The sequence below is a fragment of the Pseudomonas sp. NPDC087814 genome (assembly GCF_044742865.1).
Lineage (GTDB): Bacteria > Pseudomonadota > Gammaproteobacteria > Pseudomonadales > Pseudomonadaceae > Aquipseudomonas.
Genome location: NZ_JBIUVK010000020.1, coordinates 57480 through 97969 on the forward strand (window position 1 = coordinate 57480; position 40490 = coordinate 97969).

31 protein-coding genes and 1 pseudogene (1 of these 32 only partly in view) are annotated in these 40490 nt (G+C 62.2%); 21 read left to right on the forward strand and 11 right to left on the reverse strand.

The features are described from left to right. The 3 genes from ACIOMR_RS16995 to ACIOMR_RS17005 form a co-directional block, all read left to right on the forward strand. Positions 1–1902, forward strand: partial view of an autotransporter domain-containing protein gene (locus ACIOMR_RS16995; protein WP_401195359.1) — the 3' portion only. Its footprint begins 1056 nt before the window's first position; 1902 of the gene's 2958 nt are visible here — the last part of the coding sequence; the start codon falls outside the window, past its left edge; it ends in the stop codon at positions 1900–1902. A 184-nt stretch (positions 1903–2086) separates the two neighbouring features. Then, the gene (locus ACIOMR_RS17000) at positions 2087–5197 is read left to right on the forward strand and encodes an autotransporter domain-containing protein (protein WP_401195362.1); all 3111 of its coding nucleotides are present in this window, start codon (positions 2087–2089) and stop codon (positions 5195–5197) included. A 179-nt stretch (positions 5198–5376) separates the two neighbouring features. Continuing rightward, positions 5377–6807, forward strand: a complete 1431-nt coding sequence (locus ACIOMR_RS17005; RefSeq protein ID WP_008433771.1) for a lipase — start codon at positions 5377–5379, stop codon at positions 6805–6807. A 188-nt stretch (positions 6808–6995) separates the two neighbouring features. Here ACIOMR_RS17005 and ACIOMR_RS17010 read toward each other — a convergent pair whose 3' ends face one another. Beyond that, a complete protein-coding gene (locus ACIOMR_RS17010; protein WP_003217100.1) occupies positions 6996–7220 on the reverse strand; it encodes a YgdI/YgdR family lipoprotein in 225 nt (74 codons plus the stop codon). 188 nt (positions 7221–7408) lie between these two features. Between ACIOMR_RS17010 and ACIOMR_RS17015 the strand changes: the two genes are divergently transcribed. Both ACIOMR_RS17015 and ACIOMR_RS17020 read left to right on the forward strand, forming a co-directional pair. Next, positions 7409–9058 (forward strand): VRR-NUC domain-containing protein, encoded by a 1650-nt coding sequence (locus ACIOMR_RS17015; RefSeq protein ID WP_401195366.1) that lies wholly within the window; start codon positions 7409–7411, stop codon positions 9056–9058. Then, positions 9055–11343 carry an ATP-dependent DNA helicase gene (locus ACIOMR_RS17020; protein ID WP_087694436.1) on the forward strand — a complete coding sequence of 763 codons (2289 nt, stop codon included), beginning with the start codon at positions 9055–9057 and terminating at the stop codon, positions 11341–11343. Before ACIOMR_RS17015 ends, ACIOMR_RS17020 begins: the two co-directional genes overlap by 4 nt. On the opposite strand, the gene ACIOMR_RS17025 is transcribed toward ACIOMR_RS17020, so the two are convergent. Together ACIOMR_RS17025 and ACIOMR_RS17030 are read right to left on the reverse strand one after the other, a co-directional pair. Further along, positions 11303–12511: a serine hydrolase domain-containing protein gene (locus ACIOMR_RS17025; RefSeq protein WP_401195369.1), complete on the reverse strand. Its 1209-nt coding sequence runs from the start codon at positions 12509–12511 to the stop codon at positions 11303–11305. The two genes, ACIOMR_RS17020 and ACIOMR_RS17025, sit on opposite strands and share 41 nt — an antisense overlap. Before the next feature lie 58 nt (positions 12512–12569). After that, positions 12570–13529: an oxidoreductase gene (locus ACIOMR_RS17030; RefSeq protein WP_219405613.1), complete on the reverse strand. Its 960-nt coding sequence runs from the start codon at positions 13527–13529 to the stop codon at positions 12570–12572. A gap of 97 nt (positions 13530–13626) precedes the next feature. Between ACIOMR_RS17030 and ACIOMR_RS17035 the strand changes: the two genes are divergently transcribed. Together ACIOMR_RS17035 and ACIOMR_RS17040 are read left to right on the forward strand one after the other, a co-directional pair. After that, on the forward strand, positions 13627–14589 hold the full coding sequence (locus ACIOMR_RS17035; RefSeq protein WP_401195373.1) for an AraC family transcriptional regulator: 963 nt from the start codon (positions 13627–13629) through the stop codon (positions 14587–14589). Beyond that, the gene (locus ACIOMR_RS17040; protein ID WP_401195376.1) at positions 14546–15487 is read left to right on the forward strand and encodes an alpha/beta fold hydrolase; all 942 of its coding nucleotides are present in this window, start codon (positions 14546–14548) and stop codon (positions 15485–15487) included. Before ACIOMR_RS17035 ends, ACIOMR_RS17040 begins: the two co-directional genes overlap by 44 nt. On the opposite strand, the gene ACIOMR_RS17045 is transcribed toward ACIOMR_RS17040, so the two are convergent. Together ACIOMR_RS17045 and ACIOMR_RS17050 are read right to left on the reverse strand one after the other, a co-directional pair. Then, positions 15450–16916: a HAMP domain-containing sensor histidine kinase gene (locus tag ACIOMR_RS17045; protein ID WP_008433761.1), complete on the reverse strand. Its 1467-nt coding sequence runs from the start codon at positions 16914–16916 to the stop codon at positions 15450–15452. The two genes, ACIOMR_RS17040 and ACIOMR_RS17045, sit on opposite strands and share 38 nt — an antisense overlap. Next, positions 16913–17623: a response regulator transcription factor gene (locus ACIOMR_RS17050; RefSeq protein WP_003217086.1), complete on the reverse strand. Its 711-nt coding sequence runs from the start codon at positions 17621–17623 to the stop codon at positions 16913–16915. Before ACIOMR_RS17050 ends, ACIOMR_RS17045 begins: the two co-directional genes overlap by 4 nt. Positions 17624–17924: 301 nt before the next feature. Here ACIOMR_RS17050 and msrB point away from each other — a divergent pair, with 301 nt between their 5' ends. The 3 genes from msrB (at position 17925) to msrA (ending at position 21063) form a co-directional block, all read left to right on the forward strand. Next, positions 17925–18437, forward strand: a complete 513-nt coding sequence (gene msrB, locus ACIOMR_RS17055; protein ID WP_177010013.1) for a peptide-methionine (R)-S-oxide reductase MsrB — start codon at positions 17925–17927, stop codon at positions 18435–18437. A 29-nt stretch (positions 18438–18466) separates the two neighbouring features. Next, positions 18467–20224 carry a cytochrome c biogenesis protein DipZ gene (locus ACIOMR_RS17060; RefSeq protein WP_401195380.1) on the forward strand — a complete coding sequence of 586 codons (1758 nt, stop codon included), beginning with the start codon at positions 18467–18469 and terminating at the stop codon, positions 20222–20224. Between the two features lie 143 nt (positions 20225–20367). Beyond that, positions 20368–21063: a peptide-methionine (S)-S-oxide reductase MsrA gene (gene msrA, locus ACIOMR_RS17065; protein ID WP_008433754.1), complete on the forward strand. Its 696-nt coding sequence runs from the start codon at positions 20368–20370 to the stop codon at positions 21061–21063. A gap of 172 nt (positions 21064–21235) precedes the next feature. On the opposite strand, the gene ACIOMR_RS17070 is transcribed toward msrA, so the two are convergent. Then, positions 21236–22186 carry an alpha-E domain-containing protein gene (locus ACIOMR_RS17070; RefSeq protein WP_003217078.1) on the reverse strand — a complete coding sequence of 317 codons (951 nt, stop codon included), beginning with the start codon at positions 22184–22186 and terminating at the stop codon, positions 21236–21238. Positions 22187–22188: 2 nt separating this feature from the next. Further along, a complete protein-coding gene (locus ACIOMR_RS17075; RefSeq protein ID WP_003217076.1) occupies positions 22189–23598 on the reverse strand; it encodes a circularly permuted type 2 ATP-grasp protein in 1410 nt (469 codons plus the stop codon). Between the two features lie 413 nt (positions 23599–24011). Here ACIOMR_RS17075 and ACIOMR_RS17080 point away from each other — a divergent pair, with 413 nt between their 5' ends. The 3 genes from ACIOMR_RS17080 (at position 24012) to ACIOMR_RS17090 (ending at position 24994) form a co-directional block, all read left to right on the forward strand. After that, the gene (locus ACIOMR_RS17080; protein WP_003217074.1) at positions 24012–24557 is read left to right on the forward strand and encodes a hypothetical protein; all 546 of its coding nucleotides are present in this window, start codon (positions 24012–24014) and stop codon (positions 24555–24557) included. Positions 24558–24629: 72 nt separating this feature from the next. Beyond that, a complete protein-coding gene (locus ACIOMR_RS17085; RefSeq protein WP_003217072.1) occupies positions 24630–24842 on the forward strand; it encodes a hypothetical protein in 213 nt (70 codons plus the stop codon). An 11-nt stretch (positions 24843–24853) separates the two neighbouring features. Further along, a complete protein-coding gene (locus ACIOMR_RS17090) occupies positions 24854–24994 on the forward strand; it encodes a hypothetical protein (RefSeq protein WP_003217070.1) in 141 nt (46 codons plus the stop codon). A 3-nt stretch (positions 24995–24997) separates the two neighbouring features. Here the strand turns inward: ACIOMR_RS17090 and ACIOMR_RS17095 are convergent, their stop codons facing one another. The 3 genes from ACIOMR_RS17095 to ACIOMR_RS17105 all read right to left on the reverse strand — a co-directional run bounded on the left by ACIOMR_RS17095 (position 24998) and on the right by ACIOMR_RS17105 (position 31248). After that, the gene (locus ACIOMR_RS17095) at positions 24998–26344 is read right to left on the reverse strand and encodes a cation:proton antiporter (RefSeq protein ID WP_401195387.1); all 1347 of its coding nucleotides are present in this window, start codon (positions 26342–26344) and stop codon (positions 24998–25000) included. A 98-nt stretch (positions 26345–26442) separates the two neighbouring features. Further along, a complete protein-coding gene (locus ACIOMR_RS17100) occupies positions 26443–30198 on the reverse strand; it encodes a hypothetical protein (RefSeq protein ID WP_401195390.1) in 3756 nt (1251 codons plus the stop codon). A gap of 138 nt (positions 30199–30336) precedes the next feature. Continuing rightward, positions 30337–31248 (reverse strand): LysR family transcriptional regulator, encoded by a 912-nt coding sequence (locus tag ACIOMR_RS17105; RefSeq protein ID WP_134326650.1) that lies wholly within the window; start codon positions 31246–31248, stop codon positions 30337–30339. A gap of 111 nt (positions 31249–31359) precedes the next feature. Here ACIOMR_RS17105 and ACIOMR_RS17110 point away from each other — a divergent pair, with 111 nt between their 5' ends. The 7 genes from ACIOMR_RS17110 to ACIOMR_RS17140 all read left to right on the forward strand — a co-directional run bounded on the left by ACIOMR_RS17110 (position 31360) and on the right by ACIOMR_RS17140 (position 38736). Continuing rightward, positions 31360–32343 (forward strand): aldo/keto reductase, encoded by a 984-nt coding sequence (locus ACIOMR_RS17110; RefSeq protein WP_401195393.1) that lies wholly within the window; start codon positions 31360–31362, stop codon positions 32341–32343. Between the two features lie 69 nt (positions 32344–32412). Continuing rightward, entirely contained in the window at positions 32413–33204 is a 792-nt protein-coding gene (locus tag ACIOMR_RS17115) for a CDP-diacylglycerol diphosphatase (RefSeq protein WP_401195396.1), read from the forward strand. Between the two features lie 103 nt (positions 33205–33307). Then, positions 33308–35302, forward strand: a complete 1995-nt coding sequence (locus ACIOMR_RS17120; RefSeq protein WP_177069587.1) for an aminotransferase class I/II-fold pyridoxal phosphate-dependent enzyme — start codon at positions 33308–33310, stop codon at positions 35300–35302. A 25-nt stretch (positions 35303–35327) separates the two neighbouring features. Then, positions 35328–36164 carry a transporter substrate-binding domain-containing protein gene (locus ACIOMR_RS17125; protein ID WP_301050541.1) on the forward strand — a complete coding sequence of 279 codons (837 nt, stop codon included), beginning with the start codon at positions 35328–35330 and terminating at the stop codon, positions 36162–36164. Positions 36165–36330: 166 nt separating this feature from the next. Further along, on the forward strand, positions 36331–37035 hold the full coding sequence (locus tag ACIOMR_RS17130) for an ABC transporter permease (RefSeq protein WP_134326647.1): 705 nt from the start codon (positions 36331–36333) through the stop codon (positions 37033–37035). Between the two features lie 7 nt (positions 37036–37042). Next, positions 37043–37741: an ABC transporter permease gene (locus ACIOMR_RS17135; RefSeq protein WP_003217050.1), complete on the forward strand. Its 699-nt coding sequence runs from the start codon at positions 37043–37045 to the stop codon at positions 37739–37741. Next, complete coding sequence (locus ACIOMR_RS17140; protein WP_401195400.1) at positions 37738–38736, forward strand: DMT family transporter; 999 nt, start codon at positions 37738–37740, stop codon at positions 38734–38736. The genes ACIOMR_RS17135 and ACIOMR_RS17140 overlap by 4 nt, the downstream gene beginning before the upstream one ends. On the opposite strand, the pseudogene ACIOMR_RS17145 reads toward ACIOMR_RS17140, so the two are convergent. Then, positions 38692–39204: pseudogene (locus tag ACIOMR_RS17145) on the reverse strand (TetR family transcriptional regulator C-terminal domain-containing protein); the annotation flags it as partial. The gene ACIOMR_RS17140 and the pseudogene ACIOMR_RS17145 overlap by 45 nt on opposite strands. Positions 39205–39278: 74 nt before the next feature. Here ACIOMR_RS17145 and ACIOMR_RS17150 point away from each other — a divergent pair. Next, positions 39279–40274, forward strand: coding sequence for a succinylglutamate desuccinylase/aspartoacylase family protein (locus tag ACIOMR_RS17150; protein WP_178911772.1), 996 nt, complete (start codon positions 39279–39281; stop codon positions 40272–40274). Positions 40275–40490 lie beyond the last annotated feature (216 nt).

The following is a 40490-nucleotide window of genomic DNA, read 5'->3' on the forward strand; positions in this document are numbered from 1 at the left end:
TGGGGCGTGCCGGACCTTGGCCGGGCGATGCACGGGCCCGGGCAATTGCTCGGGCCGATGAATGTCACGTTGGCGGCCGGGCAGGGCGATGTGTGGAGCAATGCGATCTCCGACAAGGCGCTGATCCAGCGTCAGGCCGAAGACAGCGCCGAAACCCTGGCCTGGCAGCAAACCCTGCGCGACAAGGGCTGGGAGAACGGCGTGGGCGCCGGCGCGAGTCAGCAGGACCAGACGGACTATGCCGTTGGCACTGCCCGTGCGGCAGCCGCGGCCCGGCGTATCTACGAAGGCAGCCTGACCAAGTCCGGTGCGGGCAGCCTGATCCTGGCGGGCGAAAACACCTACCGTGGCCCGACCACCGTGAATGGCGGCCGATTGGCGGTGAATGGCTCGCTGACGTCCGCGGTGACGGTCAATGACAGCGGCACGTTGGGCGGCTCCGGTCGCATCGCGGCGTTACAGGTCAATAGCGGCGGCACCGTGGCGCCGGGCAATTCCGTGGGCACCTTGCAGGTGGCCGGGGATGTAAACCTCGCCGCCGGCTCGACCTATGCGGTCGAACTCACCCCCACCACCAGCGACCGGATTGTCGCCACGGGCAAGGCAATCCTCGGCGGCGGCACCGTGACCCTGGCCCTGGAAAACAGCCCGACCCTGCTCAGCCTGCAACAGGCGGAAAGGCTGGTGGGGCGCCAGTACAACATCCTCCAGGCGGCTGGCGGGATCCAGGGCCAGTTCGGTGCCGTGTTGCCCAACTACCTGTTCCTCGGCGGCACCCTCGACTATGCCGCCAACGGTGTGCAACTGGGCATTGCCCGCAGTGATGCGAGTTTCGCCAGTGTCGGTGCCACTCGTAACCAGCGTTCGGTGGCGGCGGCCGCCGAGCAGTTGGGCGCCGGTAATCCGGTGTACGAAAGCATCCTGCGGTCAGACTCGGCAGCCACGGCGCAGTCGGGTTTCCAGCAGTTGTCGGGAGAAATCTACCCGGCCATCGGCACAATGCTGATCAATGACAGTCGCCAGGTACGCGATGCCGTGGGCGAGCGCCTGCGCCATACGCCGGTTACCGGTGAGAGCAACGTGTGGGTCAAGGCGCTCGGCAGTTGGGGCAAGACCGACAGCCGCAGCGACACGGCAGGCTACACCAGCTCACTGGGCGGCATGCTGGCCGGTGTCGACGGCGCGCTGGACGAGCAGACCCGTGCCGGTCTCGTGGCCGGTTACAGCGACAGCTCGCTGAACATGGGCAGCGGCACGCATTCATCGGCGTCCATCGACAGCTACCACCTCGGCGCCTACGCCGGGCATGAGCTGGGCAATTGGCGCTTGAGCGTCGGCGGTGCCTACAGCTGGCATCGCGGCGACGTGAAACGCGACTTGCAGTACGGCGAAGTCAGCGGCAAGCAGAAGACCAAGCTGGATGCGCGCAGCGCCCAGGTATTTACCGAAGCGGCCTACCGTTTGAACGTGTCCTCGGTGGCGCTGGAGCCGTTCGCCAACCTGGCTTACGTGCATCTGGACAACGAGCGCTTTCACGAGAAAGGCGACGCCGCCGCGCTGGAGCGTGGCAGTGACAGCCGCGATGCGGTGCTGAGCACCCTGGGCCTGCGGGCGGCAAAAACCTTCCCCCTCAATGACCGCCAGCAACTGGACGTTTCCGGCTCGCTGGGCTGGCAGCACAGCCTGAGTGCCGTTGAATCCGAAGAGCACCTGGCGTTTGTCGCCGGAGGGCCGTCGTTTGCGGTGCAAAGCTCGCCGTTGATGCGCGACGCGGCATTGGTGGGCGTGCAGGCGAGCCTGGCGTTGAGCAAAAGCACACGGGTAAACCTCGACTACACCGGCCAATTGGCTGGCCGGGAAAAAATCCAGGGTGTGGGGTTGAGCCTGAACTGGCAGTTCTGAGCAAGATCCTGAGGTCGAAAGAGGTCAACTGTGGGAGCGGGCTTGCTCGCGAATGCGGTGTGTCAGTCGACGCACCTGTAACTGAACCACCGCATTCGCGAGCAAGCCCGCTCCCACATGGGGTCGGCGACGCTTGGGAGAAACGTGATTTATACAAGTGCAATAAAAACTAAGGAAGGTCACCGTGAAAAAAACAAAACGAGGGTTTCAATCCGCCATCCCAACAGGCCCGGGCTACCCGCTCAAGGCCCTGAGCTGCGTGCCATACGGCGCGTTGCTGTGTTGCCTGGCCAGCCTGGGTACCGCCCAGGCCGCACCCTACGTGGAAAGCGGAAAACTGGGAGATGCTGCCAGTTGGCGCAGTAATGAATTCAAGGCCGATTGGGGCCTGGGCGCCGTGCATGCAGACGCCGCCTACGCCGCCGGCTACACCGGCAAGGGCGTGAAGCTGGGGATCTTCGACCAGCCGGTGTATGCCCAGCATCCGGAATTCGCCAGCCCCGGCAAAGTGGTCACGCTCGTGACCGAAGGCATTCGCCAATACACCGACCCGTACATCCCGGTGAAGGCCGGGGACGCGTTTCGCTACGACGGCACGCCTTCCCTGGGTTCCAACGGCAAGCTCGGCAATCACGGCACGCACGTAGGCGGGATCGCCGCGGGTAACCGCGACGGCGGGCCAATGCACGGCGTGGCGTTCGATGCGCAGATCATCAGCGCCGAAAACGGTGACCCGGGTCCCGAAGACGGGATCATCCTGGGCAACGACGGTGCGGTCTACAAAGCCGGTTGGGACGCGCTGGTGGCCAGCGGCGCACGCATTATCAACAACAGCTGGGGCATCGGCATCGGTGACCAGTACGCCAAGGGCGGCCGAGATCCGGCATTCCCCAACTTCACGGTCAATGAAGCCCAGGCGCAGTTCAATAACATTCGGCCGATCCTTGGGACGATCGCAGGTGGCGCTTATCAGGGCGCCATTGATGCGGCCCGCAGCGGCGTGCTGACGATCTTTGCCGCCGGCAACGACTACAACCGCAACAACCCGGATGCGATCTCGGGCCTGGCGTACTTCGTGCCGGAGATTGCACCCAACTGGCTGTCGGTGGCGGCCTTGCAACAGAATCCCGACACCGCCAGTTCCGATCCTTACGTGATCAGTACGTTTTCCTCGCGCTGCGGGTATGCCGCCAGCTTCTGCGTCGCGGCCCCCGGCACCAAGATCTACAGTTCGGTGATCAACGGCACCTCCCTGGAAAACCTGACCACCGACTACGCCAATTTCAACGGCACCTCCATGGCCGCGCCGCATGTGGCCGGCAGTGCAGCGGTGTTGATGGAGCGCTTCCCGTACATGAGCGGCGACCAGATCTCCACGCTGCTGAAAACCACCGCGACCGACCTCGGCGCACCGGGCATCGACTCCCTGTACGGTTGGGGCATGATCAACCTGGGCAAGGCCATCAACGGCCCGGGGATGTTTGTGACGGCTGAGGATATCCCGGTGGAGTTTCGTATCGACGGCGCCTACGGCTCCGGCCAGTTTGTTGCGGACCTGCCAGGGATTGGCGCCGTGGTGGATGCCGGCAAACCGACCCAGCGCACGTGCACCGATGTGCATTGCGGGCTGGATGTGTGGAGCAACGATATCTCCGGGCATGGCGGCCTGACCAAGCAGGGCATTGGCGCGCTGGTACTGACCGGCACCAACACCTACAGCGGCCCGACCCTGGTCAACCAAGGGTTGCTGGCGATCAATGGCTCGATCACCTCCGACGTTACCGTCAGCAGCAGCGGCGTAGTGGGCGGTTCCGGGCGCATTGGTTCGCTGACAGCGAACAGCGGCGGTACCGTGGCGCCGGGCAACTCCATCGGCACCCTGAACGTGGCCGGGGATGTGAACTTCGCGGCGGGCTCTACCTATGCGGTGGAGTTGTCGGCCACCAACAGTGATCGCATCGTCGCCGGTGGCAAGGCCACCCTCAGCGGCGGCACGGTGACCCTGGCCCTGGAAAACAGCCCGACGCTGCTGACCCAGACCCAGGCCGAAAGCCTGATCGGTCGCCAGTACAACATCCTGCAGGCTGCAGGCGGGATTACCGGCAGCTTCGGTTCGGTGCTGCCCAACTATCTGTTTATCGGCGGTACCCTGAACTACGCCGCCAACGGCGTGCAGCTGGATGTGGGGCGCAATGCCAACACCTTTGCCAGTGTGGCCGCCACCCCGAACCAACGTTCGGTGGCCGCTGCTGCCGAGCAGTTGGGCGCGGGCAACGCCGTGTACGAAAGCCTGTTGCTGGCGCCGAATGCGGCCTCGGCCCAGGGTGCATTCCAGCAGCTGTCCGGGGAGATCTACCCGGCGCTGGAAACCGCGTTGGTGAATGACAACCGCTACCTGCGCGAAGCCGTGGGCGAGCGTTTGCAGCAAGGGGCAATGGGCGCATCGAGCCAGACCGTCGATAGCCGTGGCAACGTCTGGGTCAAGGCGTTGGGCGCCTGGGGCAAGACCCACAGCGGCAGCGATACGGCGGGCTATACCACCTCCATCGGCGGCATGCTGGCGGGTGTGGACGGCGCGCTGGATGAAGACACCCGTGTAGGCCTGGTGGCAGGGTACAGCGACACGTCGCTGAACATGGGCAGCGACACCCATTCCCGGGCATCGGTGGACAGCTATCACCTGGGTGCGTATGCCGGGCATGAAATCGGTGCCTTGCGCTTGAGCGGTGGTGCGACCTACAGCTGGCACCGCGCCGATGTGAAGCGCGAGCTGCAATACGGTGAAGTCGCCGGCAAGCAGAAAGCCAAGGTGGATGCCCGCAGTACCCAGGTGTTTACCGAAGCGGCGTATCGCCTGAACCTGCAACCCCTGGCCCTGGAACCGTTCGCCAACCTGGCGTACGTGCATCTGGATGCCGATGGGTTTACCGAGAAGGGTGATGCGGCGGCCTTGAAGGGCCGGGATGACAGCCGCGATGTGGTGTTGAGTACCCTGGGTGCTCGAGCGCTGAAAACCTTGAATATCAATGACCATCAGCAACTGGAGCTTTCCGGCACCCTGGGTTGGCAGCACAACCTGAGCAGCGTCGATTCCGAGCGGCACCTGGCGTTTGCCGCGGGCGGCCCTTCGTTCACTGTGGAGAGTTCGTCGATGGTGCGTGATGCGGCATTGGTGGGGGCACGGGTCAGCCTGGCGTTGAGCAAGGAGGCGAAGGTGAATCTGGATTACAACGGCCTGCTGGCCAGCAAGGAGAAAGTCCATGGGGTGGGTTTGAGCCTGGACTGGGCTTTCTAAACACTGCGGTTCGAAATGTGGGAGCGGGCTTGCTCGCGAAAGTGGTGGATCAGTCAACCCATCCACCGACTGGCACACCGCCTTCGCGAGCAAGCCCGCTCCCACATTGATCCGGTTCCAATCGTCCATTTGTGCAGATTCGGCTTTCTCGACAATTCCAACAAAAGAGAGGCAATACCATGGGTGTTTTCGACTATAAAAACCTCGGCACCGAGGGCTCCAAAGCGTTGTTCGCCGATGCCATGGCGATCACGCTGTACTCCTATCACAATCTGGACAACGGCTTTGCCGTGGGTTACCAGCACAACGGTTTTGGCCTGGGGCTGCCCGCCACTCTGGTGGGGGCGCTGCTGGGCAGCACCGATTCACAGGGGGTGATTCCGGGCATTCCCTGGAACCCGGATTCGGAAAAAGCCGCCCTCGAGGCGGTCAACAAGGCCGGCTGGACGCCCATCAGCGCCAGTACCCTGGGCTACGGCGGCAAGGTGGACGCCCGGGGCACGTTCTTCGGTGAAAAGCCCGGCTACACCACCGCGCAGGTGGAAGTGCTGGGCAAGTACGATGGCGACGGCAAGCTGCTGGAAATCGGCATTGGTTTTCGCGGGACTTCGGGGCCTCGGGAAACCTTGATCAGCGACTCCATCGGCGATTTGGTCAGTGACCTGCTGGCGGCGCTGGGGCCCAAGGACTACGCGAAAAACTACGCCGGCGAAGCCTTTGGCACCTTGCTCAAGGATGTCGCGGCGTATGCCGGCAGTCATGGCCTGACGGGCAAGGACGTGGTGGTCAGCGGTCATAGCCTGGGTGGCCTGGCGGTCAACAGCATGGCCGACCTGAGCGGCAATAAATGGTCGGGGTTCTACAAGGACTCCAACTATGTGGCTTATGCCTCGCCAACCCAGAGTGCCGGCGACAAGGTGCTGAACATCGGTTATGAAAACGACCCGGTGTTTCGCGCGCTGGACGGCTCGTCGTTCAACTTCTCGTCACTGGGCGTGCACGACAAGCCCCATGAGTCGACCACGGACAATATCGTCAGCTTCAACGATCACTACGCGTCGACGCTGTGGAATGTCCTGCCGTTTTCCATCGTCAATGTTCCCACCTGGCTTTCTCATTTGCCCACCGGGTATGGGGATGGCATGACGCGGGTCCTGGACTCGCAGTTCTACGACCTGACCAGCCGGGACTCGACGATTATCGTGGCCAACCTGTCGGACCCGGCCCGGGCCAATACCTGGGTGCAGGACCTCAACCGCAATGCCGAGCCGCACAAGGGCAACACGTTCATCATCGGCAGTGATGGCGATGACTTGATCCAGGGTGGCAAGGGTGTGGATTTCATCGAGGGCGGCAAGGGCAATGACACGATCCGCGACAACAGCGGGCATAACACCTTTCTGTTCGGTGGGCAGTTTGGGCAGGACCGGGTGATTGGTTATCAGCCGACCGACAAGCTGGTGTTCCGGGACGTGGAGGGCAGTGCGGACTGGCGTGACCACGCCAAGGTGGTGGGGGGCGATACCGTGCTGAGCTTTGGCGCGGACTCGGTGACGCTGGTTGGCGTTGGGCTCGCCGGGGTTTGGGGCGATGGGGTTTCCATCGGCTAAGTAGCGCCACAGATTGATCGTTCCCACGCTCTGCGTGGGAACGCCGCCCCGGACGCTCTGCGTCCAACGGCCAACCCACGGTTCATGTCTTGCGCAGTGGTGACGCGGAGCGTCACGGGATGCATTCCCACGTAGAACGTGGGAACGATCATGGCAAAGAAAAGTGGGAGCCGACGGGCTCCCACTTTTTATTTCTCCTTCATCACGGTCGCGACGTCATCGGCCTTGACGCGAATATGCTTGCCGGCGATGTCGGTGAATTCGTAGAAGCCATCGGCCGTTTTCGCGTTGGGCACGTCCTTGGTCAGGTATTGAGTGCCGTTCTGCAACGTCACCACCGTCTGCGTGGAGCAACCGGCCAATACCAGCAACGTCAACATACCCACCGCCAGACCCAAATTCTTCATGCTCATAACCCTTACCCTGATCCTTCGAAAACCCCGCACCTGAGCGGTCGGGGGAGACTCATTTAATGTGGCTGACAGCCATCTGATCATTATTACGCAAAAAGTTGCGTGTGCCTTTGATCTATTACTGATTGCAACAGTCGGTCAGGGACGGCACTCTGTATGCATAAACAGTGGTTGATCCAGTGCCTGAAATGTCCAATCCCCTAGAAGATCCGCTCTATTACCTGCATAACTTCCGCCAAGTGCTCGCCTGGCTGGGGCAGCGTTATGCCGATTTGCTGGCCCCGGACGAAGAGCATTTCATTCAGCAATTTGACAGCTTGCCGCAGGCATCCCAGGCGTTACTGGTACGCATGGTGATGCGCAAGGGCGCGCATTTCCGGGCGGGCAAGCTCAACTATGTCGAGATCGGCGCGGTGCACGAGGCGGTTGTGCCTTTGCTGGAACAGGGTTGGGTGACGGATCAATGCCTGTTGTCGTTCGGCGAGTTGTTCGGCCTGTTGCAGAAAGCGGAAATCCTGGCGGCGTTCAAACCCTGGATCGAGCAACCCAAGGCCAGGAAGGCGGACTGGCTGGAAACGCTGTCAACGCAGTTTTGTGAACTGCGTCACTTCCAGCACTGGTGCCCGGACCTGGCCGATCAGCTTTACAGCCTCACCGTGATGGAACTGTGCGACCGCCTGCGCCTGATGTTCTTCGGTAATCTCTATCAGGACTGGTCGGAATTTGTGCTGGCGGACCTGGGCATCTTTACCTACGAGAAAGTCGAATTCTGCGCCGAATCCCGCGGTTTGCGCAGCCGTGACGATGTGCACGGCTTCCTGTTCCTGCATCAGTGCCAGCAGGCCTTTGAAGCGGGCGAGGCACTCGATGGCGTGCTGGAACAAATCGCTACCTTGCACACCGACAACCCCTGGCTGGAGAAACGTCGGGCCAAGCTGTTGTTCCAGGTGGGCCAGTATTGTGAGCGCAGCGCCGAGTTGGCCCTGGCGGAAGCTATCTACCGGGGCTGCACCTATCCCGGCGCACGGGCGCGGCTGATCCGGGTGCTGGAGCGCCAGGAGGATTTTGCCCAGGCGATGGGGCTGGCCCGTGAGGCGCAACAGGCCCCGGAAAGCGCTGCCGAACAGCAGCACTTGCTGCGCGTGATACCCAGGCTGCGACGCAAGCTCGGCGAGCCGGCGCTGCCCAGGGCAAAACCCCGCGAGATCGTGCGCCTGGACCTCGAACTGCCGGCCCCGGAACCGATGATGTCGGTGGAGTATTGCGTACAGGCGCACCTCAGCGACCATGGTGCACCCGTGCATTACGTCGAGAACAGCCTGATCAATTCGCTGTTTGGCCTGCTGTGCTGGCCGGCGATTTTCGCGCCGTTGCCGGGGTCGTTTTTCCACCCGTTCCAGCGCGGGCCGGTAGACCTGCACAGCGAGGATTTTCATCAGCGGCGTGCCGAGCTGTTCGCCGAGTGCCTGGGCCAACTGGACGATGGGCGCTACAAGCACACCATTCGCCAGCGTTATGTAGACAAATGGGGCATCCAGTCACCCTTCGTGTTCTGGAACGTGCTCAGCGAAGAACTGCTCGACCAGGCCCTCGACTGCCTGCCAGCGGCGCACCTGCGCCACTGGTTCGAACGCCTGCTGCTGGATATCCGCGCCAACCGCGCCGGCATGCCCGACCTGATCCAGTTCTGGCCCGAAGAAAAAACCTACCGCATGATCGAAGTCAAAGGCCCCGGTGATCGCCTGCAGGACAACCAGTTGCGCTGGCTGGAGTTCTGCGGCGAACACCAGATGCCCGTCACTGTGTGTTATGTGCGCTGGGCGGGGCAGGCCGCTTGAGCTACAGCGTCGCGGTGCGTGCATTATGTGAATTCACCGCCAAGGTCGGCGACCTCGACCTGCGTTTTACCCCGTCTCCCAGTGCCCAGGAAGGGATTGTCGGCCACCGCACGGTGGCCTCGCGGCGCAGCGCCCATTACCAGAATGAAGTCGCGCTGGAGGGCGAATACCAGCAGTTGAAAGTCCGGGGCAGGGCGGATGGCTACGACCCGGACCGCAACCAGCTGGAAGAGGTGAAAACCTATCGCGGCGACCTGGACAAACAACCGGCCAACCACCGGCAACTGCACTGGGCCCAAGTCAAGGTCTACGGCTGGTTGATGTGCCAGAAGCTCGGGTTGTCGGAGATTGTCCTGGCGCTGGTGTACTTCGACATTGTCGGCGAGCACGAGACGCTGCTCAGCCAACGGTTTCAGGCTGATGACCTGCAGGCATTCTTCGTGCAGCAATGCACCCTGTTCCTCGGCTGGGCCGAACAGGAAATGCACCAGCGCGAAGCCCGCAATGCCGCAGCGGTTGCCCTGGGCTTTCCCCATGCGGCGTTTCGCCCGGGCCAGCGCGCCCTGGCGGAAACGGTCTACAAGGCGGTCAGCACCGGCCGCTGCCTGATGGCCCAGGCGCCTACCGGAATTGGCAAGACCGTCGGCACGATTTTCCCGATGCTCAAGGCCATGGCGCCACAACAGCTGGACAAGGTGTTCTTCCTGACCGCCAAGACCCCGGGCCGCAAACTCGCGCTGGATGCGGCGCAGGTGCTGTATGACAGCAGCCCCGATCTGCCATTGCGGGTGCTGGAGCTGGTGGCGCGGGACAAGGCCTGCGAACACCTGGACAAAGCCTGCCACGGCGACTCCTGCCCACTGGCGAAGGGTTTTTATGACCGCTTGCCGGCGGCCCGCGAAGCCGCTTCCCGCGTGCGCCTGCTGGACCAGCGCAACCTGCGGGAAGTCGCCTTGGCCCATGACGTCTGCCCCTATTACCTGAGCCAGGAAATGGCACGCTGGGCCGACGTGGTGGTCGCCGACTACAACTATTACTTCGACTTCGGCGCCATGCTGTTCGGCCTGGCCCAGCTCAACCAGTGGCGCGTCGCGGTGCTGGTGGACGAAGCCCACAACCTGGTGGAGCGTGGCCGCTCGATGTACAGCGCGGCCCTCGACCAGTACACGCTCAAGACCCTGCGCGAGATCGCACCCGAGCCGCTGAAAAAGCCGCTCCAGCGCCTGAACCGTGAGTGGAATGCCCTGCACAAGGAGCAAGTGGCGCCTTATCAGGCCTACGCCCAGAAACCCGACAAACTGCTGCAGGCGCTGAGCCTGTGCACCAGCGCCATGGGTGAATATTTCAACGACCATCCCGAAGCACTCAATGGCGAACTGCAAGCCTTCTACTTCGAGGCCTTGCAGTTTGCCAAGGTCGCCGAGCTGTTCAACGAACACTTCATTTTCGACATCAGCAAACGCGAACTCAGCGGCAAGCGCAGTTCATCAAACCTGTGCCTGCGCAACGTGGTGCCCGCCGAATTCATTCGGCCCCGGCTGACGGCGGCCCGCAGCAGCGTGCTGTTTTCCGCAACCCTGAGCCCACGGCACTACTACGCGGACTTGCTGGGAATGCCGCCCGACACGGCCTGGGTGGATGTGGAATCACCGTTCAAGGCCGAGCAGCTGCGGGTGCATATCGTCGACCGGATCTCCACCCGGTTTGTGCATCGCCAGGCGTCCCTGGAGCCCATCGTCGAGCTGATTGCAGCGCAGTTTGCCCAGGCGCCGGGCAACTACCTGGCGTTTTTCAGCAGTTTTGATTATCTGCAGCAAGTGGCGCAATTGCTCGCCGAACGGCACCCGCGCATCCCGCTGTGGCAGCAGTCACGGGGCATGGCCGAGGCTGAACGCCAGGCATTTCTCGACCAGTTCACCCAGCACAGCCAGGGCATCGGGTTTGCCGTGCTTGGCGGCGCATTCGGCGAAGGCATCGACCTGCCGGGCACCCGGCTGATCGGCGCGTTTATCGCCACCCTGGGCCTGGCGCAACTCAACCCGGTGAACGAGCAGCTCAAGCTGCGGATGGGCGCGATTTTCGGCGCCGGTTATGACTACACCTACCTTTATCCGGGCATCCAGAAGGTGGTGCAAGCCGCGGGCCGTGTGATCCGCAGCCAGCAGGACCGAGGGGTGGTAATGCTGATTGATGACCGGTTTGGCGAAGCGCGGGTGCGGCAGTTATTACCGCGCTGGTGGTCGATCACTGCGGCGGATACACCGCATCCCGCAACTGGTGGGTGAACTGGCCGGACATGCCTTCGTAAGCCGTATTGGTCAGTGCCACCACCGTAAGCTTCTGCTGCGGGTCGACAAACCAGCTGTGACCGTAGGCGCCGCCCCATTCAAAGGTGCCCCGGGATTGCGGTGTGCCTGTCAACGCCGGGTCATCCAGCACCGCCCAGCCATAACCGAACCCCCAGCCCGGGTCCTGGGTTTGCGCCTTGGCGCCGACCGAATCGGTGACCATCAACTGCACGCTGTGTGCCGACAGGATCGGAGCGCCGCCCCGGCGAATGGTTTCCAGGAACCGCGCAATATCACCTGCCGTCCCGGCCATGCCTGCGCCGCCGGAAGGGTAGGCCTGGGGATCGAGAATCCGCCGCACATCAAACAGCGCGGTGCTGTTGCCCGAGGTGATCGTAGCCTTGTCGACCATGCGCAACGGCTGTGGCGAGCCATCCTGATAGGCGGCGGACAGGCGTTTTATATCCGTCACGGAAAACCCGGTATCGCTTAGCCCCAGTGGTTCGGTCACCGAGTCGCGGAGCAATGCCGGCAGGCTCTGGCCGGACGCCTTTTCCAGTACCGCACCCAGCACATCGGTGGCCATCGAATACTGCCAGCCGGTGCCCGGCGGGTAACTCAGGGGCACGCTCGCGATACGCTTGAGATTCTCGGCAAAGCTGATCTCGGGCTCGCCCAAACCATCGGAAACCCCGGCGGTGCGGTAGGGTCCGTGCGGGCTTTCCAGAAATCCGTAGCTCAGGCCGGCTGTGTGGTTAAGCAACTGGCTGACGGTGATCACCGGGATGGTGCCATCCGCCAGCTTGGGATTGAAGTCGGGCAGCCAGCGGCTGACCGGATCGTCCAGGCCCAAGCGACCTTGTTCCACCAGGTGCATCGCGGCGGCGGATACCAGCGGTTTGGTCACCGATGCCAGGCGAAAGATCGTGTCCTCTGTCATCGGGCGCCCGTCTTCGCGGTCCGCCAAGCCGGCAGCACGGTGATAAACCAGCTGCCCGTCCCGCAGCACCAGCACCACGGTGCCCACCAGGCGATTGTCGGCAATGGCGCTGTCGACCACCGCATCCACGCGCTTGGCGAGCAGTGGGTCGTGGCTGTCGGCGCAGGCGAGGGTGGCGCAAAGGGAGGCGGCAAGGGGCACGAGGTATCTGGCAGGAGGCTGCATGGTTCAGGTCGCTCATTGGCAGTGCATGACTGCCAAATATGAACGCTGGGGTCCCGGACTACAACGTGACATTGCACAACTGCTGACTCACTGCCCATAAGCGTTCGGCCTGCTCCGGGTCGACAGCCCAGGGCCATACGCCGTTACGGCTGGTGTCATCCTGCGACCAAGCGGCCACATCGCAATCTTCGCAGTAGAGTCCGCCCATGCCCTCCAGTTGCGGGCTGACAGCGCACCACACCGAGGTCGCGGCGCCTTGCTCGGGGCTCTTGTAGTGACTGGCGCGGCGGATATTGCCGTGCTCATCCAGTGCGCCGACGAATGCCAGGTCGTCCTTGTCCAGGTAGCGGATCAGGTCGGTGAGGATTTCCCCCGGGTGCACGGAAAATGCGCGCACACCCTCCGCTTTACCTCGTCGGTCCAGTGCTACCGCGAACAGTGCGTTGGCGGTTTTTGATTGGCCGTAGGCGAGCCACTTGTCATAGGGGCGGTGTTCAAATTGCGGGTCATCGAAATGCACAGGGCTGAGACGATGGCCGAGGGATGATACCGAAACCACTCGTGCGCCATTAGCCTCACGCAGCGCCGGCCACAACCGCGCGGTTAGCTGGAAGTGGCCCAGGTGGTTGGTGGCGAACTGCGCTTCGAAACCTCGCGTATCCCGTTGCAGTGGTGTGGCCATGATTCCGGCGCTATTGATCAGAAGGTTCAACGCCCGGTCGCTGGCGAGGAAGTTTTCGGCAAAACGGTCGATGGAAATCGGGTCGAGTAAATCCAGGCTGGCGTGTTCAACACCGATGATGCCCGAGAGGTTGCGTTCGGCCTTTTCAGGATCCCGCGCGGGAACGATCACCTGCGCACCCGCGTCGACCAACACGCGAACCGTTTCCAGGCCAATGCCGGAGTAGCCACCGGTGACAATCACCGTCTTGCCTCGCAAATCGCTGCCCGCCAAGGCTTGCTGGGCGGTAGTGCCGGCATCGAAGCCGCTGCCAATTGGGGTTTGTTTGTCAGCCATGGAAGATCTCCTTATGGGAGGCCTAGAGTCTCTCGCTGGAGCCCGGACGCGGAATGCCCTAGAGTCCGTATTTCTGTCGCGATCGTCCGGAGCTTTTATGGATACCCTTTCCGATGTGCTGGCACTGTTAAAAAGCCATCGCTCGACCTTCGCCGGCTTGAAGGCTGGCGGCAACTGGGCCATTGACTTTGCGGCGCCGGATGGCATCAAGTTCAACGCGGTGGTGGAGGGTAGTTGCTGGCTGGAAGTGGAAGGGCTGGCAGTACCGATACGCTTGTATGAGGGAGATTGTTTCCTGTTGACCCAGGCACGCCCGTGGAGGCTGTCCAGCAATCTGTGCCCTGAAGGACTCGATGCACGTGAGGTGTATGCCGACGCGGTGGGCGGCATCGCCACGTTGGGGGACACGGTGGATCTGTTTTTGATCGCCGGGCGCTTTATCTACGGGGACGACGCTCGACTGTTGCTGGATAGCCTGCCGCCGGTGTTGCGGGTGAGTGCCAACTCCGAACAGGCCGCCGTGTTGCGTTGGTGCCTGGATCGCCTGGCCCGGGAATACGCCAGCCCGTTACAAGGCGCGGCGCTGATGACCGAGCATTTGGCGCAAATGATGCTGGTGCAAATCCTGCGGCTCTATCAATCTTCCATGGGCACCCATACCACCGGCTGGCTGGGAGCCTTGACGGATCCAAGGCTGGCCCCGGTGCTGCGGGAAATTCACGCAGCACCCGCCCGGCGCTGGACATTGAGTGAAATGGCCGGCGTGGCGAGTCAATCCCGCTCCACCTTCGCCTTGCACTTCAAGCAACGGGTAGGGCTGGCACCGCAGGAATACCTGACCCGCTGGCGTATGCACCTGGCGGTACAGGCCTTGAAAGCCAGCGACAACAGCGTGTCCACGATCGGCCAGTCCCTGGGTTATCAGTCAGACAGCGCTTTCAGCAATGCTTTCAAGCGCGTAATGGCATGTTCTCCCCGGGAATACCGCGAGCGAACCCCACACAAGGAACCCAGTGATGAGCGAAATCCAGCAGCAGAAGGTCAAGGTCAACGGCATTGAGTTGAACGTGCACATCGCCGGCCCCGAGAGCGGCCCGCCGGTGTGGTTGCTGCATGGGTTTCCCGAGTGCTGGCACTCCTGGCGCGAGCAGATTCCGGCGCTGATGGCCCAGGGTTATCGGGTGTTTGTCCCGGAAATGCGCGGCTATGGACAATCCAGCGCGCCGCCGGAAGTGGCCGACTATGACCTGCTGACCCTGTGCGCCGATATCCAGGGCGCCATGGACCTGTTCGGGCATCGCCGGGTCGTCATGATTGGCCATGACTGGGGTGCCGTGGTGGCCTGGCACCTGGCGTTGCTGGAGCCAGAGCGCGTCAGCCAGTTGGTGACGATGTCGGTACCGTTCGCCGGACGCTCCCGCAGGCCGGTGATCGAGATCATGCGCGAACTGTACGCCGATCGCTTCAATTACATCCTGTACTTCCAGGCCCCGGGTGTGGCTGAAAAGGAACTGGATGCCGATATCGAGCGGACATTACGGCTGTTCATGCAGGACCAGGACGTTTTCCTGCAGAAGAAACCCGCCAGCGCGAAGCTGCTGGAAGGTGTGCCGCTGCCCGGTACGCTCCCGGCCTGGTGCAGCCAGCAGGACCTCGACGTGTATGTTCATACCTTAGCCAATGACGGCTTTCGCGGCCCGTTGAACTGGTACCGCAACTTCGAACGCAACTGGCAGCGTACCGAGTTTCTCGCCGGCAGGCAGGTGCTGCAGCCGACGCTGTTCCTGATCGGCGACCGCGACCCGGTCGGCGTGTTCGAAGCCCACACCCTCAAGCGCATGCCCGACGTCGTGCCGAACCTGCAACAAAGCGTCCTGGCCAACTGCGGCCACTGGATTCAGAACGAGCAGGGGCCCAAGGTCAACGAACTGCTGCTCGGGTTTCTAGGGCGAACGTGAACGTCGCGCCGCGTCCTGGCACATCGATCAGGCGGATTTCCTGACCGTGCAGTTGCAGGATCCGGTGCACGATGCGCAAGCCCAGGCCGCCATCGCGTCGAGCCCCGCCAATGGTGAAGGCGCGCAGGAACAGACCTTCGCGCAGATCCGCCGAAATCCCGGGGCCGCTGTCGCTCACCGTGACTTCAACAAAACCGGACTTGGGGGCCAGGGTCACTTCAACTTCGCCATTGGGCGGGGTATGGCGCAGGGCGTTATCCAGCAGGTTGGTGAGTACCCGTTCGATCAGGCCCAGGTCGGCCAATACGGTTGGCACCACCGGCGGCAGGCTGGCGGTGAGGGTGATCGCCCGGGCTTCCGCGGTCAGTTCGAACTTCTGGAAAATGTCCTGCACCAGGTCGGGTATTGAAAAGCCTTCGATGACCGGCTGTACAAACCCGTGTTCCAGGCGCACCAGTTCCAGCAGCGACTGGGCCAGCCCGCCGACCTTGCGGCTCTGGTCGAGGGCGATGCCCAGGTAACGCCGGCGTTCCTGCGGGGTCAGGCTGGCGTCTTTCAGGGACAGGGTTTCCAGGTAGCCATGCAAGGAGGCCAACGGTGTGCGCAGGTCATGGGAAATATTCGCGACCATCTCCCGGCGTTCCTGCTCTTGGTGGGTGATGGCGCGCCACTGTTCACCCAGGCGGTTCTCCATCTGCACGAAGGCGTGGTCGAGCACGGCGATTTCATCCTGGCTGGCAACCTCGGGCGCCACGGCCTGCGGGACTTTCGGTGCGCCGTTGATGTCGAACTGGCCGACCTTCTCGGTCAGTTGCCGCAAGGGCCGGGTGATCCAGGCGAACGCGGTCAAACCCGCGAGCAAGCACAACAATGCCACCAGGGCGATGGACCACAGGGCGATGTTCAGTGCCATGCCGGTGGCATCCCGGGCGTCGAACACATCATGGGCTTCGCCCAGCAGCACCACATACAGGTAGCCGGCCTGCTGGCCGTTGACCCGCAGTGGCGCGGCGCTGAACACCTTGAGGCCGTCGACGCTGCGCGGATCGTCGCCGAGGATCGGCAGCATCGCGCCGCTGAGGAAACGGCGCACCGGTTCCAGGTTGACCTGGTCGCGGCGCAGGTGGCCGCTGGGCGCAGCGTTGCCGACCACGCGCCCGTTAATGTCCAGCAGGTACACCTCGACACTCGGGTTTACCAGCATCAACTGGCTGAACAGGTTGCGCACCGCGTCCGGCTTGAGACCGTCGGCGTCCATCAACTGCGTATCCCGGGCGATGTGCGCGGCGAGGTCGCGGGACAGGCCTTGCACCACTTCCAGTTCATGCATGTGGTTGGAGCGCACTTGCAGCCAGGCCGACGTGCCGCTGCAAATCAGCAGCAACAGCGCGAACACCAGGGACAGGCGCTGGGTAAGGGTCAGCCTCATGCCGATTGCTCGGCAAACTTGTAGCCACGGCCCCACACCGTGAGGATGCGCGCCGGGTTGGCCGGATCGGCCTCGACCTTGGCCCGCAGGCGGTTGATATGGGTATTGACGGTGTGTTCGTAACCTTCGTGGCTGTAGCCCCACACGGCGTTGAGCAGGTCCATGCGCGAGAATACCTTGCCCGGTTGGCGGGCGAAAAAGTACAGCAGGTCGAATTCCCGGGGCGTGAGGTCCAGCCGCTGGCCTTGCAGGGTGGCGTCACGGGTCAGCGGGTTGATGAACAACTGGCCGAGGTCGAGGCTGCCGGCGTCCATCTTCAAGTTGCGCGCCATGGCGTCGACCCGGCGCAGCAGCGCCTTGACCCGCGCCACCAGCTCCGGCATGGAAAACGGCTTGGCCAGGTAGTCATCCGCCCCCAGTTCCAGGCCGAGGATGCGATGCAACTCGCTGGAGCGGGCACTGGTGATAATGATCGGCGTGTAGCGCGTCATCGCCCGGGCCCGCCGGCAGATCTCCAGGCCGTCGACGCCGGGCAGCATCAGGTCAAGGATCAACGCATCCCAGCCGCCTTGCTCCAGCAGGCGCAGGCCTTCGTCACCATCGGCACTGTGAACCACCTCGAACTGCTCGTCCCGCAGGTGCAGGCAGATCAAATCGGCAATATGGGCATCGTCCTCGACCACCAGGACACGTTTAGGCTGATCCATTGATAAAAACCTGTCTTCTTGATTCGCGCATTGTGCGGCTTTTGCAACAGTGTAGTTATCACGAATTGTTTAACTCTGCGTGAGGATTCCGCGACCACCCCGGGCCTAACCTTACTCATCGCAACGGCAAAAGTACGCCCCCCTCATTGTGGCGAGGGAGCTTGCTTCCGCTGGGTCGCGCAGCGGCCCCAAAAAAGCCGGGAGCGCTGCGCACTCCAGCGGGAGCAAGCTCCCTCGCCACAGTTTGTTTATCAGCCATAGGGGCTTCGCCAGCCATCCGCACTTGTGTGAGGAGCAACTCATGTATTCACGTCGACAGATCCTGCTCGCCGGCGGCGGCCTCGGCCTCGCAGTAATCGCCGGTGGCCTGCTGCAAAAAATCAACGCCGGCCCCGCCCTGATCGCCGAAGCCGAAGCCGCCGAAAATTTCGAAGTCAGCCACACCGACGCCGAATGGCGCACCCTGCTGACCGCCGAGCAGTACGCGATCCTGCGGGAGGAGGGCACCGAACGCCCCTACAGCAGCGCCCTTAACAGTGAACACCGCAACGGCACCTTCGCCTGCGCCGGTTGCGCTTTGCCCCTGTACGCCTCAGCCACCAAATTCGAAAGCCACACCGGCTGGCCCAGCTTCTGGCAACCCCTGGAAAACGCCGTGGCCAGCCACGTCGACACCTCCTTCGGCGTGGTACGCAAGGAAATCCACTGCCGCCGCTGCGGCGGTCATCAGGGCCACGTGTTCGATGACGGCCCGGCACCCACCGGCCTGCGCTACTGCATGAACGGCGCAGCCATGACGTTCACCGCGACTTAATTCAATGTCTTCCTATAAGGGTCTACCCCATGTGGCTTTTGGTTCTCGCATATCTGGGCGGCGTGCTGACGATTGTCAGTCCCTGCATCCTGCCGGTTCTGCCTTTTGTCTTCGCTCGCACCGGGCAGCCGTTTTTGCGCAGTGGCTTGCCGCTGCTGCTGGGGATGGCGATGACCTTCGCTCTGGTCGCCTCGCTCGCGGCGGTGGGCGGCGGTTGGGTGGTGCAAGTCAATCAGTACGGTCGCTGGCTCGCGTTGCTGTTTGTTGCGCTATTCGGGCTGACGCTGCTGCTGCCAAGCCTGTCCGAGCGCCTGACCCGGCCGCTGGTGGCCGCGGGCAGTCGCCTGTCGGAAGCCGCCGGGGCCGATTCGCGGCCGCGTCCGGGCGCATCGTTCCTGATCGGCGTGGCCACCGGGCTGCTGTGGGCGCCGTGCGCCGGGCCCATCCTCGGGCTGGTGCTGACGGGCGCCGCGCTGCAGGGCGCCAGTATCGGCACTACCTTGCTCTTGCTGGCCTACGCGGCAGGGGCTGCCACCTCCCTGGCCTTGGCGCTGCTGGTCGGCGGTAAAGTCTTCGGCTTCATGAAGCGTTCGCTGGGCGCTGGTGAATGGCTGCGTCGTGGGCTCGGCGCCCTGATGTTGGCCGGTGTGGCGGCCATCGCCCTGGGCCTGGACACCGGGATCCTGGCGCGCCTGTCGACGGCGTCAACCGGTGGCCTGGAACAAAGCCTGGTGGAGAAACTCAGCGCCAAGCCTGAACAGAAGAGCGGGGCGATGATGGCCGGCGGCGCGATGATGGCCGCCAACCACAGTGACACGCTGCCAGTGGAAGGCCAGTTGCCGCCGCTGGATGGTGCCGTGCAATGGCTCAACTCCGAGCCACTGACTGCCGCGGCGTTGAAAGGCAAGGTGGTGCTGGTGGATTTCTGGACCTACTCCTGCATCAACTGCCTGCGCACCTTGCCGTACGTCAAGGCCTGGGCCGAGAAATACCGCGACCAGGGCCTGGTGGTGATCGGTGTGCACGCTCCGGAATTCGCCTTCGAACGCGACGTGAACAACGTCACCAAGGCCATGAAGGACCTGGGCATCACTTACCCGGTGGCCATCGACAACAACTACAAGATCTGGCGCGCCTTCAACAACCAGTACTGGCCGGCGCATTACTTTGCCGATGCCAAGGGCCAGATCCGCTATCACCATTTTGGCGAGGGTGACTACGCCGAGTCCGAGCGAGTGATCCAGCAACTGCTGCGTGAGGCGGGCGCTACCAAGGTGGCGGGCGGCTTGATCGAAGCCGATGCCAAGGGCATCCAGGCCGCACCGGACATGAACGAAGTGCAGTCGCCGGAAACCTACCTGGGCTTCCAGCGCGCCGAGAACTTCGTGACCACCGGCACCCTGGGCACCGACAAGGTGGTGAACTACCCGGCAGCCGGCAACCTGGCCTTGAATAACTGGACCCTGGAAGGCCCATGGAACGTCGGCGGCCAGCAAGCCACCCTCGCAGCGGCCAACGGCAAGATCGTCTACCGCTTCCACGCCCGTGACCTGCACCTGGTGCTGGGCCCGGGCGCCGACGGCAAGCCGGTGCGCTTCAAGGTCAGCATCGACGGCCAGGCGCCGGGGGATGCCCACGGCACCGACGTCGCACCGGATGGCAGCGGCACCGTGACCGAACAACGTTTGTATCAACTGGTGCGCCAGCCGGGCGCGGTCAAGGACCGGACCTTCACCATCGAGTTCCTGGACCCGCAAGTGGCGGCCTATGCCTTCACCTTCGGCTAACCCATAGCGAAATTTTGCATGGTTAACCCGATCATGTAGGAGCTGGCTTGCCTGCGATAGCGATGTTGAATTCACCACCTCAATCGCAGGCAAGCCACACACACAGTTGACCGCATTTATCCTGATGTTTCGGAGTGACTGAGATGAAACTGCTTAAGTACTTACCGGCCCTGGCGTTCGCCGCCTTTGTCGGCCACAGCTCAGCGTTCTCCTTCGGCCCGTCCGACGACGCCGTGGCCATTGCGCCGCCGGCCATGGACCTGCCGGCAGACGCGAACAACCTGCAAACCGCGGTCTTCGCCGGAGGCTGCTTCTGGGGCGTGCAGGGTGTGTTCCAGCATGTGCAAGGGGTGAAAAACGCCGTCTCCGGCTATGACGGCGGCGCGGCGAGCACCGCGCAGTACGAAAGCGTCAGCGGCGGCGACACCGGCCACGCCGAGTCCGTCGCCGTGACCTACGACCCGAGCAAGGTCAGCTACGGCAAGCTGCTGCAGATCTACTTCTCGGTCGCCCACAACCCCACGGAACTCAACCGCCAGGGCCCGGACAGTGGCACCCAGTACCGCTCGGCGATCTTTGCCCAGAACGCCGAACAGCAAAAAGTCGCCCAGGCCTACATCGCCCAGCTCGACGCCGCGAAAGCCTTCGACAAGCCGATCGTGACCAAGATCGAGATGGGCAAAGCCTTCTACCCGGCGGAGTCCTATCACCAGGACTTCCTGACCGAAAACCCGTCGTACCCCTACATCGTGATCAACGACCTGCCAAAGGTGGCCCAGCTGAAAAAATTGTTCCCTGAGCAGTACCGCGCAGAACCGGTACTGGTGAAAAACCAGTAGACCTATGATCGTTCCCACTCTCGACGCTCGTTCCCACGCTGGACGATCGTTCCCACGCTCTGCGTGGGAACGCCGCCAGGGCGCTCTGCGTCCGCTCTTGAAGTCGTGACGCGGAGCGTCACCGGATTCATTCCCACGCGGAGCGTGGGAACGATCAGCGTGGGAACGATTATCAGACGACTTCAAGGTAGGAGCTATGAATCGCCCGCGCCAACTCCCGCACGGTGTCGATAAAATCCGTCAACCGGCTATGCAGCCCATCCTCCAGAATCTCATCAATCCCCGTATACCTCAGCCGCGCCTCAAACTCCGCCGCCAAACGCTGGGCCGTACGCCCATAACTCCCCGGCAGGTCCGCCAGGATATGGCTCAACTCCTCGATACACGCATGCAACGAGCGCGGCACATCACTGCGCAACAGCAACAACTCCGACACCGACCGCGCATTCAGCGCATTCGGGTACAGCTCGGTATACGCCTCAAACGACGACAGCGCCCGCAACAACGCGCTCCACTGGTAATACCCGCGTGCCGAAAGGTCGCTGACTTCCTCGGACTCTTCCCCAAACATTTCATACCGCGCGTCCAGCAACCGCAACGTGTTATCCGCCCGCTCGACAAACGTCCCCAGCCGAATAAACCGATACGCATCGTTGCGCATGATCGTCCCGGACGTCGCCCCACGAAACAGGTGCGAGCGCTGCTTCACCCAGTCACAAAAGTGGCTGATGCCATGCCGCGCCAACCCGCCGGCCGCAATACTGCGCATCTCCAGCCAGGTGGCGTTGAGGTTTTCCCACATATCAGCCGTGATCCGCCCCCGTACCGCATGGGCATTACCCCGTGCAGCCCGCAGGCAATTGTAGATACTGGCGGGGTTTTCCTCGTCGAGGGCGAAGAAGTGCAGCATGCGCTCGGCGTCCAGTTGCTGATGGCGCTCAAGGTAACTGTCCAGTGTGCCGCTGCTGAGCAGCGACATGGCCAACTCGTCCAGCCCGTCACTGCGCCCGGCCTGGGGCATCAACGACAGCGAATAACTGACTTCCAGCATGCGCGCCAGGTTCTCGGCACGCTCCAGGTAACGGGACATCCAATACAGATCTGCGGCGGTTCTACTCAGCATACTCAGCCCTCCACCACCCAGGTGTCCTTGGTTCCGCCGCCTTGCGACGAGTTGACGATCAATGAGCCTTCGCGCAGCGCCACGCGGGTCAAGCCACCGGGTACCAGGCGGGTTTCCTTGCCCGAGAGCACGAACGGTCGCAGGTCGATATGCCGCGGCGCGATGCCGTTTTCGACAAATGTCGGGCAAGTGGACAGGCTCAAGGTCGGTTGGGCGATGTAGGCGTGAGGGCGGGCCTTGATACGCTGGCGGAAGTCCTCGATCTCGGCCGCGCTGGACGCCGGGCCCACCAGCATGCCGTAGCCGCCGGAACCCTGGGTTTCCTTGACCACCAGTTCCGGCAGGTGCGCCAGTACGTGGGACAGCTCATCCGGCTTGCGGCACTGGAACGTCGGCACGTTTTGCAGGACCGGCTCTTCATCCAGGTAGAACCGGATCATTTCCGGCACGTACGGGTAGATCGACTTGTCGTCCGCCACGCCGGTGCCGATCGCATTCGCCAGCACTACGTTGCCCGCGCAGTACGCCGCGACCAGGCCGGGCACGCCGAGCATCGAATCGGGGTTGAAAGCCTGCGGATCGAGGAAGGCATCGTCGATGCGGCGGTAGATCACATCCACGGCCTTGGGGCCGTCGGTGGTACGCATGAACACCTTGAGGTCGTGCACGAACAGGTCGGCGCCTTCCACCAGCTCCACGCCCATTTCCCGGGCCAGGAATGCATGCTCGAAGAACGCGCTGTTAAACCGGCCCGGCGTCAGCACCACCACATTCGGGTTGTCCAGGCGGCTGGAGCTTTTCAGGGTCTTGAGCAGCAGGTTGGGATAGTGGTCCACCGGGGCGATGCGTTGCTTGGCGAACACCTCGGGGAACAGGCGCATCATCATCTTGCGGTCTTCGAGCATGTAGCTCACGCCGCTGGGGGTACGCAGGTTGTCTTCGAGCACGTAGTAGGTGCCGTCGCCATCGCGCACCAGGTCGACCCCGGAGATGTGCGAGTAGATATCGCGGTGCAGGTCCAGGCCGACCATGGCTTTCTGGTATCCCTCGTTGCCCAGCACCTGATCGGCGGGAATGATCCCGGCCTTGATGATGCGTTGGTCGTGGTAGATGTCGGCAAGGAACATGTTCAGCGCATTCACCCGCTGGATACAGCCACGCTCGATGACACTCCACTCACTGGCGGGGATGCTGCGGGGGATGATATCGAAGGGGATCAGGCGCTCGGTGTCTTGCTCGTCGCCATACAGGGTGAAGGTGATCCCCGCGCGGTGAAACAGCAGGTCGGCTTCACGGCGGCGCTGGGCCAGCAGTTCTGGCGGCGTGTTGGCCAGCCAGCGGGAGAATTCCTGATAATGCGCACGGCAAACGCCTTGTGCGTCATTCATTTCATCAAAGAAAGATCGAGCCATTCCAATTACCTTGTCAGTGCCGGGACTAACTGCGCTTTGGCACTGCCGCTTTAGAAAACGCATTTTTTTATGAGCCCGTGGCTGATGGTGCCAGCAGGCCTGGTCCTTACTTTCTTTTGGGGTGGGCTCTGGGTCGGGGGGTAACGATTGCTCCTGTATCCGGGCAGATAAAGGACTAAAGCAATGCCTGTGCCATCCACCTTGTGGCGAGGGAGCTTGCTCCCGCTGGGCTGCGCAGGGGCCCCAAAAAGGAATCAGACCGCTGCGCACTGGAGCGCTGTCCCGGTCCAGCGGGCCCAAGCTCCCGCGCCACCGATGCGGCCCTATCGCCTCAAAACGGTGCACTGATTACTTGAACTTTGCACCAGCCCGGTTCTTCTAAACTGCTTCAAATGCCAGCACGGAGCACGGATGTGCCCAGAATCATCTCACCCGACACCCCGGAATCGAGCCTGACCGACCACAGCGAACACAACGCGAAGATTTTCGGTTCGCCCAAGGACCGTCTCGACTTTTACCGGCGTGAAATCCAGTACGAAACCAGCATCCTGGCCAACCGCACCGACGCCTACCTCACGGCCCAGTCATTCCTGGTGATCGCCTTCGTGTCCGGCATGGGCAACCTGAACCCCGAATGGGGCAAGCTGTTCACCCTGGTGGTGCCCGTGTTCCTGGCGACCCTGGGCATTCTCAGTTCCCTCAACGCCTGGCCGGGGATTCGGGCGGCCTACGAAATCATCGACCACTGGCATTACAAGCAGAGCGAACTGCTGCGCAGCGAGCCGGTGATGGGCCTGGCCTACGATGAGTCGCCACTGTTCAGTGAGATGGAGTCGTCCCACAAGGGGTATCGCAAGTCGCTGTTGTTCTCGATGCGCGCGCCCTGGCTGTTCATGGTGTTCTGGGTGATGCTGGGGGCCTACGCGTTTTACATCCAGGTGGACAATCCCGGCTCATAAGCAATTGGAACTTCACCGACCCGCACGGGACCTTACCTTTACGCAGTCTGCGTTTTCCAACAGAGGTGAGCCATGAGCACAGACAACGACCCGCAAACCAGCAACCGTAACGATCCCGCCATCGACCGCGGCGAACCGGCCCCCGGCACCGCGGCCGACGCGCCGAAAGACCCCAAGCCTGCCAGCGACCCCAAGGCCAAGGAAAACGACTACAGTCCAGACTTCAAGCCCGAGCGCGAGCCCAAGCCTGAAACCGATGCCGATATCGATACCCAAGGCGGTTAGAGGAGACGGTGATGTCAGTTGAAATAGACGAAGACGATGAACTCAATGACCCGGGCAATGAAGACCCGGGTTCATTGATGGATGATGCCGAAGTACCGCTTAACGACCTGGATGATGCCGCTGACGTCGGCAACACTGAAAACCAGGAGTAGACGTCATTGTTGTGCCTGGGCACGTCGTTCATACCACGCCAGCATCGGCTGCGTGCTGAGACCATGAACGACGATGCTCAGGGCAATGACTGACAGCGTCAGGTTCACCGCGACCGCGCTGCTGGTGCCCACCAGCCCGTGGTTGATGGCATAGAACAGGTAGTAGATGCTGCCGATCCCGCGAATCCCGAACCAGCCCACCAGCCCGCGCTGATGGCGATTCAGCAAGCTGCCCCAGGGTATCGACAGCACGCTGAGGGGGCGAATCACGCAAAACAGCACCGCCCCCACCGCCAGCGCCCGCCAGTCCCAATGGCTGACCAGCACCACGCCCAGCAAGGTCACCAGGAACACTTCCATCGAACGCTCCACCAGCCCACCAAAGGCGAGCATGTCGCCCATCATCACCCCGGCGGCGATTTGCGTGTCCTGCAGTTGCCCGACATCGCCATGCAACGCATGCTCCGGCTCAACTTCCATGTGGCCAACCACCGGCTGTGCCAGATGTTCCGCCGGGGTTTGTGAGTTGCCGGTGGACTTGAACTCGGCCTGGCGCAGCCCCAGGCCGGCGGCAAATACCGACAGGAAGCCGTAGCCGCCGATGGCTTCGGCCACCACATAGGCGAGGGCGATCAGGGCCAGCGTCAGGTAGTCATTCGGTGACAGGGTGCTGTCGGCATTGGTGATACGCATCTTCAGGGTGACGCGACCGATGCCACGCCCCATCCAGTAGCCCACGAGCAACCCGGCAGGTACGGCCCAGAGCAGGTTTTTCAGCACCCAGCCGCCCAGCCAGTCACCGTCGAACCCGCCGTGCTGCATGAAAATCAGCGCAAAGATCACGAACGGGAAGGCCGTGCCGTCGTTCAAGCCTGCCTCACCGGAAAGACCGAAGCGCAGCGCGTCATAATCCTGCGCGTTATTGACCTGCACCAGGCCCGCGAGCACCGGGTCGGTGGGCGCAAGGATCGCCCCCACCAGCAGTGAAACCCCCCACGACAACCCCAGCAGCCAATGCAGCACCAGGCACGTCCCGAGGATGGTCAAGAGCATCACCGGCCCGGCCATGCCAAACGCAATGCGCCAGGTTCGGTGCTTGAGGGGCAGGCGCAGTTTCAGCCCGCTGACGAACAGCGAAAACAGCACCGCGACTTCCGTCAGGTGTTCCATCCAACTGGCCGAGGCCTTGATGTCCAGATGCAGCAGGTCCATGCCCAGCGGGCCGATACAAACGCCGAGCAACAGGCACACCGCCGAGGTGGTGACCGGCATCCAGCGCAGGTAGGAGGAGGTGAGGGCGAGGGTGAGCAACACCGCGCCCAGTACGGCCATCCATAGGATGAAGGTCATTGAATAGTCCCGGGCATGGTCTGTGTGAACGTTTGAGGTTTGCCGGGAGAGAGAGGTTCAAAAAACGCGCATTGCCTGCCCGGACAATGCGCGGTTTGTCAGGTCGCCAGGCGTGTTACGTTGGCATTGAGGGTGCTGTTTGGGGTGAAGGAGAAGGTGAACCCCGAGTCGAGAAACTTTTGCAGCCCGTCATTATCAAGACTGAATACCGTTGCACCGACCGATTGATCAAGAGTGCCAGTGGCATCGAACATGGCTTTGTCCAGGCCGGCTTGGTTGGTGTTGTAGATATAGAGCTTTCCATCACTGCTCTTTTGAATATAGGCGGTGTGTACGATATTGCCGTCTGCTCTATTGCTCATGAAATTGATAACGCCTGATTCGGTAATGTCCGCGGGCCTGAATACGGCGCTGGTATTCTCGGCAGTAATACCCATCAGATCCTTGTAGCGTTGCGTGTAATTGGAATCCCCGCTCCTGACCACACTGCCCAGCACGGCCTCGCGAGTTTTCAACGGGAGTGCATTGTCTGCCATCCCGACGAACATGGTTTTTTCGTAGCAGATTGTCCCGGTGTATCCCGTTTTGGCATGGAGCTTCTCCAGTTTGTCGCGAAGCGCTTCTACCGGCACGGCGTCAGCTTTGAAATTTTCCAGCGGCTCGCCAAAGGGCTGTCTGGTTTTCACATTCAAGGCGTGCCAATTACCGGTGGCGTCATCAAACTTCGCAAACACCTTGGCTTCTTCGGTCGCATTGGCCGCCTTGTAAGTGCCTTCAGCAATGCCGGGCTTTTTCGCCAGTGACGTCAGGTCGACACTGCGCAAGGCGCCACGCAGATGATTGACGCCGTTACGTCCAGCGGTCAGCGTGGTGCGCCCCAGCTTCAATGCACTCCGGGCCAGATCATCAGCCCCGCTCAACGGATTGAAACTCCCCAGCGCCGCGCGCCCGACAATCTTCGCGCCCTGGGCGAACTTGCTGAAAGCCGATGCGCCGGCGGCCACGGCCTTGGCCCCCCTGGCTGCCGCACCGAGGCCCACGGCAAACCCAAATATATCCAGGGCCAGGTCGCCGACACCTTCGCCGATGTTGCCGTTTTGAAAGTTGACGATTGCCGACCTCAAGGGGATCAGGTTGAGGAGGAATTCATTGACTTTCTTGTAAAAGGGAACCTCGGTATCAAGCGTGGTGACCCCCTCGGCCTCTTTTTTGAATGACCGGATATCAACATCCGTCACCATGGCATCGGCAATATAAGACGTTCGGGCACTGCCAAAGCTCTTGGGGTTGGCGTCCTGGATTTTTTCATCCGTCAACCCGGGTGCGTACTCGCCCGAAGGTATGACTTCTTCCAGGTCTTTATGGTAATGGGTGTGGTTGGAAGGTTGTTTGCCTGCCGTGAAGTCACCCAGGTCCGTACGCTCGGTAATCTTCGCGGTCCTGAGATTGATTTCGTAGGTGTGCACCTGGTTTTTGCGCCTGGTTTTCACCAGCAGGCAATTGTCTTCGGGCACCCGCTTGCGGGTTTCCTTGCCAAAGTTGTCCTTATCGACGTCGACTTCCCTGACCACTGTGATTTCGCCGTATTCCAGGTTTTTACGGTCTTCTTCAGGGAGCCGCGAAACCATCCACTTCACCTGGGCCGCGACGCTTTTTTCGATGCCGTCGGCGTATTCCCCGAACGCGTCCTGGAACACGTTCGGCATACTTGGCAGGTCTTTGGTTTTTTCCAGCACCTCGCTGAGGTTCAACGTACTGGATGAGGTCACCCAATAATTGTCAGCGGGGGGCGGGGGCCCAATTCCAAGTACCCCTACGGCCGGTGGTTCTTCGACGCCAGGTCGATGGTGAAGCGCGTCCTTCATATACAAGTCGAGGATCGAATAAGGCCCCGGGAAATCGCTATGGGCGGGTTCCAGCGTGATGCTCTTGTCTTCCAGGGTTGCCGTATCCATGCCCGGCAGGGCTTTGCGCAATTGCTCCAGGGCCATTTCCTTGCGTAATGGCATCGGCATGCTCTGTGTTTGACTGGCCGCGCTCAGCTCGGTGATCTGCGCATCGAATGCATCGCGTACATCATTCATTTGGCCTTCGGTCACCGGATACGGCATACCGTTCGCGCTTCCCCAATCCTTGAGCGCCTCTTGCTGGGCGGCATATTCGACATAACGCTCCTGGGCGGAGACCGGCGCGACCTCAGCGTGGAGCATGACCTGCCCATAGGACATCCCTGCGGTTGAACCCGGAGACTGCGCTTCGATGCGTTCTACCGCGGTGACAAAACTGACCCAACTATGGGAACCCGGGGTGACCTGGTCCGGGATGTCTTTAACCAGGAACTCCGGAGCGCGGGTGGAGAGCAGCAGATGCGCTTGTAGCGCCGCTGCCTCGGGTGACGATGCCTTGCCGGTGCTGACAAGATGTTCGGCCAACCGGCTGACGATACCGGAGGCGGGTTTGCCCCAGGTACTGTTCCCGGTCACGGCAAAACCGGCGATGTGATGCCTGGACCTGGGGTCTGTCGCGCGGAACGAGTTGTCTTTGTCCACACTCATGGCTGCCAACAGCCAATCAGTGGCACTGCCTTTGATGGACTGCGCGTCAAATTTTGCCTGGAGGGCCTCGCCCAACGCCTTGCCCTTGGGGGAGCGGATCAGCGAGTCGAGCACCCGCTGCGGGTCAGCCAGCTCGGAAGGCGTGAACGACTTGCCCTGCATGAGGTATTCCACTACGTTCCTGGCGCCGTTCAAATCAACGTCGCCGATCTTGCCGCGGCGCAGGTCGGACCGCAGCTGATTCGCCGCCTCGGGCGCAAGCGGGGGCTGCCATTCCAGCGCACCGCCATAATTGCCATGGAGCGGCGTCTGGAGTTCAGGCCTGAGCAGATAATTCGTCAGGTTCTCCACCTCCTCGGGCGTGGTTGGCACGTCCCAGCCATTGATCTCAAGGAATTCCTTGAGGCTAATGGTGCTCCCTGAGTCGGTGCTCCCGACCTGGCGGTAAGCGCTGTCGGGGTGAAGCTCGACTTTATTCTTTTGCAGGTAGTCGAGAACGTCACCGCTCCCAATGCTGCCCGATCGAATCCGCTCAAGCAGGTAATTGAGTTCACGCCCCACGGTGTTCAGCGTCTGGGTATTGCCCACCAGGGCTTTCTGGCGTTCAACCTCATCCTCACCACGGGTTTCGTGCAGGTCCGCAAAACGGGGGCCGCTCACGCCGGTAAAAGCTTTGTCGCGCGCCAACTCATCTGCACGCTCGTGGGCATGATCCGGCAGGATATGTTCTTGCTCTTTGTAGAATTGGCTCACCAACCACAGGGGGGCACTGTTGCTGTTTTGGGAGAGCGGCGGTTTGAAGGGGATCGGGTTACCGTCGCCGATAACGCGTGCGGCGTCCCTGACCTGTGCGCCCACCTGCGCCCAGCCTTTGTCATCGGGGCCGTTGGGTTGCGCGGCGGCGGAGGGCCTGCGCTGGTAGGTGATCTTCCCGGTATTGGGGTCAATCATCACTGAATTGGGGTTTATCCCGTTTTCCCTCATCCAGTCACGGACTTGCGGGGACTCCATGGCACGCCCCAACTGCGACCACCACTGCCCGAACGTTGAGTTCGGCGGAATGTTCTCGACCATGATCGTGTCATCATGGCCGTCGCCCTTGACCTGACGCAGCGCGCTGGCTACCTGGCCTGCCAGTTCACCGTCGGCATCGGCACGCGGGCTGGGGATCCTGGTCCCGGGGGAGCCTGGGGCGGCATTTTCCGGCGCTGCGGCCTGGAGCCGCGCCGGGGGAAGCGGCTTGTCAGGTGCGTTCAAAGGAATGAAAGAAGCCGTAGCCTGAGTAGGAGCAATTGTCATTGGAGGGGGATCCGGTAATTTATCGAGTACACCCAAGCAGCGCTTCGCTCCAGCGGGTGTAACTCTTCGTACCCGATGCCCCCTCAGCGATTCCATCCCACTGGCATGCAGATTGATACGGCGTTTTACGCACCCATGCTAAGGGTGCGCCGCGGTCCTCAGCCGAATCATGTCGATCAACTGGCGCAATCCCGGCTGCGACTGACGCCGGCTGGGGTAGTACATGCACAGCGGCGCGCCGATGCAGGCCCAGTCGGGCAGCACTTCCACCAGGCGCCCTTCGGCCAGTTCCGCCAGCACGCGATTCTCCAGGCAGTAGGCGATACCCACGCCTTGCAGGGCCGCATCAACGATGGTCTGGGTGTCGGCCGCGCTGAAGTGGCCGGGCACATCGAGCCGCTGTTGGCGTGCGCCATTGCCCAGTTCCCATTTGTAGGTGGTCTTGTCGCCCAGGTACATGCGTACACAGGAGTGCGTGAGCAAGTCCCTGGGCACTGCAGGTGTCCCTGCCTGTGCGAGGTAGGCCGGGGAGGCGACCATGATCCAGCGCAGCTCGCCGGTCAGCGGCACGGCCACCATGTCCTGGGGCACCGTGGCGCCATAGCGGATTCCTGCGTCGTAGCCCTCTGCGACGATGTCGAGCATGCGGTCCTCGATCATCACGTCCAGGCGCAGTTGCGGGTAGGTGCGGGTGAACTCGCCGAGCACCGGCGAAATCAGCAGCACCGCGGCATCCCGGGGTACGTTCAGGCGCAGGCGGCCAATCGGCGCCTCGCGGTACAGTTCGAGGGTGTCGAGGCCGTCCTGGATCGTCGCAAAGCCGGCACTGAGTTTTTCCGCCAGTACCACGCCGGCATCGGTAGGTTCTACGGCGCGGCTGGTGCGATACAGCAATTTGACCCCCAGGCGCGTTTCCAGGTTGCGCATGGTGTGGCTCAGGGCCGAGGTGGTGACGCCAAGTTCATTGGCGGCATGCCGGAAACTGCGGCGACGGATGATCGCCATGAAGACATTCAGGTCGGCCAACTCGGAGCGATTGAACGCAGCCATATCAAGCACCTTTTATGGGGTTTGGGTTGCACGCGGCGTTGAGCCCGATTCAACCACGGATGATCTAGAGTAATCGTTTTTTTACTGATTGTTTCTGGCGGAGGCTTTTTCATGAGTATCGAAACCATCAATATCCCGGGCATCGACAAGGCCGTCTCGCGGATTGCCCTGGGCACCTGGTCCATGGGTGGCTCGATGTGGGGCGGCGCCGATAATGAGGTCTCGGTCAAGACCATTCGCCATGCGCTGGCCAGCGGCATCAACTTTATCGACAGTGCGCCGGTCTACGGCCTTGGGCTGTCGGAAGAACTGATCGGCCGGGCCCTGCGCGGTGTACGCCACACGGCGGTGATCGCCACCAAGGCCGGGTTGCAATGGGACGACGGCACGGTGCGCCGCAATGCCACGGCCCGACGTATCCGCAAGGAAATCGAAGACTCACTGCTGCGCCTCGAAACCGACTACATCGACCTCTACCAGATTCACTGGCCCGACCCGTTGGTAGCCCAGGAGGAAACCGCCGGCGAGCTGGAAAAACTGCGCCGTGAAGGCAAGATCCTTGCCGTGGGGGTGAGCAATTATTCGCCTGCGCAAATGGACGATTTCCGCCAGTACACGCACCTGGACACCGTGCAGCCGCCCTACAACCTGTTTGAGCGGGCGATCGACAGCGATATCCTGCCGTACGCCAAGCAAAATTCACTGGTGGTTTTGGCTTACGGTTCGCTGTGCCGGGGTTTGTTGAGCGGCAGCATGCACGCGGCCACGGGTTTTACCGGGGATGACGTGCGCAAGCTCGACCCGAAATTCAAGGCGCCACGCTTTGAGCAGTACCTGGCGGCGGTCGCGGCATTGGACGTATACGCTCGCGAATGCCACGGCAAGTCTGTGCTGGCCCTGGCGTTGCGCTGGGTGCTGGACCAGGGCCCCACGGTTGCACTGTGGGGCGCCCGCCGGCCGGAGCAGCTCAAAGGCGTTGAAGATGCGTTCGGCTGGCAGCTCACGGCCGATGACCTGCAACATATCGACCGTATTCTGGCCAGCACGATAAAAGACCCGGTAGGGCCGGAGTTCATGGCCCCGGCCCAGCGTTAACCTTTGCGACAGGGATGTCTTGCAGCTGCAAAACACAAAAGACATTCCTTTGGCGTTGAGGTTTTTGGCATGAAGCGCGGTCCCTTGTTCAAGATCATGGGTGGTTTGCTGTGTGTGGTGGCGGTGGCAGCCGCCTGGAAATGGCGCGGCAATCCCGATGTGCTGTGGCAGATCGTCAGCCGTCAATGCGTGCCCGACCAGAACCAGCACCAGAATCCGCGCCCCTGCCTCGAGGTTGATCCGGACAAGGGGTTCGCGCTGCTCAAGGACATCAACGGCCCGTACCAGGACTTACTGATCCCCACCGATAAAGTCACCGGAATCGAAGACGTCGCGCTGGCCCGGGACTTGTTGCCGCATTACTTTGCCCAGGCGTGGAAACACCACGATGTACTCTCGGCCGGCCTGCAAACGCCGATTGCCGACCGTTATGTATCCCTGGCGATCAACTCGCGGTATGGCCGCACGCAAAACCAGTTGCACATTCATATCGCCTGCCTGCGCCCCGACATTTTCAACACCCTCAACGAACGCGCGGCAACCCTTGACGAGCACTGGCAAACCCTGCCGGTAAAACTGCAGGGGCATACCTACAGTGCCCGTACGTTGTCGGCGGTGGAATTCGACCTGCGCGACCCATTGGCCATCCTGAATGACTACGTGCAGGCCCAGGGCGACGCCATGGCCAGTTACAGCTTGCTGTTGGCACCGGCGGCGAACGGCAACTTCGTACTGTTGACCACGCGGTTGACGCTCAAGGAATGGAACCTGGCCTCCGCCGAAGAACTGCAGGACCGCCAGTGCAACCTGATGGACAAACCACCACAACGACCTGTTTTAGCTGTTAACGACATCCGGTGAAGTTTGCCGTTGAACGAGTGTTCAGTTTCAATTATGTTGGCTGCACCCCCTGCCTGGTAACAGGCGGGCTTGCGCTTTTTCTGATTGAACGAGAGGCACTGGCATGCGGTTTTCACCTTTTGTCGAGCGAATTGCAGGGCAGGGCGTAGCCGCCTGGGACATCCACCACGCCGCCTTCCAGGCCAGCAGCAAAGGCGAAGACATCATTATCCTGAGTGTGGGCGATCCGGATTTCGCCACACCCTCGTTCATCACCGACGCCGCCGTCGAGGCCCTGCGCCAGGGCGACACCCACTACACCGAAATCCCCGGCCGCCCGGCACTGCGCGATGCCATCGCCGCACGCTACAGCCAGTCCCTGGCTCGCCCGCTCAACGCTGAAAACGTCATCACCGTGGCCGGTGCGCAGAACGCCTTGTTCGTCACCTCGCTGTGCCTGTTGCAGGCCGGTGATGAAGTGATCGTGCTCGACCCGATGTACGTCACCTACGAAGCGACCCTCAAGGCCAGCGGCGCAACGCTGGTGCGGGTGCCGTGTTCCGCCGACTCGGGCTTTCGCCTCGACCCGGCACTGCTGGCTGCCGCCATTACGCCTCGCACCCGGGCGATCTTCTTCTCCAACCCCAACAATCCCACCGGCGTTGTCCTCAACCCTCAGGAATTGCAGGTGATCGCCGACCTGGCGATCGAGCATGAACTGTGGGTAGTGGTGGACGAGGTCTACGAAAGCCTGGTGTTCGATGGCGAATACCATAGCCTGGCCGCGTTGCCGGGCATGGCCGATCGCTGCATCGTGATCGGCAGCCTGTCCAAGTCCCATGCCATGACCGGCTGGCGCATCGGCTGGATCGTCGCCGCGCCTGCGATGGTGGCCCACGCGGAAACCCTGGTATTGAGCATGCTCTACGGCTTGCCGGGGTTCGTGATGGAAGCCGCGACCGCCGCCGTGCTGGCCCACGATGAAGTCACCCAGGGCATGCGCGAAACCTACCGCCGCCGCCGCGACCTGGTGGTAGCAGGCCTCGGCGGTTGCCCGGGCATTCACGTGCGGGCCCCGCAGGCAGGCATGTTCGTGTTGGTGGATGTGCGGGACACCGGCCTCGGCTCCCTGGATTTCGCCTGGCGGCTGTTCCGCGAAGCAGGGGTTTCCGTGCTGGATGCCGCGGCCTTCGGCGAACCGGCCCAGGGTTTTGTGCGGCTGTCGTTTACCCTGGGTGAAGCGCGACTGGCCGAAGCCTGTGAACGTATCAGCCGCTTCGTCGCCAAGCTCGCCGGAGAACCGCGAATCGAGCCTGCGGCGAAAATCATCAGCGTACAGCCGGTGGCTGCGAAGAAGATGATCGAGGTGCTCGACCTGCATAAACGCTTTGGCAATATCGAGGTGCTCAAGGGCATCTCCCTGACCGCCCACGAAGGCGAGGTGATCTCGCTGATCGGCGCCAGCGGCTCGGGCAAAAGTACCTTGCTGCGCTGCATCAACATGCTCGAAGTGCCGGACCAGGGCAGCATCCACGTCGACGGTGAAAGCATCAAGCTCAACTACGGCCGGCCCGGCGCACCGCTGGTGGCCGACGCCAGGCAACTGGTGCGGATTCGCTCGACACTCGGCATGGTGTTCCAGAACTTCAACTTGTGGCCCCATCGCACTGTGCTGGAGAACCTGATCGAAGCGCCGATCCAGGTGCTGCGCGAAAGCCGGGCCGAAGCCATCGAGCGCGCCGAAGCCTTGCTCGACCGGGTTGGCCTGGCCGCCAAGCGCAATGAATACCCGGCGTTCCTCTCCGGCGGCCAGCAGCAGCGGGTGGCCATCGCCCGCGCCCTGGCCATGCGCCCCAAAGTCATGCTGTTCGACGAACCCACCTCGGCCCTCGACCCGGAGCTGGTGGGCGAAGTCCTGCGGGTGATTCGCTCCCTGGCCGAAGAAGGCCGCACCATGATCCTGGTGACCCATGAAATGGCGTTCGCCCGGGATGTGTCATCCAAAGTCGCGTTTTTGCATCAAGGCCTGATCGAGGAAACCGGCTCGCCGGACTCGGTGTTTATCGACCCACGCAGTGAACGTTGCCGGCAGTTCGTCAACGCGCATCAAACTCGCTAACTCCAAAAAAAGACGGGGCAAGATCATGAAATCCAAACGATTGGCAAAGTGGTTGAGCAGTGCTGTGTTGATGCTGGCGGCAGGTGCTGCGTTGGCGGCGGAGAAACCCATTGTGTTCGCGGTGGCGGCAGAACCCTACCCACCGTTCACGGTGAAGGGCGGCAACGGGGAGTGGTCCGGCTTTGAGGTGGACCTGATTCACAAGCTCTGCGGCTTGATGAAGGCTGAGTGCCAGATCAAGGAAGTGGCCTGGGACGGGATTATTCCGTCGCTGCTGGCGAAGAAAATCGACGTGATTTTCTCCTCGATGTCGGTCACCGAAGAGCGCGAAAAACAGATCGCCTTCAGCCGCGCCTACTACGATTCGCTGCTGGGCATTGCCGGCCCCAAGGGCACCACGGTCGAAGTCTCGCCGGCAGGGCTGAAGGGCAAGATCATCGGCGTGCAGATCTCTACGGTCAGCGCCAACTACCTGAAGAAGTACTACGAGAATATTGCTGACCTGAAGTACTACGACACCCAGGAATCGGCCAACGCCGACCTGATTGCCGGGCGCACCGACCTGATGATGGCCGACGGCGTCGCCATCGCCATGATGGTCAAGACCCCTGAGGCCCAGGGCCTGGCCGAAATCGCCGAAGTGCCTTACGACCCGATCATCGGCCGCGGCGTGGGGGCTGGCCTGCGCAAGGAAGACACCGAACTCAAGGCCCGGCTCGACAAGGCCATCGGTGAGTTGCTGGTGAGCAAGGACTACGCCGACCTGTCCCAGAGCGTGTTTGGGGTATCGGTCAGCCCGTGCAAACGCGCCGACACGCCTGCCTATGTGAGCAAAGTCTGCGACAGCCCCTACACAAACTAACCCGGTAGAAAGGGGAGTGCTTGTGGCGAGGGAGCTTGCTCCCGCTGGGGTGCGAAGCGCCCCCAAAAAATGGGCCTGCTACGCAGTCCAGCGGGAGCAAGCTCCCTCGCCACAGCAAGCTCCCTCGTCACAGGGTCATTGCGTGTCATCGAAATAGGGAGCAGCGATGTTCGATCTACTCAACTTCAGCGAACAAGGCTGGGGCAATGCACTGCTCAAAGGGCTTTGGATGACCCTGCAGATCTCCGCCGGCTCGTTTGCGGTGGGGCTGCTGATCGGCCTGGTGGTGGCCTGCGCCAAGCTCAGTGCACCGCGCCCGATAGCCATGCTGATGCGCGGCTACACCACGGTGTTTCGCGCGGTGCCCGAGTTGCTGCTGATCCTGCTGCTGTATTACGCAGGCTCGATGGGCCTCAACGCATTGATGCTGTGGCTGGGGTTTGCGCAGTTCAACATCAGCGGCCCGCTGGTAGCGGTCCTGGTACTGGGGCTGGTGCAAGGCGCGTACGCCTCGGAGATTTTCCGCGCGGCGATCCTCGCGATTCCCCATGGCCAGATCGAAGCGGCGCGGGCGTTTGGCTTGAGCGGCTTTGGCCTGTTCCGTCGGGTGACCCTGCCGATCATGGCGCCATACGCCCTGGCGGGGATGTCCAACCTGTGGATCAATCTGATCAAGGACAGCGCGCTGATCAGCGTAGTGGGCACCAACGAGCTGCTGTACACCGCCAAACAGGCGGCGGGCTCGACCCGGCATTACCTGTTGTTCTACCTCACGGCCGCCGCCTTGTACTACCTGGTGACACTGGCCTCCAACTACCTGTCCGGGCGCCTGGAGCGACGTATTCGTCGCTGGATGCCGGTTGTCGAGTGAGCCGCACATGCCTGAGTGGATAAGTTATTACGCAGGACTGATCGCCAAGGGCTTGCAGACGACGCTGTCGCTGCTGGTGATCTCGGCAGTGCTCGGCTTCGCCCTGGCGGTGCTGGTAGCGCTGGCGCGGCTGTCCCGGCGCAAGTGGCTGGCCCGTTGCGCACTGGGCTACACCAGTGTGCTGCGGGGCACGCCGTTGCTGATCCAGATCTACATCTTCTATTACGGCCTGGGCAGCCTGTTTGCCCAGTTCCCAATGATTCGCGGGAGTTTCCTCTGGCCGTTCCTGCGGGACGGTTACTGGTACATCGTGTTCGCCCTGGTGTTGTCGGTGGGCGCGTACGTCGGTGAAGTGATTCGCGGCGGGCTGCTGGCCGTGCCCAAGGGTGAAATGGAAGCCGCCTCGGCGTTCGGCATGACGCCACGCCAGGCACTGTTGCGGGTGCGCCTGCCACGGGCCATGCGCCTGCTGCTGCCGACCCTGGCGGGGGAGACGGTGATGCTGCTCAAGTCCACGGCGCTGGCCTCGACCATTGCGGTAGTCGACCTGCTTGGCGCCGCCAACGTGGTACGCGCCCAGACCTTGCAGATCTACCAGCCGCTGCTGCTGGTGGCCGGGGTCTACCTGTGCCTGACCTTTTTGATTGAAGCCCTGTACGCGATTGCCGAGCGACGCGGCACACCGTTGCGCAGGTCTGCCGGATGAAAACCGATCGCTCGTTGCAAGGGATTGCCCTGTGCTCGCTGGCCTATGCGTTCCTGGCGCTGCAGGACGCCGGGATCAAATGGCTGGTGGCCGACTACTCGGTGTTCACCATCCTGTTCTGGCGCAGCCTGGTGGTGGTCGCCGCGTGCGTGATCGCCGGGCGAATGGGTTTGCTCAAGCGTGCCTGGCACTCGGTCAGCCGCAAGCTGTTGATCATCCGCGGCCTGCTGTCGCTGCTGGCCTGGCTGCTGTACTACACCGCCGCCAAGGACCTGACCCTGGCGGAAATGACCACGCTGTATTTTTCCGCACCGATCATGGTCACGTTGCTCGCGGCATTGATCCTCAAGGAGCGCGCCAGTCGCGGCCAGTGGATTTCGCTGATCATCGGCTTTGTCGGCGTGGTGATCGCCTGTCGCCCCAGCAACATGCTCGACCCATTGCCAATCGCCCTGACATTGGCGGCAGCACTGTGCTGGGCGTTTACCTATATCCAGTTGCGCCAGGTGGACGACAACACCTCGGTGCTGGAGCAGATGCTGATCACCAATGTGGTGTTTGTAATCTGCATGGCGCTGACGCTGCCCTGGACCCACACGCCATCGCCGACCCCGGCATGGCTGGGCATGCTCGGCGCGGGGCTGGTGGGCGGGATTGGCCAGTTCCTACTGTTTGCGAGCTTCCGCCGGGCCACGGCGACGCTGCTGGCGCCGTTTGAATACACCGGTTTGATCTGGGCGTTCCTGCTGTCGAGCCTAATCTGGGGCACGGTGATGGACGTGTCGCTGATTTTCGGCGCCGTGCTGATCGCCATCAGCGGCACCCTGGCCATGCTCAGCGCCCGGCACCCCGTGTCACAGGATGTGGTCGGCGCCGAATGCTCCGTGACGCAGCCCCTGTATCCAGCAACGGCAGATGTGCAGCCCGTTGGCGGGGCTGAAGGTGCCGGGGTTGAGGCACCACTCGAGCCAGAGTCCGTCGAGCATCGCCGATAAGCCGATGGCGGCCAGGCGCGTGTCGTGGATCACGAAGCCTTCGCTCTCGGCCAGGTCGTCGAGCAACTGGCGGATCAGTTCGAGGTAGGCGCGGTAGCTTTTTTCATGGGAGTCGTTCACGTGGTTCGAGTGGCGGATCAGGCTCCAGAACACCACCCAGACGCCCAACAGTTTCGGGTCCATGACCCGCGAGGAAAACGAGCCGGCGAGGAATGCATCGAGCCGCGCGGCAGGGCCCACGGCCTGGTCGACTTCCTGCCACAGGGCGGTGGTCAGTTCGCTGGCGAGTTTGTGGTAGGTCTCGGCGATCAGTGCATCGATGCTGCCGAAATGGTGATTGAGCAACCCCACCGAAACCCCGGCTTCAGCGGCGATGCGCCGCACGGAAATGCCGGCATGCCCGTCACGGGCGAGGCTGGTGAGGGTGGCGGCAATCAACAGGTCGCGACGGTCTTCGGCCACAGGCACACCCTCGGTGAAGATACATGGTTGAACGTGTGTTCAATATATACCTGCAGAACCAACAAGAGGAGGGCAACGGCATGGCAAAAGACCTTTCGTGGCAAGTCCCCGGGGATTCCGGGAACACCCTGCACATTGGCGCCTGGCGCTTCGAGGGTGACGGCGACGGCCCTCGGGTGCACCTGCAGGCCGGTGTGCATGCCGATGAAATCGCCGGGATGCTGGTGTTGCATCAACTGCTGCCGCGTTTGCAGGCCTGCCAGGATCAGGGCCGGCTCAAGGGCACGGTGACGGTGGTGCCCCAGGCCAACCCGTTTGGCATTGGCCAGTTTCGCCAGGGGCGGTTGTTGGGGCGGTTTCACGAAGCCACCGGGCAGAATTTCAACCGGGCGTTTGATCATTCATTGGCAATGGAGCGGCCGGCCAGCAACCTGGCGCAATGGCAGAAAAGCCTGGTGCAACTGGCCGCCGATGCTGACCTGGTGCTGGACCTGCACACCGATGATGAAGCCCTGCCATATCTCTACATCCACCGCAGCTTTTGGCCAGAGGGCCAGGTATTGGCGGCGGCGTTGCAGGTGGATGTGGTGATTGTCTGGGACGAGGGTGGTGATGGGTCGTTTGAGGAGACCATCATTGATCATGGGCAGCCGCGGTTGGCGGCGACGATTGAATTGCGTGGGCAGGCGGATGTGAGTGATGCCCTGGCCGGGCAGGATGGTGATGGGATCTGGGGTTGGCTTTGTGCCAGTGGGGTGATTGATGAGGCGCCGGTGATTGCGCAATGGCACGGGCAGGTGGTGGATATGGGCTGCATGGAGACCATCCTGGCGCCGTGTGCCGGGGTGTTGGTGTTTGAGAAAGGTTTGGGTGAACAGGTGGAAGAGGGTGAGCGGTTTGCGCGGATTATTCGGCGGCCTGGGGATCCGGCTTCTGAGGTTGTACTGCATGCGGCGCAAACCGGGCGGATGGTGACGGGGCATCGGGAGCGGCTGGTTTCACAGGGTTCGGTGGTGGCCAAGTTTACCGGGACGCGGTTGTCTGAGGGGTACAGCGGGGGGGTGTTGGATCCTTAGGCGGGAGTACATATCCGTTTCTTCGGTTATGGCTGGTATTGGTTCCGCTCTTACAGCGGCTCACTTTTGAACAGCGCAAAAGTAAGCAAAACGCTCTTGCCCCACCACTCGGCTCCTCGCCTAGGCTCGGAGTGCCCTCACTCCGGCTTTGGACCGTGGGCCGCCGTCATGGGCCATCCTTGGCCCAGGACGGCTAACCCGGCGTCCTGCCGGGTT

Coding starts and splice junctions, on each gene's coding strand:
- ACIOMR_RS17115 (WP_401195396.1), top strand. CDS start 32,413: ATGAAGCGCGGTCCCTTGTTCAAGATCATGGGTGGTTTGCTGTGTGTG.
- ACIOMR_RS17010 (WP_003217100.1), bottom strand. CDS start 7,220: ATGAGCATGAAGAATTTGGGTCTGGCGGTGGGTATGTTGACGTTGCTG.
- ACIOMR_RS17005 (WP_008433771.1), top strand. CDS start 5,377: ATGGGTGTTTTCGACTATAAAAACCTCGGCACCGAGGGCTCCAAAGCG.
- ACIOMR_RS17125 (WP_301050541.1), top strand. CDS start 35,328: ATGAAATCCAAACGATTGGCAAAGTGGTTGAGCAGTGCTGTGTTGATG.
- ACIOMR_RS17150 (WP_178911772.1), top strand. CDS start 39,279: ATGGCAAAAGACCTTTCGTGGCAAGTCCCCGGGGATTCCGGGAACACC.
- ACIOMR_RS17040 (WP_401195376.1), top strand. CDS start 14,546: ATGAGCGAAATCCAGCAGCAGAAGGTCAAGGTCAACGGCATTGAGTTG.
- ACIOMR_RS17070 (WP_003217078.1), bottom strand. CDS start 22,186: ATGCTGAGTAGAACCGCCGCAGATCTGTATTGGATGTCCCGTTACCTG.
- ACIOMR_RS17075 (WP_003217076.1), bottom strand. CDS start 23,598: ATGGCTCGATCTTTCTTTGATGAAATGAATGACGCACAAGGCGTTTGC.
- ACIOMR_RS17045 (WP_008433761.1), bottom strand. CDS start 16,916: ATGAGGCTGACCCTTACCCAGCGCCTGTCCCTGGTGTTCGCGCTGTTG.
- ACIOMR_RS17060 (WP_401195380.1), top strand. CDS start 18,467: ATGTGGCTTTTGGTTCTCGCATATCTGGGCGGCGTGCTGACGATTGTC.
- ACIOMR_RS17090 (WP_003217070.1), top strand. CDS start 24,854: ATGTCAGTTGAAATAGACGAAGACGATGAACTCAATGACCCGGGCAAT.
- ACIOMR_RS17030 (WP_219405613.1), bottom strand. CDS start 13,529: ATGGCTGACAAACAAACCCCAATTGGCAGCGGCTTCGATGCCGGCACT.
- ACIOMR_RS17100 (WP_401195390.1), bottom strand. CDS start 30,198: ATGACAATTGCTCCTACTCAGGCTACGGCTTCTTTCATTCCTTTGAAC.
- ACIOMR_RS17110 (WP_401195393.1), top strand. CDS start 31,360: ATGAGTATCGAAACCATCAATATCCCGGGCATCGACAAGGCCGTCTCG.
- ACIOMR_RS17105 (WP_134326650.1), bottom strand. CDS start 31,248: ATGGCTGCGTTCAATCGCTCCGAGTTGGCCGACCTGAATGTCTTCATG.
- ACIOMR_RS17140 (WP_401195400.1), top strand. CDS start 37,738: ATGAAAACCGATCGCTCGTTGCAAGGGATTGCCCTGTGCTCGCTGGCC.
- ACIOMR_RS17085 (WP_003217072.1), top strand. CDS start 24,630: ATGAGCACAGACAACGACCCGCAAACCAGCAACCGTAACGATCCCGCC.
- msrB (WP_177010013.1), top strand. CDS start 17,925: ATGTATTCACGTCGACAGATCCTGCTCGCCGGCGGCGGCCTCGGCCTC.
- ACIOMR_RS17135 (WP_003217050.1), top strand. CDS start 37,043: ATGCCTGAGTGGATAAGTTATTACGCAGGACTGATCGCCAAGGGCTTG.
- ACIOMR_RS17050 (WP_003217086.1), bottom strand. CDS start 17,623: ATGGATCAGCCTAAACGTGTCCTGGTGGTCGAGGACGATGCCCATATT.
- msrA (WP_008433754.1), top strand. CDS start 20,368: ATGAAACTGCTTAAGTACTTACCGGCCCTGGCGTTCGCCGCCTTTGTC.
- ACIOMR_RS17035 (WP_401195373.1), top strand. CDS start 13,627: ATGGATACCCTTTCCGATGTGCTGGCACTGTTAAAAAGCCATCGCTCG.
- ACIOMR_RS17120 (WP_177069587.1), top strand. CDS start 33,308: ATGCGGTTTTCACCTTTTGTCGAGCGAATTGCAGGGCAGGGCGTAGCC.
- ACIOMR_RS17025 (WP_401195369.1), bottom strand. CDS start 12,511: ATGCAGCCTCCTGCCAGATACCTCGTGCCCCTTGCCGCCTCCCTTTGC.
- ACIOMR_RS17130 (WP_134326647.1), top strand. CDS start 36,331: ATGTTCGATCTACTCAACTTCAGCGAACAAGGCTGGGGCAATGCACTG.
- ACIOMR_RS17015 (WP_401195366.1), top strand. CDS start 7,409: ATGTCCAATCCCCTAGAAGATCCGCTCTATTACCTGCATAACTTCCGC.
- ACIOMR_RS17095 (WP_401195387.1), bottom strand. CDS start 26,344: ATGACCTTCATCCTATGGATGGCCGTACTGGGCGCGGTGTTGCTCACC.